Below are 47,575 nucleotides of genomic sequence, written 5' to 3' on the forward strand. Positions count from 1 at the left end.
CATGACGATGCTGCCGGGCGAGCGTTTTGGCGGCGCGCGCACGGTGGACGTGCCGCGCCGCAACCGCACCATCATGCCGGCGCCCGTGCTGCAAAGCATGCCCTTGAGCACTCCGCCTGCGCCGGCGGGCAACTGGCAGCGTCCCGCCGATGCGCCGCGCCAGCAAGATGGTTTCCGGCGCGACTGGGGCAACCGTCCTGGCCGTTTGCAGACGGACGATGGCCAGACGCACCTGGCGCCGCGTCCCATGCAGCCGAACCGGCCGCCCGTGCCAGTCCAGCCGCCGCAGCCGCCGATACCGGCGGCGCCTTCCTTGCCGCCCGTGCAAGATCCGGTGGCGCACCCCGGCTGGCGTGGCGAACAGCGGCCCCGCGCCGAGCGGCCGCAGCCGCGCCCCGCCATCGAGCGTCCTGCCGAGGTGCAGCGCCCGGACGGCAACCGCTGGGAGCGTGGCGGCCGCCGCGAAGTGCTGCAGACGGCGCCGCCGCCTGCCATGCCTGCGCCACCGCCCGTGGCCCAGCCGCGGCCCGCGCCGCCGCCGATGCCGGCTCCTGTGGCGCGTCCGGCACAGGAGGCGCGCGGGGGCGAACGCAGCGGGCCGCCACGTGAGCGGAACAATGACCGGGGCAATGAGCGCGGCGGCCCCGGCCGTAATGGCCGGATGCAGGAAGCGGAGCGCTGAACTGGCCGCTGGCGCTGGCTGCCTGTCCGTCCGGTCATGGATTATCGACGTTCAAGCCGCCAAACCGACAGTTCGTCACATTTCAGCGGTCAAGCCGCGGTGTTTTGTCTACAGTGGAGTCATTGCAGCACAGCGCAATGCCTGCGCGGCTGACAGCACCGATTTTCCGGCTATTTTGTCCAAACGAAATAGTTTTCGCCAGCTTACAAAGCTGGCTTTTTTTTTCCGCGCCCCTGGCGCCATGGCGGCGGGCGCAGGCGCCGCCAAAGTTGGCTACAATACGCCTTTCTGCAGCCGCCGCGCGCCATGCGCCGCGCCGTCTGTTCTGACCGGCACTGATTGGATTTCCCATGCAAACCACCCCACCCACCGAAGTGACGATTCCTCCCAGCGAATCGCTGATCGAATACCCGAGCGACTTTCCCATCAAGATCATGGGCCCGACGCACGTCGATTTCGCGCCGACCATGCTGGAACTGGTGATCAGCCACGATCCGACCTTCCACGCAGGCCGCATGGAAGAGCGCCCATCGGGCAAGGGCAATTACACGGGCCTGACCGTCACCGTGCGCGCCATCAGCCGCGAGCAGCTCGACGCCCTGTACATGGCGCTGTCGGGCCACCCGATGGTCAAGATCGTCATGTAAGGCTGGCTGCCGCCACGCTGGCCCGGCTCTTCGTGAGCAGCCAGACGGCGGCAAAGGCCGCGCTGGCCGCCGCCGTCACCCACAGCAGCGGCTTTTCGCTGCCGTCCGTGATGGCGGCGATGACAGCGCCGCAGGCGGCCGTGATGAGCATCTGCACGAAGAAGAACAGGCCCGAGGCGCTGCCCGCCTGGTCGCCGTACGGCTGCAGCACGGCCAGCTGGCAGGCGGGGATGGCCATGCCTACCGACACCATCACCAGCAGCATGGGCGCCACCAGCGACGCCACGTGCCGCGGCGCCAACGTACCCGCCAGCAACAAACTGGCCGCACCCGCCACATTGATCAGCACCGCCACGCCCAGCAGGTAATCGGCGCCCAGGCGCGGTCCCAGCGCGCGAAACAGGCTCGATCCCCCGATATAGCCGCTGACCGTCAGCGCGAACACCAGCGCATACGCGTGCGGCGACAGGTGCATGCCCCTTTGCAACAGCACGGACGATTCCGCGATGAAGGGGAAATACGTGCAATATACACAAGCGATGGCCAGCGCATAGCGCAGGAAATACGCGTCGCCCAGCAGGCGGCGGTACAGCGCCAGGGTATTGCCCTGTGGCACGACGCTGGCCGGCCTGGTTTCCGGCACCCAGGCGGCGATCAGCCCCAGCGACAGCGCGCCCAGCAGGCACAGCACGCCAAACACGGCGCGCCAGCCGAACGCCGCATCGAGCACGCTGCCGGCCAGCGGCGCCACGATCGGCGACAAACCCATCACCATCGATATTTTGCCCAGCATGCGCGCCTGCGTGGCGGGATCGAAGCGGTCGCGCACCATGACCCGGCCGATGATGGTGCCGCTGCAGCCGCCGAACGCTTGCAGCACGCGCGCGGCGATCAGCACGTGCACGTCGGAAGTCACGGTGCAGACGATGCTGGCGAGCACAAAAATGCCCGTGCCGGCCAGCAGCACGGGGCGGCGTCCGTAGCGGTCGGCCAGCGGCCCGCACGCGAGCATCGAGGCGGCCGAGCCGGCCATGAACAGGCTCAGGGTCAGTTGCAGCTGCGCATCGCTGGCATGCAGGGCATCGGCCATGGCCGGCAGCGAAGGCAGATAGATGTCGATGCTGATGCGCGACAGGCAGACCAGCAGCAGCACGATGCCGCCCCAGGCCCATAAAGCGATTTGTTTCTGCATTGTTTTACACGATCCAGGCAAGCGTGCGCCCCGCTGGCGCACCGGAACGGTGAGAGTAGAATGTTTGTGGTGTAATGCGAAGTGCCAGTCATCAGAAAATTCATTGGACCACTTGGACGACTATTATGCCGCGAGGAAAATCACCGCACGCCCTGGACTTGCCTCGCCCCACCAGCTGGCTCGACAAGGCGGGCGTCAACAAGCAGGATGGCGCGTATGAAGCGCTGCGTTCGGCCATCCTGACGAAGATGTTGCCGGCGGGCAGCCGTTTGCCATCCAGCCGCACCCTGGCGGAACGGTGGGAGTTGTCGCGCGGCACCATCGAAACCGTGTTCGACCGCCTGCACGCGGAAGCGTACGTGACGCGCGTGCCCGGTTCCGGCACGCGCGTGTGCGCCGTCGTGCCGGAGCGCTTCCTGATGGCGGGCCTGGGCGACGCCGTTCCCGCCCCGCTGGCCGTGGCGCCCGCGCCTGCCTCGGATACGGGCGTGCGCGACGGCTTGCCCTTCGTGGCGCGGCGCGCCGACGCCAGCCTGTTTCCCATGGCTGCCTGGTCCAAGTGCGCCACGCGGGCGCTGGCCGCCGCCACGCCGGAGCAGTTGTGCAGCGCCGATCCCGCCGGCTTGCCCGAACTGCGCCAGCAGATCGCCGATTTCCTCGCCAAGTACCGCGGCGTGCGCTGCGACCCGCAAGACATCCTTGTCACGACCGGCATCCGCCACGCGATCGACTTGCTGGCGCGCAGCATCGTGCGCGAGGGCGACAAGGTGTGCCTGGAAGAACCGGGCTATCCGGCCGCGCGCGCCCTGTTCGCCCTCGCCGGCGCCGTGCCGGTGGACATTGCCGTCGACGCCGAGGGCATCGATGGCGCCGCCCTGGCCGCGCACGCGGATGCCCGCCTCGCCTACGTGACGCCGGCGCACCAGTCGCCGCTGGGCGTGACCATGTCCGTCACGCGCCGCCTGGCCTTGCTGGAATGGGCGAACGACCACGGCGCGTGGGTGCTGGAAGACGATTACGACAGCGAATTCAATTACCAGAGCGCGCCGCTGGCAGCCTTGAAGGCGCTGGACCAGTACCAGCGCGTGATTTATTGTGGCAGTTTTAACAAGACCCTGTTTGCCGGCCTGCGCGTGGGCTTCATGGTGCTGCCGTCCGCCTTGCGGCCGCAGTTGCTGCGCACCCTGCAGTTGACGGGCAGGTCCGTGGGCGTGACGGAGCAGCTGGCGCTGTCCGCCTGGATGGAGGATGGCGCTTTCGTGCGCCATTTGCGCCAGGCGCGGCTGGCCTACAAGGAGCGGCGCGACCTGTTGCTGGCCTGCCTCGAGCAGATTGCCCCCGGGCGCTACGCCATTTCCGGCCAGCAAGCGGGTTTTCATTGCGTGCTATGGTTGCCGCCGGGCAGCGACGAGCGAACGTTTTGCGCGCGCGCCGCGCACGAAGGGCTGGCGCTGCAGCCGCTCGGTGATTTTTGTCACAGCGCACAATTGGCGCCAGCCGTGCTGCTGGGCTACACGGCCTTGAATGGGCCCCAGATACGCCATGCTGCACAAAAATTGGGCAGATTGCTGCTGTTGCCGGAGTCTGCCCCGGAATGAAACGGCGGCCTGGCTTATAATCACGGCTTCGCCGCAGCGTCCGCAGGGCGCCGGCAGCTGATTACAGAATCCGTCATGACCACCACCCGAACCGAAACGGCGCTGATCCGCGAGCTGGGCCGCGTCGATTACGAGCCGACCTTTGCCGCCATGCGCGCCTTTACCGACGCGCGCACGACGGACACGCGCGACGAACTGTGGGTCGTCGAGCATCCGCCCGTATTCACCCTGGGCCTGGCGGCCGACCGCGGCCACCTGCTGGCCGGCGCGGAGAATGTGCCCGTGGTGCAGACGGACCGTGGCGGCGAAGTGACGTTCCACGGCCCCGGCCAGGTAGTGATTTACCTGCTGATGGACTTGCGCCGCAACAAGCCGGGCGGCAAGCTGTATGCGCGCCAGTTCGTGCATAAAATCGAGCAAGCCATCATCAACGTGCTGGCGGCGTATAATCTCGCTGGCGAACGCATCGATGGCGCGCCTGGCATCTATATTGCCGGCGGGCCAGACAAGGGGGCGAAGATCGCCGCGCTGGGCTTGAAAGTGCGCGGCAACGGCTGCACCTACCATGGCGTGTCGCTCAACGTGGCGATGGACCTGGCGCCGTTTTCCTGGATTAACCCTTGCGGTTATTCCGGCCTGAAGACGGTGGACATGCGCAGCATGGGCGTGCTGGCGCCGCTGGCCGACGTGCAGCGGGCCCTGGCCCACGAATTGACCGTATTACTCGATGTAAGCGAAGTAAACAGCGCCGCAGGCGCGCCTCAGGCAGCGGATGCCTGAGCAAACAAACCAACATGCCCCTCAAGGGCTTGCAGCCATGACTTCTGAGACCATTTCCAGCACCGCCCCCGCCGCTCCCGCCGCCTACAACCCGAGCGAAAAGCAAAAAGGCGCCAGCAAGACTTCGCGCATCCCGATCAAGATCATTCCGATCGAGCAAGTCGAGCGCCTGAAAAAGCCGGACTGGATCCGCGTCAAGGCCGCGTCGGCATCGACCCGCTTCTATGAAATCAAGGACATCCTGCGCGAAAACAAACTCGTGACGGTGTGCGAGGAAGCCAGCTGCCCGAACATCGGCGAATGCTTCGGCAAGGGCACGGCCACCTTCATGATCATGGGCGACAAGTGCACGCGCCGCTGCCCGTTCTGCGACGTCGGCCATGGCCGCCCGGACCCGCTGGACAAGGAAGAGCCGGCCAACCTGTCGAAAACCATCGCCAAGCTGCGCCTGAACTACGTCGTCATCACCTCCGTCGACCGCGATGACTTGCGCGACGGCGGCGCCGGCCATTTCGTCGAGTGCATCCAGCAAACGCGCGCCCTGTCGCCGAACACCCGCATCGAAGTGCTGGTGCCCGACTTCCGCGGCCGCCTGGAAAAAGCCCTGAACCTGTTCAAGGATGGCTTGCCTGACGTCATGAACCACAACCTGGAAACGGCGCCGCGCCTGTACAAGGAAGCCCGCCCCGGCTCCGACTACATGCACTCGCTGAAGCTGCTGAAAGACTTCAAGGCCATGTACCCGGACGTGAAGACCAAGTCCGGCATCATGGTGGGCCTGGGCGAGACGGACGAGGAAATCCTGCAAGTCATGCGCGACATGCGCGAGCACGACATCGACATGCTGACCATCGGCCAATACCTGGCCCCATCGAACAGCCACTTGCCCGTACGCCGCTACGTGCACCCGGACGTGTTCAAAATGTTCGAGGAAGAAGCCTATAAAATGGGCTTCACCCACGCCGCCGTGGGCGCCATGGTGCGCAGCTCGTACCACGCGGATGAACAGGCGCACAGCGCCGGCGTGGAATCGGCGCTGAATTTCTAAGCACCTTGCGCTGTATCAAAGCCGCCCGCTCGCGCTGGCGGCTTTTTTTTGCCTGTGCGTATCGTATGCGCCTCATCGGCCGAGCGTCCTATACTGGCATGCTGAAAAGGTATTGTTGGCAAATGAGCTATGAGGTGGCGCATGGACGTACGCATCGACGCATCGTGGAAGGCGCGGCTGGAGGCTGATTTCGCCGAACCTTACTGGGAACGCCTGGCCGCCTTCGTGAAGGCGGAATATGCGGCGGGGCCGTGCTGTCCACCCGGCAAAACCATCTTCCGGGCCTTCGACCTGACGCCGTTCGAGCAGGTGAAAGTCGTGATCTTGGGGCAAGACCCGTATCACACGCCGGGCGCGGCCATGGGACTGTGCTTTTCCATCCCCGACGGCACGCCGCCGCAGCCCAGCCTGCAGAATATCTTCAAGGAATTACAGAGCGACGCAGGCGTCGTACGCACCCGGACGGATTTGTCCGACTGGGCGCAGCAAGGGGTATTTTTGCTCAACAGCGTGCTGACCGTGCGCGCGGGGGCGGCCGGTACGCATGCGGGCAAGGGCTGGGAAAAGCTGACGGACAGCGCCATCCGCCACCTGTCCGCCGAGCGCAGCAATCTCGTCTTCATCCTGTGGGGCGGCTACGCGCAAGCCAAGCGGTCCCTGATCGACCCCGGCAAGCACCTGGTGCTGACGGCGCCCCATCCATCTCCCTTGTCGGCGAATAAAGGTTTCTTTGGCAGCAAGCCGTTCAGCCTGGCGAATGCGTATTTGCAGGCGCACGGCCAGGCGGCCATCGCCTGGGGATAAGGCATGACACGGTACGGCAACCGACAGCGGCAGGCGTTGCTCCCTGCCGCTGTCTTCGCGCGTAACTCTTAAAAACTCGTCGATAAACCCGCATAGATGCTGCGGCGGGCGCCATACTGCGGCGCTCCCACGCCCACGCCGGAACCGTCGCGCAGCAGGTAGGACTTGTCGAACAGGTTGATCAGGGCCAAACGTCCTTCCACCTTGCCGACCGGCGTATTTTTCCACGTGTGCGTGAGCGCCGTGTTGACGGTGAAGTAACTCGGCAAATGGCCGGAATTCGGCGCGCCGCCATCCGGTGTCATGCGCAGGCCGCTGCCGTAGAGGAAGTCAGCGCTCACTTGCGAATCGCCGAAGTGATAATGGCCGCCACCGGACAGCGTGTATTTCTGGTCATGATCGAGATAGACATAGTGGCGGCTGATGTAGTTCAACTCATCGGCGCCAAACAGGGCCTGGCCCGAATTGATGTTGCGGCCCTGCGCCTTTTGCGTGCTGGCGTTGAGGAACAGGCCCCAGTTTTTCTCGCTGTAAATGGCCGACAATTCCAGGCCCTTGGCGTAGCCGTCCGCATAGTTGAACGGCGTCAGGATCAGCGCCTGGCCGAACTGGCCTTCGTCCAGCAGATTGTTGATCTTTTTATAGTACACATCGGCCGTCACGGTCAGTTTCGCATTCACCTGGTGGCTGATGCCGACGTCGTAGTAGTGCGTGCGCTCGGCCTTGACGTTGTCCGACTTGCCGATTTCCGGCGCATTCGTCGTGTTCGCATACAGGTCGATGCTGCCTTGCGCCGCCAGTTCCTGCGGCGGCGGCGTGAAGTAGCGCGAATAGCCGGCGTGCAAGGCCGTGCCCGGCGCCAGTTGATACGCCAGGTTGACGCGCGGGCTCCATTGCTGCTCGCTGGTGTAGGCCGAGACCTTGTCGAAGCGGGCGCCATAGTTCAGGGTCAGGGGTTTGCTGATATGCCATTCATCCTGCAGGTAGAAACTGGCCAGGGTGCCCGTCTTGCCGCTGTTGTCGACGATGGAAACCGGCGTGGTGGCGCTTTGCGCACCGTCCAGCGCCGGGAAGACGGCCACCGTGTTGTCGCTCGTCGTCTTCTGGTGCGTGTAAGCGAGGCCGGCGCGCACGGTATGGTCCTGGTGCAACTTGTAGCTGATATCGAACTGGGCACCCGAGGCGCTGTTCGCGCGGCGCGAATCCGACGCCACGCCGTTGTAGATCAGGTCGCCGATGGAGTCCGGCGTGAAGTGCAGTTCCGAATACTGGTGGAAGGCGGAGACCTGGTAATTGAGGTCGCCCAGGCTCTTTTGCAGCGACAGCACGAGGAAGCGGTTCACTTCGCGCTGGTTTTCATTCAGCTGCGACGACGGCAAGGTGGACGTGCCCGCCTGCGCATCGCTGTGGCCAGCCAGCGAGAAGCCCGGCGCCTGGTCCGGATTGTTCGGGATCTGGAAGCGGCCGTTATACGTGCCGAACATGGCGCCCAGGCGCGTGTTGTCATCAAGGAAATACGACAGGCTGCCGAACGATTTGTTCTGGCGCGTCTTGTCGTGCAGGGCGCTGCGCGTGTCCTGCGGGTTTTCCACGCCCAGGGAATTGCCCAGGTAGCTGCCGGACAGGTAGTAATTGAACTTGCCCACGCTGCCAAAAAATTCGGCACTCGGCTCCACGTGGTCGTGGCTGCCGACCATGATGCCGATGCGCCCGCCCGGCGTCATGCCGCCCTCCTTCGTTTCGATGTCGACGATGCCGGCCGTGCGCAGGCCGAACTGGGCCGGCAAGGCGCCCGTCATGAAATCCGTCTTGTCGATCAGGCGCGTGTCGATCGACTGGCCAAAGCCGCTGATGCTTTCCGGCAATTGCACGCCATTGATGCGGTATTGCACGTTGGCATGGTCGTCGCGCACGTGCAGGGCGCCGGAACCCTTCGAATCCTGCGATACGCCCGGCAGGCGCAGCAGCACTTCATTGAACGGCGTGTTGTCGCCCTGGCCCAGCATGTCGACCATGTGGCTGTCGATGCTGTAGATGGTGGTGCCGACTTTCGGCGACAGCTCGATGCGCGCGCTTTTCAAATGGGCGGACGTGACTTCCACTTTTTGCATTTCTTGTGGCGCGGCGTCCGTCGCAGCGGTGGCTTCGGCGGCATGCGCGGAAGCGGTAAACAGGCTGGCAAGGGCGAGCGACAGCGCGCTCAGGCGTGGTGTGTGTTGCATGGTGAACCTCGAAAATAGTCTACGCCAGGCGGCCCGGCGCGCATGAGGACGCGGCGGTGCAGCCTGAAAAAAGGATAAAAACAGCGTGGGAACTACAACGAGGCGGCAGGCGGGCCGCGCACGGGCGGCAAGATGAGGGCGGCGGCGGGTGCCAGGGTGGCGGGAGCGATGGCCAGCAAGCGGTACGGCAATAACTGGGCGGGCGGCTCGGTGATGGCCGGCGGCACGGCGATATCGGCCACCTTGTCGATGACGGTGGCGCAAAGCGCGCACTCTTCCGCGTCGAGGCTGGTCTTGTGCAGGTGCGACGCGGCCGTCGACAGCAGGAACACGAGGGCCAGCGTACTGAACAGCGCCACGCACAGCCGCCACGGCGTGCGCGCGAGGGCGGCGGCACCGTGATGAGCAAGCTTGCGGGTGGGCTGGCGGGAAGACATGGGCGCATAGTAGCAAGAAAATCGCCGCCTTGTCAGCGCTTGTTGCGTGATTTGCGCTGGATGAACTTTACAGGGTGGCGCGCAAGTCGCGCGGCGACAGACCGTAATGCTGGCGAAAACGGGCCGCGAAGCGCGAGGGCGAGGCGTAGCCGCAGGCAGCGGCGATGTCGCCAATGGGTAAGATGCCAGATTGCAATTCTTGCAAGGCCAGGCCCAGGCGCACGTCTTCCAGGATGGCGCGGAAGTGACGTTGTTCCAGGGCTAGCTGGCGGCGCAGCGTGGACGCGCCCAGGTGCAGCTGGCTGGCGACCTTGGCCACGCTCCAGTCGGCGGCCGGGTCCAGCAGCAGCACTTGCTGCACGCGCGCGGCCAGCGGGTCGCGGCGGTCCAGCAGCAAGGGGCCGCAGTGGCCGCCCAGGGCCAGGGCCAGCAGCAAGCCTTCGGCCTGGTGCGCCAGCAGCGCGGCCGGTGTGCTACCCGCCAGGCTGGCCATCAGCTGGTCCCAGGCCAGCGCCGCGTGGTCATCGAGCGGCACGCACAAGCTGGCCGTGGCCGCCTGGCGCAGCTGGCCATCGACGAGGCCGCCATGGCGCGCGCGGAAACGGGCGATCAGGGCTGGCGAAAAACTCAGCACTTCGGCCCGGTAGCCTTGCGTGCCTTGCGTGCCTGGCAGGTTGGCCACGCCCAGTTCCTGGCCCGCCGGCATCAGCACCACGTCGTGCGTCCCGGCGCGCGCCTGGCGAGCGCCCCATTCCAGCAGTTTTACTCCCTGCCGCACGCGGCACAGGGCGCTCTGGAAGACGGGTACGCGGCGCAGGGTTTGCGCGCGGCGCGCCTCGATGGTGCCGTGGGCAATGCGCAGTTCGCTCAGGGCCACCGCTTCCATCTTATCTTCCATACAGTCCCGTCAGCTGTGCCTTGCCCAGCGCGTTGGCGTTGAGCATGTAGCCGAGCATGGCGCCGCTGGCCTGTTGATCCAGGGGCAGCTTGTCCACGCCCAAGGCCCAGACCGTGATCTGATAGCGGTGCGCCTTGTCGCCGGGTGGCGGGCAGGCGCCGCCGTAGGCGCTGTCGCCGAAATCGTTGCGTCCTTGGATGGCGCCCGCTGGCAGGGTGCCGGCCGTGGCGCCGCCCGGCAAGGAAGTGGTGCCGGCGGGCAGATTGAATACGCTCCAGTGCCACCAGCCGCTGCCCGTCGGCGCGTCCGGGTCGTACAGGGTGACGGCGTAGCTTTTGGTGCCGGCCGGCGCGCCGTGCCACGACAGCTGCGGCGCCAGGTTGCCGCCCGTGCAGCCGAAGCCCTGGAACACTTGCGCAGGTGCCAGGGTCTGGCCAGGGGCGATGTCGGTGCTCGATACCGTGAAATCGGCCGCGTGGGCGCCCAGGTGCAGAGCGAGGCCCAAGGTGGCGGCGAAGAGGCGGGCAGTGGTCATGGTTTTCCTTTCGATGAAGTATAGGGGAAAGTGTATGCCTTGCAACATTCCTCCGCGATGCCGATGCGCTCGCTGATGGTGCCGAAACGCTCGGTTTCCTCCAATTCGCGCGTTCTGATGAGCGTGTTGTATGGTTCTTCCCTTTCTTGCCGCACGTGATTTTCACTGCAGGGCTTTCATGCTATCGTTTCGCAGCCCAAAATTCCCAGAGTCCCCCTTCATGTCCAAGCGCCCGATCCCATGGCTGTTAGCCAAGCTGCACCTGTATGCGGGCCTGTGGTTCGGCGCCCTGTTCGTCCTGCTGGGCTTGACGGGGTCCGTCATCGCCTGGATGCCGGAACTCGATGCGTATCTGAATCCTAATTTGTTGCAGGCGAGCACGCCCGCGCCCGGCCAGGTGTTCCAGGTGACGCCACGCACGCTGCAAGCGGTGGTGGACGCACTCGCGGCCGACCCCGCCTACGGCAAGCCGAGCCAGCTCAATCCGCCCGCCGATGCGCGCGACGTGTACGTGGCCTCGTACCGCCAGGCCGGCAAGCCGTCGCCATTCAGCCAGGCCATCGTGCGCCAGGTGATGGTCGACCCCTACACCCTGCAAGTCAAAGGCGAGCGCGACTGGGGCCGTTTCGGCCTCACGCGCCCGCTGTTGATGTCGGGCATGTTTCATTTGCACCGCTATCTGCTGTCGGGCGACGCGGGCAAGACGGTCACGGGGATTTCCGGCGTGATGCTGCTGCTGATGGCGCTCACCGGCATCTATCTGTGGTGGCCGCGCCTGCAGTGGACGGCGATCAAGCGCGCGCTGACGGTGTCGCATGGCGGTTCCTGGCCCCGTTTTCACTACACGTTTCATAAGGCGGCGGGCTTCTTTGCCGCGCCCGTGCTGGCTGTGCTCGCCTTTTCCGGCATCTATTTCAATTTGCCGCAATTGATCGTGCCGCTGGTGGAGCTGGTGTCGACGGTGCCGGATACGGCAAAATTGAAGAATGTGGCGCAGGACGGCGCCGTGCTCGATGCGGGCGCCGCCATGGCCGCCGCGCAGCTGCTGTATCCGCAGGCGCGCGTGTCGCGCATCGTGCTGCCGGCGAAAAAGGACCAGCCGTATGACGTGCGCGTGCGCCAGCCCGGCGAAATCGCCCACGGCGACGGTGCCACGCGCATCACCCTGGACGCGCGCAGCGGCTTGCCCCTGCGCATACGCGATCCCTTGCGGGCGCCGGCCGGCGATGTTTTCCTCGGCTGGCAATTCCCCCTGCATTCGGGCCAGGCGTTCGGCGTGGCCGGGCGCGCCTTCATTACCTTCTTCGGTTTGATGCCCTTGCTGTTCCTGCTGACGGGCAGTTTGGTGTGGTGGAAACGGCGGCGTGGCCGGAAATAGGCGGTTGCCAAACCGCTGCGGGGAAAGTTGCTATCATCATAGTATTTTCCGGCAGATCCGCTGTCCGGATTCACCCGCACAAGGACCCGCATGAGCAATCCCGACATCACCGTAGCAATGTTGAATGAACGCGGCACCGGCCGCCTGCCCGGCCACCTGGGCATCGTCATCACGGCAGTGGGCGACGGCCAGCTGACGGCGGAATTGCCCGTGCTGCCGCACTTGCTGGCGCCGAATGGCTACCTGCATGCGGGCAGCGTGGTGACCCTGGCCGACACGGCTTCCGGCTATGGCTGCATCGTCAACCTGCCCGAAGGCGCGAGCAATTTTACGACCATCGAGTTGAAATCGAACCACCTGGGCACGGCCCGCGAAGGCACGCTCACCTGCACGGCGAAAGTCGAGCACAAGGGCCGCAACACGCAAGTGTGGGATGCCGTGGTGAAAAGCAAGGAAACGGGCAAGACTATTGCCCTGTTCCGCTGCACGCAGATGATTCTGTATCCTAAATAAGCTTAGATTTTCACCCAGTTACCCTTGTACAAGATTGGTCCCGTCGGTCCGTTCGGATCCGGCGAACCGCCTTTCGGCTCCAGGGTGACGGCCAGCAAGGCCACGTCGCTGCCGAGGGCGCGCTGCGACAGGGCCAGTTTCACGTTGCCCTTGTCTGCCAATAAACCCAGCGAACGTGGGTTGCCGCTCTTCGGCACGGCCCACAGTTCCAGATCCTTATCACTCGGCACGGGCGCGTTGCCCACCATGCGCACCTCGAGCGCGCCGTGGCGGCTGTCGGCCGTCAGCAGCAGGGCCGTTTGCGCTTTCTCGTCCGTCAGGCTGGCCACATAGCTGATCTGCGGCGCATCCATCACGCGCGTGGCCACGACAATCACCAGCAGCGCGGCGATGGCGCTCGACGCCATGCCCAGGCCACGCCAGAACGCCAGCGAATCGCGCAGCCAGGACTTGCCGCCCTGCGGACGCAGGTGCAGGCGCTGCTCGATCTGTTGCCACACGCGCTTGGGCGGCGCCACGGGCGTGGCGAATTCCGCCATTGGTTCCAGGCGCTGGCGCCATTCGGCCGTGATATTGCGCAAGTCGGCGTCGTTGTGCAGCCAGCCTTCGAAACGCCGCCGCGCGCCCCCTTTCAGGGTGCCCAGCACGTATTCGGACGCCAGTTTCTGGCGCAGCACGTCATTGCCGCGAATATTCATGATGCCTCCCGTTTCGCCAGGCACGTGCGCAGCCGTTCCAGGCTGCGCCGTATCCAGGTCTTCACGGTGCCGATCGGCAGCGACATCTGCTGCGCCACTTCGCTATGCGACAGGTCGTGATAGAACGCCAGGGCGACCACCTGCCGGTGCAGCCCTTCCAGGGCGGACATGCAAAACGCCAGCGCCTTAGCGTCACCGCTCAGTTGCAGTGACTCGATCGGCGTGGCCTGGGGGTCTCGGAGTGCATTCATGACTTCGCTATCAAACTGTTCGGCATCGATTTCCACGGTATCGTCGCTGCGCCGCAGCACATCGAACGCCTTGTTGCGCACGATGGTGGCCATCCAGGTCATCGGCGCCGCCAGATGGCTCTGGTAAGCGGCGGCGTTGTTCCAGATGGCGACGAACCCCTCTTGCAAGGCTTCTTCAGCGAGCTCTTGCTTATGCAATATACGCAGCGCGAAGCCAAACAGTTTCGATGAGGTGGAGTTATATAGCTGGCGGAACGCGGTGGCGTCCTTGTTGCCGGCGGCGAGCAGCCAGGTTTTCAGTTGCTGCGGGTCGAGCGATTGGGCGGCTGGGGACACGGCTGGCCTTCACAAGGTGAGTGGGATCACGCAAGGGAAGGTTATAACAGATTGGCAACACCTGGCAACAGGGTTTTGTGCGGTGCTCCCCTCGTCTTCAACGCCTCACAGAAGCGTAGCGAGCGGAAGTGAGTTGCGGCAGAGAAGCGGAACTGTGCTTGAGCACAGTGAGCATCGCAGGCTGCAAATCGCGACGCGCAGTAGCTTATGTGAGACGTTTAGCCGGCGATGGCGGATTCGAGCAGCTTGTGCAGTTCAGCGAATTCCGGCTTGCCCACGTAGCGTTTGAGGATCTTGCCCTGTTTGTCCAGGACGAAGGTGGTGGGCGTGAGGGCCACGTCGCCGTAGGCCTTGGCCGCCTCGCCCGTCACGTCGAGCGCCACCTTGAACGGCAGCTGGCGCGTTTCGGCGAAGTTCAGTACGTAGTTGGCCGGATCGTATTTCATGGCCACGGCCACGAATTCCAGTCCCTGCCCCTTGTACTTGTTGTAGGTGTCGACCATTTCCGGCATTTCCGCCACGCAAGTCGTACACGAGGTGGCCCAGAAATTGACCATCACCACCTTGCCGCGCAGGCTGTTTGACGTGATTTTCTCGCCATGGATGCCGTGGAAGGTCACGTCCGGCGCGCTTTGTTTGTCATTCAGCGACAGATAGCCGGCTGCTGCCACGCCCGCCACGACGACGGCGATCAGGGCTGGCTTGATCCAGGACTTGCTTGCGGATGGCGAAGTTGACATGGTTTTCACTTGAAAAGCGGGGCGATGCGGCCACGATGCGACTATTATAGCCGCCGCATCGTTGGCGCGCCCTAGGTCGGATGGCGGAGGCGCTTACTGCTGTACCGTATCGCTGACGGTGCTCGTCGTGCGCTGCTGCGGCGGGTCCGGCTGCAATTGCTTCAGTTCCGCTTCCGAAATGTAGTCGAACAGCTTGACCACTTTCTGCACGCCGCCCACGCCGCGCGCCACGTCGGCCGCGACCGTGCCTTCGCGCTGGGTGACTCTGCCCATCAGGAAGACGGTGGCGTTCTCGGTGACGACCTTGAACGAGGCAGCCGAGATGGTTTTCATGTCGACCAGGCTGGCCTTGACCTTGGTGGTGATCAGCGCGTCGTTCGAGCGCGAGGTATAGCTGGCCGGGCCGGCGATGATCAGTTCATTCGCCACCGATTCCACGCCCTCGATATTGCGCACTTCGCGCTCGACGGCATTTTTCATCGCCTCGTCGCGCACTTCGCCCGTCAGCAGGACGCGGCGGTTGAAACTGGTGACGTTCACGTGGCCCACGTCGCCCACGATGGAGGGGATGCGCGACTCGCCTTTCAGGGCGATCGACTTGTCTTCGGTCTGCGCGCCCAGGGTGCGGCGGTCCGCTGCGGCCACGCCGCCCATCACCGCGCCGCCGACCATCAATTCGATGCAGCCGGTGAGCGAGGTAAGCATGGCGCCGCACAGCAGTGCGGTGGCCAGCGGGCGTTGTACGCGTTTCCAGCCTGGGCCAGTACCGAATTTAGTCATTCACGTCTCCTCCGAATAGGGCGACATCGATGCCGTCGCAGATGCAATGTATGGTGGTCAGATGGACTTCCTGGATGCGCGCCGTGCGCTCGGCTGGCACGCAGATATGCACGTCGGCGTCCGTCAGCATCTTGCCGATGGCGCCGCCGTCCTTGCCCGTCAGCGCCACGACGCGCATTTCGCGCTCGAGCGCCGCTTCCACGGCCGCCATCACGTTGGCCGAATTGCCCGACGTGGAGATGGCCAGCAGGATGTCGCCGGCCTGGCCGAAGGCCTGCACCTGCTTCGAGAAGATCTCGCGGTAGCTGTAGTCGTTCGCCACGGCCGTCAGGATGGACGTATCCGTCGTCAGCGCCAGGGCCGGCAGCGGAAAGCGCTCGCGTTCGAAGCGTCCGACCAGCTCGGCCGCGAAATGCTGGCAGTCGGCGGCGGAACCGCCGTTGCCGCAGGCGAGGATCTTGTTGCCGTTGGACAATGCATAAAACATCAGGTCGATCGCCTGCGCAATCGGTTGCGCCAGTACGGTGGCGGCCTGGATCTTGAGTTCGGCACTTTCGTGGAAGTGCGAGAGGATGCGTTGATTATTCATAGTCTGCCGATTATAGTGCAGGCGCGCGGCATGGCGGACAAGCACTGTTAAAAATGCTTACATATCGAGGATGTTCTTCAGCCAGCTGATGCGCCCGCCATCGATGGCCAGCGCGTCGAAGCGGCATGGCGGCAGCGTTTTTTGCCCCAGCAGCCAGGTTTGCGCGGCCAGCACCATGCGCCGCTGCTTGGCCGGCGTGATGCTGGCCAGGGCACCGCCGTAGGCTGTACTGCTGCGCAGCCGCACTTCGACGAAAACGATGGCGGCGCCGTCGCGCATGATCAGGTCGAGTTCCCCGCCCTTGCATAGATAGTTGCGTTGCAGCAGCACCAAGCCTTGCAGCAACAGATACGCGAGCGCATCGTCTTCCCCTCGCCGTCCCCGTTCCCGTTTGTTCCAGAAAGCGAAGGGCGGCATGGCGTGTCCTTATTGCGCCGGCGGCAAGGCGGCCGGTGTTGTTGCCGTGGCCGGCGGCCAGGTACCCAGCACGCCTTGCTGGTAGGTGGCGGCCTGTTCCGTGCGTTCGAACACGCTTTGATCACCGTCGAAGCGCACGGCCAGGCGGCCCGTCACGCCATCGAGGGTAAATGGCGCGTTCGGCCGCAGCGCCACTTCGCGCGCCACGCGGAAGGCATCGATGCCCAGCGCGTACAGGCGTTCCATGTCGGCCGTCAGCCGGCGTTCGGCAGGCTGCTCGGGCTGTGGATACACCATCACTTGCGGATGGTCGCGCTGCACTTGCCATGGCAAGTCCAGCAGACGCGCGCCGTCGAGTTCCGGGCCGCTGGCGCCGCGTCCGGCGCCGGGATTCAAGGACGAGGTGCCATACAGGGGCAGATCGCTGCCGATGGCCACGCGCAGCTGGCGCGCCTGGTCGGCGTCGAGCGCGGCAAACAGCAGGCCTGGCGGCGTGGCGGCCAGGCGCGCGCGCAGCTGCACCAGCTCGGCATCGCTCAGGTAGCCATTCGTGGCCGTCAAGTCCATGGTCTCGATCTTGCCGCCCTGGCGCAGCCATTCCTGCTTGAAGGCGGCGCTGATGCGGCGCTGCGAGGGCGAACCGGCCGACAGGACCAGCGCGCTGGCGCCCGGCTGTTCGCTGGCGGCCCAGGCGGCGACCTGGCGCGCTTCCGCCTCGATCGACAAGCCCATCACCAGCAGCTTGGCCGGCAGGCGCGCGTCGCCGCGGTTGTCCGGGTGGTTCAGGGCGATCGTCGGTTTGCGCACCAGGTCGCTGTTCGCCACGGCCGTGACGGCCGAGCGCGACAAAGGCCCGACGACGATGTCCTGTTCTTCCTGCGCTTGCGCAAACTTGTTCAGGACGTCGCTGCTGCCATCGCCCGTATCGATCACCGTCACTTCAAAGCCGCTGCGGTCGCGCTCGTACGCGGCCATGAAGCCGGCGCGCAGCAATTCGGCGGCCGGGCCCAGGGAAGCCGAGCGCAGCGGCAGCAGCAGGCCGATGTGGTGGACATTGCCGTCGGATGGCGCCGGTGCCGTGGCGGCCGGCATGTCGAGCGGCGTGCCGGTGGCCGGTTTGTTCTTGATGGGCGCCAGCGGCGCGCCGTTGCCGTCGTACGCGGTAATATCGGGCACGGCCACGGCGAAAGTGACGGGTTCGGGTGCGGGCGGCTTCGGCGGCAGGGGCGGTGGCAGCGGCTTCGGTGGCGGCAGCGCCCTTGTGTTAGATTCAATAGGCGCGCACAATTGCCCGGGCGCGTCGCAAGGCGTGCTGCAAGCGCTCAGCATGCCGGTCGCGGCACAAACAAGCAGTAACTTCACACTATTAGCAAGCATTTAACCTCCAAAATGACCGTACAAGAAATCAGTTCCATCGCCAGCCTGCCCATCATGACAGAGGCGGCGCACCAGGTCTATCCTATCGCAACATTGTATATAGTGGCCACGCCGATCGGCAATGTGACCGATATCAGCCTGCGCGCGCTGCATTTGCTGAGCCTTGCCGATGCCGTCGCCTGTGAAGATACGCGCAATACGGCGCACCTGCTGACGCGCTTTGGCTTGAACAAGCCGTTGATTGCGGCGCATCAACATAATGAACGCGAAGTGGCGCAAACTTTGATTGCCCGCCTGCACGCCGGCGAGCGCATCGCCCTCGTCTCCGACGCCGGCACGCCCGCCGTGTCCGACCCGGGCGCGCGCATCGTCGACGCCGTGCGTGCGGCCGGCTTGCGCGTGCTGCCCCTGCCCGGTCCATCGGCGGCGATCACGGCCATTTCCGCCAGCGGCTTGCTGAATGACCAGTTTTACTTTGTCGGCTTCCTGCCAGCCAAGGCCAAGCAGCGTGAAAACATGCTGCACAGCCTGCGCGGCGTGACGGCCACCATGGTGTTCTATGAGGCGCCGCACCGCATCCTCGATTGCGCCACGGCCCTGGCGGCGGCGTTCGAGCCGACGCGCCAGGTGGTGTTCGCGCGCGAACTGACGAAACTGTTCGAGGAAATCCACCGCTGCCCCCTGTCCGAGGCGGCGGCGTGGATACGCGCCGACGCGCACCGGGAAAAGGGAGAATTTGTCGTCTTGCTGGAAGGCGCCACGGAAGCGCAGGACGCGGAAGACGTGGAAGCGGAACGCATCCTGAATATTTTATTGGCCGAATGCAGCGTCAAGCAGGCTGCGAATTTGACGGCGCAGATTACGGGCCGCAAGAAAAACGCCCTGTATGAGCGGGCGCTGCAGTTGAAGGGGCAGGAATAAGGCGATCAGGGCGGCGGCTGGACATCGAGCGCCTGTGCCGCCGCGAGCAGTTGTTGCACATGCTCGATCAACTCGTCGACAAAGCCCTGCGTGACATCCAGCTCGCCCTCGTATTCCGCCAGGTTGCGCTTCTTGTGCGCCTGGCTTAACAGCAGCCATTGCTGTGGCGTGAAACCCAGCGTGTGTTCCAGGCTTTGAAAGACGAGATAGCGATTGTCGCTGCGATAACCATGTTGACGCAGCGCAGACAAGGCAGCTGCATGCGCGGCGTTATAGGCCAGGTCGAAGCGGCTTTCCAGCGACAGTATCGACTGCCTGGCATCGCGCAGGCGCACGGTGGCCGAGCGCAGCAAGCCGGCCCGTTCGCGTGCGTCCGGTGGCTCAGCCTTGAGCTGGCCGATGCGTGCCAGGTTCGCCAGCGCCGGTGAGCTTGATGAAGTCATCATTGGCTCCTTTGACAAAAATCCTGGGCTGGTCGAGGACCCGCACCACGAACGACTTGCCGTCGTCTATTCTTTGCCGCCATTCTGCCGGCGTGTACAAGGTGGGATTGATGCTGCGTCCCAATTGGTGCTCTGCCGGTTGCAGCGCCGCCAGTAGCTGGGCGTTCGATGCCATGCTGCCGATCACCATCAGGTCGATATCGCTGTGTGCGTGTTCCGTGCCCTTGGCCATCGAACCGTACACGAAGGCCAGATCGATTTCCTGCCAGTATGGCTGTAGCGCCACGCGCAGCACGTCGGCGACGCCAAAGGTTTTCAGCACGATGCTGCGCAGTTCGTCGAAGATGGGTGCCGCGTGATTCGCCTGATAATGCTTTTGGTTGCCCACTTTTTTCACCGTGACCAAGGCCGACTTCTCCAGCTTGGCCAGCTCGCGCTGCACGGCGCCCGACCCCATGGCTGCGAAGGCGATGATTTCATTCGCATAGAAAGAGCGTTGCGCCTGGCCAAAGAGCAAGGCCAGTACGCGTTGCTGTGTCTTGGAAAACAATGTGTCTGCATAAATACCCATATTGGGTATGATAGTACCCAATATGGGTAGAGTCAATCACGTCTTCACCACTTGCAGCCGCTATCCTTCTTGTCGAGCAGCATCAGCACGGGCGCCAGCAAGCCCGCGCCGGAATAGGCCGTGCGGCAATCGCCGCGCTTGCCTTGTGCGATGTCGCGCGCCAGCTGGGTTTCCGTTTGCAGCGGCTTGTCGGGGATTTGCCCCACGGCCGTGCCCACCTTGGACGGATCGCGTTCGCCCGCCATCTTGCGCGCCGTTTTTCTGGCCGCGTCCATGTCGAATTTCGGTGTTTCCGGGGTTTCTTGCCTGAAGGTATCGGCACTGGCCGCCGGCGTGGCCGGTGATGCCGGCACGACCGTGATGGCTTGCGGGCTGGCCGCTGGCGTCACGGTGGCCGCCGGCGTTTCCCGGACCGTGGCGAGTTTCGGCTTGCTGATGGGCTTGGGTTCGCGTTTCGGCTTGACCACTTCGGCGGGCGGCGGCGGGGGCTTGGCGGCCAGCGGACGTATCCACACGGCGATCGATTCCACGCGCGGGGCCGTGTCCATCCGCGCGGCCGGCTGCACATGGCGCCATAGATAGATCAAGGCGCCATGCAGCAGCAGGGACACGGCGATGCCCAGCACGATGCCGCGGCGGTTCGGCAGGGGCCGGCCACCGTCGCTTCTTTCTATCCTGAACTCCATTGCCGTCGTCACCTTCATGTCTGATCGGGAAAACTTGCCAAGCCAGTGTCGCATACTTCAATCGTTTTGAAAAATACATGGATTCCAGTGCCGCGCGTAAATAATTTACACAGAGTTTCACCTGACCCTTGACCGAAATCGATACGGCCTGTATTATCTTGGTCTTCGGAGTGTGGCGCAGCCCGGTAGCGCACCTGGTTTGGGACCAGGGGGTCCAAGGTTCGAATCCTTGTACTCCGACCAAATTTGTAGAAAAAAACCCAAGAGTTTAGGCTCTTGGGTTTTTTTTCGTCTGTCGCGCCTGCGGCGCGAGGCCGGCAGCAAAAAGGGGCCGCAGCCCCTTTGCATTTACCCCAGGCGTTTCGCCGCGATGGCGTTGCCGGCCCGGCTGGAACCTTTGCGCCCCAGCTGCTGCGAGATGAACTGCCCCGCATCGACGACCAGGTCCAGGTCGATGCCGGTGGCAATGCCCAACCCCTGCATCAGGTACAGCACGTCTTCGGTGGCCACGTTGCCGGTGGCGCCCTTGGCGTACGGGCAGCCGCCCAGGCCGGAGACGGACGAGTGATAGATCGCGATGCCCGTTTCCAGGCTGGCGTAGATGTTCGCCAGCGCTTGGCCATAGGTGTCGTGGAAGTGGCCGGACAGGCCTCCCACGTGGAAAGCCTGGATCGCGCGCTCCATTACCGCCTGCGTCTTGCGCGGCGTGGCCACGCCGATGGTGTCGGCGATGTCGATTTCGTCGCAGCCCAGGTCGCGCATGCGTTTCACCACGTCGGCCACGGCGTCGAGCGGCACGTCGCCCTGGTAGGGGCAGCCGAAGGCGCAGCTGATGCTGCCGCGCAGGCGCAGGCCGTGCTCCTTGGCCGCTTTCGCCACGCCTTCGAAGCGGGCGATCGATTCGGCGATGGAGCAGTTGATGTTCTTTTGCGAGAACGCCTCGGAGGCGGAGCCGAAGATCACCACTTCATCGGCCTGCGCCGCCAGCGCGGCATCGAAACCCTGCATGTTCGGCGTCAGCGCCGAATAAATGGTGCCGGGGCGGCGCGCGATTTTCTGCATGACTTCCGCGCTGGTGGCCATCTGCGGCACCCATTTCGGCGACACGAAGGACGCCGCCTCGATATTGGCGAAGCCGGCCAACGTCAGGCGGTCGACCAGTTCGATCTTGACGGCGGCGCTGATGGTTTCCTTCTCGTTTTGCAGGCCGTCGCGCGGACCCACTTCGACGATCTTGACCTGCTTGGGCAGACTGGTAGTAGGGCTCATCTCAATATCCTTGCAAACGGTTGACGATGCCGGCGACAGAGTCGCCGGCGTGCAGGTGGCGCATCTTGGCGGCGATTTGCGCCACGCTTTCGCGGCGCAGGGTGGCGGCCGAAATATGCGGCGTGATGGTGATGCGCGGTTCTTGCCAGAACGGGTGCTGCTGCGGCAGCGGCTCGTTGCGGAACACGTCCAAGGTCGCTCCGGCGATGTGCCCGGAGCGGATCAGGGTCAGCAAATCCGGTTCAGCGAGATGCGCACCGCGCGCCACGTTGATGATGTAGGCGCCCGGCAGCAGCATCGACAGGCGCGCGCGGTCGAGCAGGTTGTGCGTGTCCGGCGTGAGCGGCAGCATGCAGACCAGCACGCGCGTGCCGCGTAAAAAGGCTTCGAGTCCCTCTTCGCCCGCGTAGCACTGCACGCCGTCGACGTGCTTCTGGCTGCGGCTCCAGCCACGCAGGGGGAATTCGAACTGCGCCAGCGCATCGAGCACGCGGGTGCCCAGCACGCCCATGCCCAGAACGCCGACGGGAAAATCCCCCTTGTCGAATGCGGGCAGCGGCTGCCAGATGCCGGCGCGGCCCTGCGCCTCGTAGTCGTCGAAACGGCGGAAGTGGCGCAGCACGGCGTGGCTTACATATTCGGCCATCTGCACGCCCATGCCCGCGTCATCGAGGCGCACCAGCGGCACGTGGGCCGGCAGCGCGTCGCCGAATTTCAGCAGCGCGTCGACGCCCGCGCCCGTGTTGAAGATGGCTTTGACTTCGCTCAATACGGGCAGCATGGTCGCGGGCGGCTGCCACACGACGGCGTAGTCGCAAGGCGCGAACGACTCGCCCTCGCGCCAGAAGACAATTTCGGCTTCGGGCAGCAAGTCGCGGAAGTCGCTGATCCACGCCGCTTCCTTGCCGTCCGCGCGCTGTAACAGGATGCGCATCGAGGTTTCCAAGAGCGCTCCTCAGGCGGCGGCCTTGAAGGCCAGCAGCGGCGCGCCATCGGCCACCTGGTCGCCGACCGCGTACAGCACCTCTTCCACCAGGCCGTCGTGCGGCGCGGCGATCGTGTGCTCCATCTTCATCGCTTCCATGATGACCAGCGGCTCGCCCTTCTTGACGTCCTGGCCTTGATTGACCAGCACGGCGACGACCTTGCCCGGCATCGGCGCCGTCAGGCGGCCGCCTTCCGCTTCCGTTTCGCCCGCATGCGCCATCGGGTCGCTGTAGTGCAGGGTGTGGTGCAAGCCGCTGGTGAACACGTGGAATTGCTCGCCGTCGCGCAGCACGGTGCCATGCACGGCACGCTCGCCCAGCTTGATGTGCAGCTCGTTGCCTTTGCGCGCCGTCAAGGTCAGGGGCTGGCCGTTGAACAGCCAGCCATCCGTCTGGTAGGCGATGCGCGCGGCATAGGCCTTGCTGTCGCCGGCCAGCGCGAATTCGTCGGCAAACGCCAGGCTGCGTCCCAGGGTGCTGTTCAAGCGCCAGCCCAGGGCATTGCCCCACGGGTCGGCGCGGTTGGCCGATTGCGCTTCGGCGGCCGCTTTTTCTTCCAGCAGCAGGGCCACGGACGCCAGCGCCAGGGCCGTGTCGGGCGCCGCCTGCAGGGCGGGGAACAGCGACTCTTGATTGCGCTCGATCAAACCCGTGTCCAGGTCCGCGCTGGAAAATGCCCGGCCTTCGACCAGGCGTTTCAGGAAGGCGATATTGCTGGCCAGTCCTACGATCTGGTATTCCGACAGCGCTTGCGCCATGCGCGCCAGCGCTTCGCGGCGGTCCGCGCCCCAGACGATCAGCTTGGCGATCATCGGGTCGTAGAATGGCGAAATCGCGTCGCCTTCGCGCACGCCCGAATCGATGCGTACGGACGCCGGAACCACCGTGCCACCCAGTTCGAACGTGACGGCCGATGGCGACTGCATGTGGCGCAGGGTGCCGATCGACGGCAGGAAGCCCTTCTCCGGATTTTCCGCGTAGATGCGCGCCTCGATGGCGTGGCCGTGGATCGCCAGTTCGCTCTGTTTTTTCGGCAGCGGCTCGCCAAAGGCGACGCGCAACTGCCATTCCACCAGGTCGGTGCCGGTGATCATTTCCGTCACCGGATGCTCGACCTGCAGGCGCGTGTTCATCTCCATGAAGTAGAACGAACCATCCTGGTTGGCGATGAATTCCACCGTGCCCGCGCCCACGTAGCCGACGGCCTTGGCGGCGGCGACGGCCGCTTCGCCCATGGCTGCGCGGCGCTCGGCCGGCATGCCCGGCGCCGGCGCTTCTTCCAGCACCTTTTGATGGCGGCGCTGCACCGAGCAATCGCGCTCGAACAGGTAGATGCAGTTGCCGAGCGTATCGGCGAACACCTGGATTTCGATATGCCGCGGGCGCGACAGGTATTTTTCGGCCAGCACCTTGTCGTCGCCGAAGGAGCTGATCGCTTCGCGCTTGCACGAGGCCAGCGCGGCCTTGAAGTCGGCGCTGTTGTCGATGACGCGCATGCCCTTGCCGCCGCCGCCGGCCGAAGCCTTCAGCAGGACGGGGTAGCCGATCTTGTCTGCTTGCGTGTGCAAAAAGTCCGCATCCTGTTCCTCGCCATGGTAGCCGGGCACCAGCGGTACATTCGCCTTTTCCATCAGCGACTTGGCGGCCGATTTGGAGCCCATGGCGCGCATGGCGGACGCCGGCGGGCCGATGAAGACCAGGCCCGCCGCGTGGCAGGCGTCGGCGAAATCTGCGTTTTCGGACAGGAAGCCGTAGCCGGGGTGGATCGCCTGTGCGCCAGTGGCCAGCGCCACGGCGATGATCTTGTCGCCGCACAGATAGCTTTCCTTGGCCGGCGCGGGGCCGATCAGGACGGCTTCGTCGCACACGGCGACGTGCTTGGCGTTGGCGTCCGCTTCCGAATACACGGCGACGGTCTGGATGCCCATGCGGCGCGCGGTAGCGGCGACACGGCAAGCGATTTCGCCGCGGTTGGCGATCAGGATTTTAGTGAACATGGTCTCTCTCTTTGCAGCTCGTGGCTGGAAGTTTTTTATCTGAGGTGTCGCGATGAAGGAATGCGCCCTGGTGGGGCGCATTCCGATGGCTGGATCAGCAGCCGCACTTCTCTTTCTGTACCGAGTCCAGCATGGCGCCGCGCGTTTGCAGGCCCAGCTTGTTCAACAGGACGCGGTCGTCTTCCGCTTCCGGGTTGTCGGTGGTGAGCAGCTTGTCGCCGTAGAAGATGGAATTGGCGCCAGCCAGGAAGCACATGGCTTGCACGGCTTCGCCCATCTGGCGGCGACCCGCCGACAGGCGCACGCGCGCCTTCGGCATGGTGATGCGGGCCACGGCGATGGTGCGCACGAATTCGAACGGATCGAGCGCTTCCATGCCGTACAGTGGCGTGCCTTCCACCTGCACCAGGTGGTTGACGGGCACCGATTCCGGATACGGATTCAGATTGGCCAGCTGGGCGATCAGGCCCGCGCGCTGCAAGCGCGTTTCACCCATGCCGACGATGCCGCCGCAGCATACTTTCAAGCCTGCTTCGCGCACGCGGCCCAGGGTGTCCAGGCGGTCCTGGTATTCGCGCGTCGAGATGACGTTGTCGTAGAACTCGGGTGCCGTATCGAGGTTATGGTTGTAGAAGTCGAGGCCCGCGTTCTTCAGGCGGTCCGCTTGTCCTTCTTCCAGCATACCCAAAGTAGCGCATGTTTCCAGGCCCAGCGCCTTGACCTTGGTCACCATCTCTTCGACTTTTTCCATGTCGCGCTCTTTCGGGCTGCGCCAGGCGGCGCCCATGCAGAAGCGCGTGGCGCCGTTGGCTTTTGCCTGGCGCGCCGCGTCGAGCACCGTGTCGATGTCGAGGATTTTTTTCGCTTCCACGCCCGTGTCGTAGCGGGCCGCCTGCGGGCAGTAGCCGCAGTCTTCCTCGCAGCCGCCCGTCTTGATCGACAACAGGGTCGCCAGTTCCACGTCGCCGTCGGGGAAGTTGACGCGGTGGGTTTGCTGGGCCTTGAACATCAGGTCATTGAATGGCAGGTCGAACAGGGCCAGCACGTCGGCGACGGGCCAGGTGGCCGCTTCCGGCACGGTGATGCGCGCCGCAGGGCGGTGCAGTTCGACGGTTTTTGCTGCTTCTTGGACTAAAGACATGGTGATTCCTTCGCTTCTATTTTTTAGCTACATTAAGTGTTGGGATGCTGCGCCGGCCAGTTGGGCAAGCCGGTGAAATCGAGATACGCCGCCGCCGCTTGCGCGCTCGGCTGCGCCAGGCGCGGCACCCTGCCCAGCAGCGGCGCCGGGATGCGCTCGATCAGCGCATCGATATTTTCGTCGAGGAAGCGCATTTCCACTTCCAGCGTGTTGGCGACCCAGCCGACGACCGTCAGGCCGCGCGCTTCGACGGCTTCCACCGTCAGCAAGGCCTGGCTGATGCAGCCCAGGCGCATGCCGACCACGAGGATCACGGGCAGGTCGAGCTGCTGCGCCAGGTCGGCCGAGTCGAAACCGGGCGACAGCGGCACGCGGAATCCGCCCACGCCTTCGACCACCACGGCGTCCGAGGCGGCGGCGATTTCCAGGTAGGCGGCCAGGATGGGCACCGATTCGATGCTGACGCCTTCGAGCGCGGCGGCGATGTGCGGCGCGGCAGGCTCCTTCAGCATGTAGGGCGTCGTCAGGCTGCGCAGCATGGTGACGTTGCCGGCCGCGATCAGGCTGTCGGCGTCTTCATTATGCAGTTCGCCATCGCGCATTTCGGCGCCGGCGGCGACCGGCTTCATGCCGCAGGCGCGCACGCCGCGCGCGACCAGCGCGTGCAGCAGGGCCGACGACGTCAATGTCTTGCCGATTTCCGTGTCGGTGCCGGTGACGAAACAGGCAAAGCGCGAGGGCAGGCCGGCAATGGCCGGCGCCGGCTGCACGGCCGGCGCCAGGTCCGCCAGCACTTCCGCCACGATAGGATCATCAAGGCTCATGGCGAGTCCTTTCCAGGGTGTTGACTGCGTTGATCAATTGCGCCGCTTCCTGCGCCGTATGGCCGGCCGACAGGGTGACGCGCAGGCGCGCCGACCCCGCCGGCACGGTGGGCGGGCGGATGGCGCCGACCCACAGGCCCTGTTCATACAGGGTGGCGGCGATGTCCAGCATGTCCGCGTTCTCGCCGATGATGACGGGCTGGATGGCGGTCACCGAGGGCAAGGCTTGCCAGCGTTGCAGCTGCAGGCCGTCGTTCCATTGCGCCACCAGCGCCGCCAGGTGGGCGCGGCGCTGCCGGCCTTCCTCGCCGGCGATGATGTCCAGGCTGGCCAGCAGCGCATGCGCCAGCGCGGGCGCGGCCGCCGTGGTGAAGATGTACGGGCGCGCCTTCTGTATCAGGGTGTCGATCACGGCTTCGTGCGCGCACACAAAGGCGCCGCCCACGCCGGCCGACTTGCCCAGGGTGCCCACGTACACGAGGTAGGGCGAATGCAGGTCGAAGTGTTCGAGCGCGCCGCGGCCGTTGGCTCCCAGCGCGCCGAAACCGTGCGCGTCGTCGACCACCAGCCAGGCGCCGTATTGTTCGCACAGGGCCAGCAGCGCGGGCAGCGGCGCCAGGTCGCCATCCATGCTGAAGACGCTGTCGGTGACGACGATTTTCGTTTTTGCCGTGCTGGCCGCCAGCAGGGCCGCCAGGGCATCGAGGTCGGCGTGCGGATATACGCGCGTTTTCACGCGGGCCAGGCGCGTGCCGTCGATCAGCGAAGCGTGGTTCAGCGCTTCCGAGAAAATCTCCGCGTCCGCATCGCCCGCCGCCAGGGCCGTCAGCACGGCCAGATTAGCCATGTAGCCGGTGCAGAAATACAGGGCGCGGGCGTTTTCCAGGTTGGCGCCCACGAACGTCGCCAGGCGCTCTTCCAGCTGCGCGTGGGCGCGGCCATGGCCGCTGATCAGGTGCGACGCGCCGCTGCCGGCGCCATACAGGTCGGCGCCCTCTTTCAGCGCCGCGACGATGCGCGGATGCGACGCCAGGCCCAGGTAGTCATTGCTGCAAAAGGCCAGCATGGCGCGGCCATCGACCGTCAGGCGCGGCGCGCACGGCGTGTCGACGGTGCGGCGGCGGCGGATCAGGCTGCGCTCTTCCAGCCCTTGCAGCTGCTGTTGTAATCGGGCGATCAGTTCCATCTCAGGCCCCGATCACATGATTGAAGACGGCCAGGGTCTGCTGGCCCAGGCCCGCGATCTCCGCGTCGTCGAGGATATACGGCGGCATCAGGTAGACGGTGGAACCGATGGGGCGCATCAGCAGTTCATGTTCCAGCGCCGTGCTGAAGAAGCGGCGCGAAAAATCGGGCGCCGCGTCGACGGCGTCAAACGCCCAGATCATGCCCTGCTGGCGGAAGTTTTTTACCTTGTTATGCTGCGCCAGCGGCGCCAGCGCTTGCGTGATCTTCTCGGCGCGCACGCGGTTGGTGGCCAGCACGTCGTCTTCCTCGAAGATGGACAGCGTCGCCAGCGCGGCGCGGCAAGCCAGCGGGTTGCCCGTGTACGAGTGCGAATGCAAAAAGCCGCGGCGCACGTCGGTGCTGTAGAACGCCTGGTAGATGTCTTCGCGCGTCATCACCAGCGATAAGGGCAGATAGCCGCCGCTGATGCCTTTCGACAGGCAGACGAAATCGGGCCAGATGCCGGCTTGTTCGCAGGCAAAGAAGGTGCCCGTGCGGCCGCAGCCGACGGCGATTTCATCGAGGATCAGATGGACTTGATAGCGGTCGCACAGGGCGCGCACCAGCGACAGGTACAGCGGGTCGTGCATGGCCATGCCGGTGGCGCATTGCACCAGCGGCTCGATGATGATGGCGGCGATCTTGTCGGCCTTTTGCTGGAACAGCTGTTCCACGTCAGCGGCGGCGCGGCGCGCCACGTCCTGCGCTGATTCGCCCTCGGCCGCCTGGCGGAAGTCGGGCGACATCACCGTCTGCGTTGCCCGCAGCAAGGGGCCGTAGGCATCCTTGAACAGGGCGACGTCCGTGACGGCCAGCGCGCCGATGGTTTCGCCGTGGTAGCTGCCTTTCAGGCAGACGAATTCCTGTTTTTCACCCTTGCCGCTGTTGCGCCAGGCGTGAAAACTCATTTTCAGGGCGATTTCCACGGCCGACGCCCCGTCGGACGCGTAAAAGCTGTGGCCAAGTACGCTGCCCGTCAAGGCGGAGAGCTTTTCCGACAGCTCGATCACCGGTTCATGCGTAAAGCCGGCCAGCATCGCGTGTTCCAGCCGGTCCAGCTGGTCCTTCAGCTCCGCATTGATGCGCGGATTCGCGTGGCCGAACAGGTTCACCCACCAGGAGCTGATGGCGTCCAGGTAGCGTCGTCCTTCGTGATCATACAGCCAGGCGCCGCGGCCGTGGCTGACGGGGATCAATGGGACCGTCTCGTGGTGCTGCATTTGCGTGCACGGATGCCACACGCTGCGCAGACTGCGTTCGACCCAGCCCGATTGTTTTTCTGCTTTCAAAACTGCTCCAATGATATTGCTAGCCCATGAGCCAACTCGGCTTGCGCTTGTCGAGGAACGATTGCACGCCTTCGCGTCCCTGCTCCGAGGCGCGGATCTGCGCGATGCGCTCGGCGGTGTCCGCCAGCAGCGCCTCGTCGACGGGTTGGCCGACGATTTCGCGCACCAGCGTTTTCGCTTGCGCCACGGCGTGCGGGCTGTTGCCCGTCAGCGCTTTGAGCACCTCGGCCGTTTTCGCGTCCAGCGCGTCTGCCTCGACTACCTCGTGGGCAAAGCCGATGCGCAGCGCTTCCTGAGCGGAGAATCGCTCGGCGGTCAGGAAATAGCGGCGTGCCGCGTTTTCGCCCATGGCCTTGATGACATACGGTGAAATAGTGGCGGGAATCAGTCCCAGCCGCACTTCGCTCAGGCAGAAATGCACGTCTTCCGCAACCAGAATGATATCGCATGCGGCGACGAGGCCCATGCCGCCCGCATAGCAGTCGCCCTGGACCTTCGCCACCACGGGTTTCGGACACAGGTAAATCGTGCGCAGCATCTGCGCCAGCTGCAGCGCGTCGGCCTGGTTTTCGGCATGCGTGTAGCCGGCCATCTTCTTCATCCAGTTCAAGTCCGCGCCGGCGCAAAAGGCGGCGCCATTCGCGGCCAGCACGATGGCGCGCACCATGTCGCTGCGTCCCAGACCCTCGAAGGCGCGCGCCAGTTCGGCGATCGTCGTCTCGTTGAAGGCGTTGCGCACGTCCGGGCGGTTCAGGGTCACGGTGGCGACATTGCCTTCGATGACCAGCTTTAAGGTTTCAAATTCCATTATCTTCTCCCTGAATGCCGCTTACATGCGGAATACGCCGAACTTCGTGTCCGGGATTTCCGCGTTCAAGGCGGCCGACAGGCCCAGGCCCAGCACCATGCGGGTGTCGGCCGGGTCGATCACGCCATCGTCCCACAGGCGCGCGGTGGCGTAGTACGGGTGGCCCTGGTGTTCGTATTGCTCCTTGATCGGCTGCTTGAAGGCCGCTTCCTCGTCCGCGCTCCACTGCCCGCCCTTGCCTTCGATGCCGTCGCGCTTGACGGTGGCCAGCACGGATGCGGCCTGGTCGCCGCCCATGACGGAAATGCGCGCATTCGGCCACATCCACATGAAGCGGGGCGAAAACGCGCGGCCGCACATGCCGTAATTGCCGGCGCCGAAGCTGCCGCCGATGATCACCGTGAACTTCGGCACGGCAGCCGTCGCGACGGCCGTCACCATCTTGGCGCCATTGCGGGCGATGCCCTCGTTTTCGTATTTGCGGCCCACCATGAAGCCCGTGATATTTTGCAGGAAGACGAGCGGGATCTTGCGCTGGCAGCACAATTCGATGAAATGCGTGCCTTTCAGGGCCGATTCGGAGAACAAGATGCCGTTATTGGCGATGATGCCGACTTTTACGCCATAGATGTGCGCGAAGCCGCAGATCAGGGTGGTGCCGTAGCGGGCCTTGAATTCGTCGAAATCGCTGCCGTCGACGATGCGCGCGATCACCTCGCGCACGTCGAACGGTTTGCGCGTGTCGACGGGAATCACGCCATACAGTTCCTGCGTCGGGTATTTCGGCTCGACGGAGTCGCGCAAGGCCATCTGCTGCGGTTTTTTACGGTTCAGGTTTGAGACGATGGTGCGCGCCAGCGACAGCGCGTGCAAGTCGTTCTGCGCCAGGTGGTCGACCACGCCGGACAAGCGCGTGTGCACGTCGCCGCCGCCCAGGTCTTCGGCCGTCACCACTTCACCCGTCGCCGCTTTCACGAGCGGCGGGCCGCCGAGGAAAATCGTGCCCTGCTCCTTGACGATGATCGATTCGTCGCTCATGGCCGGCACGTAGGCGCCGCCCGCCGTGCAAGAGCCCATGACCACGGCGATTTGCGGAATGCCCTTGGCCGACAGGTTCGCCTGGTTGTAGAAGATGCGGCCGAAATGGTCGCGGTCGGGGAAGACGTCGTCCTGGTTCGGCAGGTTGGCGCCGCCCGAGTCGACCAAATAAATGCAGGGCAGGTTGTTCTGGTCGGCGATTTCCTGGGCGCGCAAATGCTTTTTCACCGTCATCGGGTAATACGTGCCGCCCTTGACGGTGGCGTCGTTGCAGACGATGACGCATTCCTGGCCCGAGACCCTGCCGATGCCCGTGATGATGCCGGCGGCCGGCGCCGCATCGACGCCCTTGGCGTCCTGGTACATGGCGTAGGCCGCCATCTGGGAAAACTCGAGGAAGGGCGTGCCGGGATCGAGCAGCATCTGCACGCGGTCGCGCGGCAGCAGCTTGCCGCGCGCCAGGTGCTTGGCGGCCGCCGCTTCGCCGCCGCCGGCCGCGATTTTCTCCACCTTGTCGCGCAAATCGTCGACGATGGCTTGCATGGCCGCGGCATTGGCCTTGAAATCTTCACTGCGCGGATTGAGTTTGCTTTCGATGTGCGGCATTGCGGTTCCTTTTTATTATCGCCCGGTCTCTCGGGTCGCGCTATTCGGGAAAACTGCCGTCGAGATAAAACCAGCGCAGGGCGCCACCATCGCCCTTGTCCGCCTCGCGCACGAAGCGGCTCACTTCATGCAGGCGGTGCGCGCGGCCGTTGACCTTGTAGCGGGCCACGAATTCCACGCTGTCGCGCTGTATCTCTTCGGCTTGATCTGCTGATTCTGCTTTACGTTGACGTAAACGTAAAGCAGATTTTACCTCAAGTCCCAGCCAGTGGACTTTTTCTTCGTCGGCGAATAAGGCGTCGGCGGGACAGGTGCTGGCGTGCCAGGTGGCGCGCAGATAGGGCTCGTCGCGCAAGGTGAAGGCCGTGTAGCGCGAGCGCATCAGGGCTTCGGCCGTGGGCGGCAAGGCGTCGCCCGCGATATACGGGCCGCAGCAACTGGCGTAGGAGGCGCCGCCACAGGGGCAGGCGGCAGAGGTCGCGGGTGTGGGCATGCGCTGGCAGACAGGAGAACTGAAAAGTTCCGCAATTATCCGCCATAAAGGCAGCGGCGCGTGCGCGCCACCTTGGGCAGCTATTTTTTCGGGCTGAGGAAGTCCAGCGCGAACGGCGGCGCCTTGTTCTGCATCAGGTCGGCCAGGATGCGCGCCGTGCCGGCGGCAAAGGTAAAGCCCAGCGGACCATGGCCCACGTTGAGCCACAGATTGCCGACTTTGCTGGCGCCCACCAGCGGCGCGCTGTTCGGCGTGGCGGGGCGCAGGCCGGCCCAGGCCGTGGCCTGGTCGTAATCCGCGCCGCGCGGCATGGCTTCGCGCGCCAGCCGCGTCAGGCCGGCGATGCGGTTCCAGTCGATGCTGTTGTCGGCGCCCACCATGTCGACCATGGCGGCCACGCGCAGGTCGCCGCCTATGCGCGCATACAGCACCTTGCGTTCGAAATCCGTGATGCTGATCTCGGGCGCCTGGTCCTGCGCGCGGATGGGCGCCGTCAGGCTGTAGCCTTTCAGCGGGTACAGGGGCAGGTAGATGCCTGCCGTGGCGGCCAGGTCGCGGCTCTGGATGCCGGCCGCCAGCACATAGTGATCTGCTTGCAACAGGCCCAGGCTGGTGTCGACGCCCGTGACCTTGCCCTTGTGCGTGACGAGGCGGCGCGCCTCGCCTTTCAGCAGGAGGGAAAAATTCGGGTGCTGCAGCAAACGCGCTTCCAGGGCCAGGCAAAAGGCGTGGCAATCGGCCACGGCTTCTCCTTCGGTAAAGATACCGCCCGCCAGGGCACCCTGCAGGGCCGCCAGCGCCGGTTCGCGCTGCACGGCTTCAGACGGCGACAGGACGACGCGCGCCTCTTCCGACTCGGGCCGGGCCACGGCCCGCTGAAAGATGGCGGGCGTGCGGTAGACGATGAGTTTACCTGCATCGCGCCAGGCATACGCTTCCGGCGGTACCGTCAATTCCAGCTGCGCCATGCCGGCGCGGCTCCATTCTCCCAATTGCAGCAGCTTGGCCGTCGTGCGGGCATTGCTGGCGCTGTTGCAATTACGCAAGAAACTGGCCATCCAGCGCCATTGGCGCCAGTCCGCCTCGGGACGGAAGCGCAACGGACCGTCTTTTTGCAGCAGCCACTGCAGGGCTTTGAAGGGCACGCCTGCGTCCGCCAGGGGCGCCACATAGCGATAGCTGAGCTGGCCGCCATTGCGGTAGCTGGCGGCGATCGCCACTTGTTCATTGCGTTCCAGTACAGTGACCTTGTAGCCGGCCTCGGCCAGCCACCAGGCCGATGTCAGACCGACGATGCCGCCGCCGATGATGATGACTTGTTGCTGCATGTTGCCTCGCTGCGTTGCGCTCCCATGGTGCGGGAGCATTCGGGAAGAGCTTAGAGGCTGGCTGGTCGGGGAGCCAATGAAACATCATGGTGCAGCCATAACTTTCAGGAATGCACTGTTTCAGTGCAAATTATTCATGCTTGTCAATCGCACCACGGTATAAGGTGGTGAGTATCAATTCCTCGCTGCGGCCCATGGCGGAATACGTGCCCGGATAGCGTTCGGGATCGCTGCCCGTGCCGCCCACCAGCATCACCATGCCGTTCCGGTTCTTGAAATCGAGCACGAAGGCGGACACCAGGCCATACGCGTCGCCCAAATGGCCCACGGCCGTGAAGCTGGCGCCCTCGACCAGGCCGTTGCCCTGCCCCGCCACCGCGTCGAATTGCTGGTTGCCCAGCCCCCAGGCGCGGTACAGGCCCCGCTCGCTGTCGCCATTGCTGGCGTCCGGCGCCAATTGCCATTGCCGGCCAAACATCAGTGCGATGCTGGCCGGCTGCAATAGCTGCTGATCCTGGTAGCGGCCCCCGTCGAGCAGCATTTGCATGACCTTGCCCAGTCCCGCGGCGGAAATGCGCAAGCCGCCCGTGGGACTGAAGACGGTGGCGTTGCTGCCGATCACATAGCTGGCCATGCCGGCCGGTGGACGCTGGTAAAAATCGTCGGCCTGGGCGATCCATGGCCCGTGCGGCTGCCACACTTCCGTCTCCAGCGTGCGCTTGCGGTACAGGGTGGCCGTATTGGCCACCTCTTCCGGGGAAAAGGCGGCCGGGTTGTAGCCGCCGCGCACATCGAGGGGATCGAGCAGCAGGCGCCGCATCAGCAAGTCGAAGCGCTCGCCCGTGACTTTTTCCATCACCGTGCCGATCACACCCCAGTTCAGGTTGGAATACGTAAAGTAGCGGCCCGGCGCTGCGGCGCGATCCCACATGCTGTCGCCGCCGGCCGTAAACACGTCGCGCAGGCTGCGTTCCGGTCCCCAGGCGTAGCCGCCCGCGTCGCGCAGCGAGGAAGTGTGGCTGAGCAAGCTGCGCAGGGTCAACGGTTGCTGAGGGAAATGCGGGTTGCGCAGGGAAAAGCCCAGATAAATGCCCACGTCCTGGTCCAGGCTCAGCTTGCCCTGCTCGACCAGGCGCATCAGGCCCAGGGTGGTCATCATCTTCGAGACGGAAGCGATGCGGAACAGGGTGGCCGGCGTCACGGGCAAGCTGTCCGCCGGCGTGGCGGCCATGTGCCGGCAGCCAAATTGTTGTTGATATGACACCTTTCCATGGCGGATGGCCAGCACGGACAGGCTGGCCAGCGGGTGGGCCGCATCGTCGACGATGGCGGCCAGCGTGGCATCGAGCGCGCGCTGCCCTACGTTTTGAGAGACCAAGTCGCTGCCGCTGCCGGGCGGGGCGGCCAGCGCGCTCCAGGTCGTGCCCAGCAGCAGCAAGCCCAGTAAACCCGTCATTTTATTGTGCATGTTTCCCTGTTATCCGATGTGGTGGAGGCGTCACCAGCATAGGGCGCGATGGTTTACATGGCTAATGAAAATTGCTTATTTATCTATAATACAAAGCTATACGTACGGTAAAACATTGTTTTTTTAAGTGTATAACCGTTATTTATGGTCATTTTCCATTTATTCATGGGTGGACGGGCTACGCGCAGGCGCCATCGCTATTACACTAGGAGGACAAGGAGAACTGTATGAGCCAGACCAGCGTAGAACTCAAGGTCGATTTAAATGACAATTCGCCTTTATATATGCAGATCGCCCGCAAGCTGAGCGATGACGTACGCAACGGCCGCTACCAGGTAGACCAGGCCCTGCCATCCGAACGTACCCTGTCCGAACTGCTTGACGTATCGCGCGTGACTGCCCGCAAGGCCATCGACCAGCTCGTCGAGCAAGGTCTCGTCGTGCGCCGCCGCGGTTCGGGCAACTATATTGCCCCGCGCATCGAGCAGCCGCTGTCGAACCTGTCGAGCTTTTCCGAGCAGCTGCAGCAGCGCGGCTACCGCCCCGGTTCGCGCTGGCTCAAGCGCGAAGTCGTCATCGCCAGCAGCGATGAGCAGCTGAGCCTGGGCCTGGCGCAGAACACGAAAGTGGCGCGACTGGAGCGCTTGCGCCTGGCCGACGACGTCGTGATGGCGTATGAAGTGAGCGTGTTGCCGTTCAACGTGGTGCCGGACCCGGATACCATGGGCGACTCGCTGTATGAATACTTGAGCAGCATCAAGAAGGCCCCCGTGCGCGCCTTGCAGCACATCCGCGCCATGAATGCGACGGACGTGCTGGCCAAGCAGCTGGGCATCCCCGATGGCCAGGCCGTGCTGTTCATCACGCGCATCGCCTACCTGGAGTCGGGCGAAGCGGTGGAACTCACGCATTCGTATTGCCGCAGCGATCATTACGATTTTGTGGCGGAAATGCGCCGCGCTCCGTAAATCTACTGCTCGAGCAGGCGGATCATGGATTCCGCCACGTCGACGGACGATTCCCAGCTCATGCCCGTCACCAGCCGGCCGTCGACCTCGACGTGACTCTTGCCGTTGGCGCCGTGCCTGAATATGCCGCCATGGCCCTTGATGCTCGCTTCTGCCGAAAAGGGATAGGCCTTGTATACCGGCGATTCCTTGTTGAGAAACGCATCGGGGAACGAGGTGAGCACCTTGCCCTGGATCAGGAAAGTACCGTCACGCAGCTTCAGATTCTTGATGCCCTCGGTGCCATGGCAGATGGCCGCGATCACCCCGCCCTGTTGTTCGTAGATACGCAAGGCGATGTCCTGCAGCGGCTTGTTGTCCGGGATGCCGACGATGGCCGCGCCGCCGCCGACGAAAGCCATGCCCGCATAGTCGTCTGCCCGGACCTCGGCGACGGGCTTGGTATGGGCCAGTGCCCACATGAAATCACTGTCGTACAGATGCTTCTTGAGCAGCTCGTCCGACGTGACGATCATTTCCAGGGGAATGGCGCCCCCCTCGGGACTGACGAAGTCGACGGTATACCCTGCTTTGCGAAAGACATCATAGGTATACGCGATCTCCGGAAAATTATTGCCTGCGTTAACCTTTGTGCCGGGATATTGATGCACATTCGACACGACCAGCAGCACCTTGCGCGCCTGGCGCGGGGCTGCTGGCTCGCGATCTGCCGACTTGCTGATGATCTTCCAGTTGCCGGCGATCTTTTTCAACAGAAAGACATCCACATAGCGCACCCCTTGCTGGGGAATGTGGATCTCGGCCTTGGCCGTGGCCACCTTGCCGCTCACATCCACCTTGATCAGCCGCCCGTGGCGCCCATTGAATTGCCCTATTTTCTCTTGGGAGAAGAGTTTGGCGTATTCCGGACCGCTCAACTCCCATTCCGCATCGTTTTTGCCGTCCAGGTAAAGGCGGGCATTGGCATAAAAGGCCTGGTTGATCTCGCTCTGCACGTTAAAGCTGGTGCCATGCATATACAAGCGCACGGTTTCCCGGATGGCATTTTCGTCCTGGTCTGCGGTTGCGGCGGTGCCGACGGCGGTGATGCTTAACAAGCAACAAGCGAGTATCGTTCGCAATAAAAACTGAATCATGGATGTACCCTGCATGTAGAACTGCGTTTATCGGAGCAACGACTATTTCAGATCGCTGGTGGTCGATAATTTAGCGAAATGCAGGGGAATTGATGTCGCCAAACATGATTTCAGACTCCGGAATGGCGATTCCGGAGTGGTTTTACGCGGAAATGGCCCTGGCCGCCTGGCTGGATTGGGCCCGGAAGCTGGCGGGAGTCTGGCCAGCCACTTTCTTGAAGGTCGAATAGAAGGTGGAACTGGAATTGAACCCGCAGCGCTCGGCGACGCTATCCATGTTCCATTGTGGCTCGTCCGTCAATACCTGTTTCGCCTCGGCGATACGGTATTCGTTGACGTAGGTCGTGAAGCTCTTGCCCAGCTTGTCATTCAATACCTGCGACACCTGCGCCTGCGTGCATCCCGCCCGCTTGGCGAGTTGGGCCAGGGTCAGGTTCGGATTCAGATAGGATTTCTGCTCGCTCATCTGTTGTTCCAGCGCGGCGAGCACGGCAAGTGTATCTTCGTGCGTCAGGCGGCTATTCCGGTACTTTTGCTGCGGGTCGGCAGGCGCCAGGATTTCCTTTCTCAGCAGAAAGACCATCACCGCCACATGCAGCGAGAAGGTGAACGACAAGGCGCCGACAATATAGGACGTGAACGGCGTGCTCGCGTAGGCCGCCAACATGAGACAACTGCCTGCAAAGACGCTCAGCAGGAGCACGCTGCTGGTCGCCATCCGCTGTCCCTCGTTCCACCATGCACGGCGGCTTTGCCACAGCAGCCTGGCGGTTGCCAGCAGGTAGCATAGCCAAAACACATGAATGGCATGGCTCGACTGGTTCCATACAGCACGATACGCGGAATATGGAAAGGCAACGCCAATGCCGATCAGCAGGAAGGACAAGCCCAGATGCCAGCGCCATGCTTGTCCGGCAGGCCGTTGCGCCAGCCCGGCGATGAAGGCGCGTACATAGAGATAGGTCAAGGGACCGATCAGCAGGCAGGCCGACAGGCCCAGCTGGCGGAATTCGATGGCGATCGCAGGGTTGAAGTAGAGGAAAGCGGATTTGGCGGTGCGCACCCCGACGGCAAGCAGCAATGCCCCCAGCATGCAGTCGGCGAGGCAGCGGGGCCGGCGGCTGAAAAAATAGACGGCCAGGAAAATGCCGTTGATGGCGCCGAGGGCGCTAAACAGGAACAGCAATTGGCGAGCGATCATGGGGCGTGTCGTGGTTTAGGGCGTCGAACTGAAGTATAGACATAAACGGGTCTAAAACTTGCCTCTGGGCCACTGAATGAACAAATTCAGCAACTGGTTTGCCGCCGTAGCGAGGTACGCCTAGTTGCACAGGCCATAAACTCCCGTTATGCCCGCCTGCCATCCTTTCATGGTTGATCCCGCTCGTTGGTATTAAACTGGTTTCACGGTCAACCATGTTCTGAAATCATGTTGAAAACTGAAACCCCGAGCCGGCGGCATCCGGACCTGGACCTGTATCCGGTGGAGCAACTGGTGGCGGCGCTGGTCGACGACCAGTTCTGGGCCGTCGAAGCCGTCCGGCTGGCGTCGCCCGGCATCGCTGCCGCCATCACGGCTGCCCTGCCCCGCATCGCGGCCGGCGGACGCCTGCTGTACGTGGGCGCGGGCACGTCGGGACGCCTGGGCGTGCTCGACAGCGTTGAACTCAATCCCACGTTTTCCTGGCCGCCCGAGCGGGCCGTCGCCATCCTGGCCGGCGGCGCGGGCGCCATGTTCACGGCCGTCGAAGGGGCGGAAGATGATTTACAGCAAGGTGAGGCGGACTTGCTGGCCCTGCAGCCGCAGAGCAATGACGTGGTGATCCTGCTGGCCGCGTCCGGCGCCACGCCGTATGTGCTGGGTGCGCTGCTGGCCGCGCGCAAGGCGGGTGCCTTGACGATCGGCATCGCCAACAATGTGGACGCCCCCGTGGCGCACGAGGCGCAATGCGGCATCGTGCTCGACACGGGCATGGAAGTCATTTCCGGCAGCACGCGCCTGAAGGCGGGCACGGCGCAAAAAATCACCTTGAACACGATTTCCAGCGCCCTGATGGTCGGTTTGCACAAAACTTACGGAAACTTGATGGTAGACTTGAAGCCGACCAACGCCAAGCTGATCTGGCGGGCCGTGCGTCTGACCATGCACGCCACCGGCGCCAGCGAAGTGCAGGCCAGGACCGTGCTGGAGCAATGCCACTATCACGTCAAGGTGGCGATTGTTGCCTTGATCAAAAAAATCAACACAAACCAGGCACAGGCATTGTTGGCCGGCGCGGACGGCAGTGTGCGGGCGGCACTGGCGGCGTGATCCGATGGCGCGGCATTCTTCTGTCTGGGAGACAAAGAAGGATGTATGGAGCTTGTGAAACAAACCGCCCCGGCGCGCGCGAATAAGCCGTCAAATAAGCCGTGGCTGTGGATCCCTTCCCTGTATTTCGGCCAGGGCATCCCCTATGTTGTTGTCATGACACTGTCCGTGATCATGTACAAGAACTACGGTTTTTCCAATACGGATATCGCGCTGTATACGAGCTGGTTGTATTTGCCCTGGGTTATCAAGCCCCTGTGGTCGCCCTTCATCGATATGTACCGCACCAAGCGCTTCTGGATCGTCGGCTTGCAGCTGGTGATCGGCGCCGCGCTGGCGCTGGTGGCCTTGACGACCTCCCTGCCCCATTTTTTCCAGATCAGCCTGGCCATCTTCTGGCTGATGGCTTTCAGTTCCGCCACGCATGATATTGCCGCCGACGGCTTTTATATGCTGGGGCTGGAAGAGCACCAGCAGGCGGCCTTCGTCGGCGTGCGCAGCACGTTTTATCGCCTGGCCATGATCGCCGGCCAGGGCGGCCTCGTGTACCTGGCCGGCTATCTGACGCATGCGACGGGCAATGTGCAGCTGGCCTGGTCCGTCGTGTTCGCCATCCTGGCGGGCCTGTTCATCGCCCTCTTCCTGTATCACTATTTTATTCTGCCGAAACCGAAGGATGACCGGCCCAGCATCCAGGGTGCCGGTATTTCTCCTCTGCAAGAGTTCGTCGCCACCTTTGCTTCCTTCTTCAAGAAGAAGGATATTCTCGTCATCCTGGGCTTTTTGCTGCTGTTCCGCCTGGGCGAAGCGCAACTGTTGAAGCTGGCCGCACCCTTCCTGCTCGACCCCGTCGCCAAGGGCGGCCTGGGCCTCAGCACGGAACAGGTGGGCCTCGTCTACGGCACCATCGGCGTCATCGCCCTGACTCTGGGCGGCTTGCTGGGCGGATTCATCATTTCCCGCTTCGGCTTGAAACGCTGCCTGTGGATCATGGTGCTGTCCGTCCACTTGCCCGACCTGGTCTTCGTTTACCTGGCCACGGCCTTGCCCAGCAGCATTTATGTGATCGCCGGCGGTATTGCGTTGGAGCAATTTGGCTATGGCTTCGGTTTCGCGTCCTACATGCTGTACATGATCATGGTCTCCGATGGCGCGCATAAAACGGCCCATTACGCCATTTGCACGGGGTTCATGGCCCTGGGCATGATGTTGCCGGGCATGGCCAGCGGCTGGATACAGCAAATGCTCGGTTACCAGCATTTCTTCATCTGGGTGTGCATCGCCACCATTCCCGCTTTCATCATGGCTGCGCTGGTCAAGATCGATCCCGAATTCGGCAAGAAGGCCGAGGCCTGATTCTTTTGAACGGTGCGCCCGCAAGGATGGCGGGCGCACAGTAAAATGCCCCACCGATAGACCTGCGCTCCACCACTGCAAGGAATTGTTTTGTTGTCTACTTTTAAAAAACGCCTGGGCGCCAGCGCCGGCGTATTGGCCGCGCTGGCCACCGCCACATTGCTCAGCAGCTGTACCAGCACCAAGCTGCCTTCCGCAGTGACGCCGGGTGAAGCGGGTTTGCCGGCCGTGCCGCCCGTGCAGCACATCACGGGCGAAGTGCCGCCGCCGGCGCCGCGCGAGTTCCGCGCCGCCTGGGTGTCAACCGTGGCGAATATCGACTGGCCCAGCCGCAGCAATTTGCCGGTCGCCAAGCAGCAAGCGGAAGCGCTGGCCATCCTCGACCGCGCCAAGTCCTTGAATTTGAACGCGATTGTGCTGCAAGTGCGGCCCAGCGCCGACACGATATATCCGTCCCAGCTGGAGCCGTGGTCGGAATACCTGACCGGCAAGCAAGGCCAGCCGCCGTTGCCTTTGTATGACCCGCTGGCCTTCTGGGTTGCTCAGGCGCATGCGCGGGGACTGGAATTGCACGCCTGGTTCAATCCCTACCGTGCCCGCCACGCGACGGCCAAGTCGCCGCTGGCGCGCGACAGTTTCGCGTCCACCAACCCGGCGTCCGTCAAACAATACGGCCGCTACCTGTGGATGGACCCGGGCGACGCCGCCGCTTCCAAGCACACGACGGACGTGGTGCTCGACGTGGTGCGCCGCTACGATATCGATGGCGTGCACATCGACGATTACTTTTATCCGTATCCGATCGACGCGCCAGGCGCCGGCGCCGGTGCGGAAACAGCCGCGCTGGACGCGGGCAATGGCGGCGCCAAGCGCGAACTGCCGTTTCCCGATGAGCCTTCCTGGCAGCAATATCTGCTGGCTGGCGGTCAGCTGGATCGTCCGTCCTGGCGCCGCCAGAACGTCAACCAGTTGATCGAAGCGTTATATACAGGCATTCACCGCGAAAAGAGCTGGGTGCGCTTCGGCATCAGCCCGTTCGGCATCGGCCGTCCCGACCGCCGCCCTGCCGGCATCGTCGGCTTCAGCCAGTACGACAAATTGTATGCGGATGCGGAACTGTGGCTGGCCAAGGGCTGGCTCGATTACCTGTCGCCGCAGCTGTACTGGCCCGTGGCGCAGGCGCCGCAAGCATTTGGCGTGCTGCTCGACTACTGGCTGGCGCAAAACCCGTATGGCCGCCACGTGTGGCCGGGTTTATATACGAGCCGCATCGACAATTCTGCCAAGTCCTTCACGCCGCAAGAGATCATCAAGCAGATCGAAGTGACGCGCACGCGCCCCGGCGCGAATGGACAAGTGCATTTCAGCATGGTGCCGCTGATGCAGAACCGCAAGGGTGTCAGCGACCAGCTCAAGGCGACCGTGTATCAAAGCCCTGCCCTGATTCCCGCCACGCCGTGGCTGGGCAAGGAAGCGCCCGGTACGCCTGTGCTGGCCTTGCGCCGCGATTCCACCAGCCTGAACGTCAAATTGGCGGCGGGCGGCGGCAAACCCGTGGCGCAGTACGCCGTCTGGGCCCGCTACGGCGAAGACTGGCGCTTTACCGTGGTCACGGGCGTGCAGGGCGAACTGACCCTGGTCGACGATGCCACCGGCAAAGTCAATGCGGTGGTGGTCAGCGCCGTGGACCGCCTCGGCAATGAAAGCCCCCGCGTCACCGTGCGCGAACCGTTTGCGGCCCCCGCCAAGTAGTTGCTGAGCGTTTATCCGTAGTCCATAACCTGCAGGCATGAAACATGCGCAAGCTTTCATGCCTGCAAGCTCCGCTTGGCTTTACACTCATGCCATGATTTTCTCCCCTGCAACCCATATTGATACTGCCGTGCTCGGGCTGGGCATCGACGCGGGCGGCACGCAGACGCGCTGGGCCCTGGCCAACGGGGACGGCGCCATCGTGGCCGACGGCGTTGTGGAAGGCTTGTCTGCCTTGCAAATGAGCAGCGATGCGGGCCGCGCAGCCGTGCACGCCACGTTTACCCGGCTGTGCCAGGCCGTGCTGGCTGTCGGCCAGCCCCGCGCCGTGGTGGCGGGCTTGACGGGTTTTGGCGGCGACGATGCGGCGCTGGCGCCCATGCTGGCGCAATTGCTGGCGCTGGATGCCGGCGACGTGCGCTTGGGCAACGATATCGATATCGCCTATCGCGACAGTTTTGAACCCGGAGAAGGTTATCTGGTCTACGCTGGCACGGGCTCGATTGCCGCCTGGATCGATGCGGACGGCGACTTTCACCGCGCAGGCGGGCGCGGCGTGCTGCTCGACGATGGCGGCGGCGGCTACTGGATCGCGCGCGAAGCCTTGCGCCACATCTGGCGCCGCGAAGACGAGGCGCCGGGCAGCTGGCAAGAGTCTCCCATGGCCGAGGCCGTGTTTGCGCAACTGGGCGGCAGCGACTGGTCGCTGTCGCGCGCCTTCATGTATGGCCAGGACCGGGGCGCCATCGGCCGCCTGGCGCTGGCCGTGGCTGCCAGCGCGGATGCCGACCCGCTGGCGCTGGATATCTTGCAGCGCGCGGGACAGGAATTGGCGCGCCTGGCGCTGGCCTTGACGGCGCGCCATGGTACGCGCCCCGTCGTGCTGGCGGGCCGCGCGGCGCAGTTGCACCCGGCCATCGCGGCTGCCATGCGCGCCGCTTTGCCTGTATCGTTGACGCTGGAACAGAAAGTTGCCCGTCCACATGAAGCGGCGGCCAGGATAGCCGTCAAGACACAGGCCAGCACTGAACATTTTATTAACCCGAACACGGATCTTTCATGAAAAAAATCGCCCTCGCCCTGCTGGTGGCCCTGCTCTCCGCCTGTACCACGCCCGCGCCGCACCTCGACCACAGTTTGACGGCGCGCAGCCAGAGCCCGCGCGTGAAATTCATCGTCATCCATTACACGGTCAGCGACTTGCCCCGCTCGATCAAGATCCTGACGGAACAAGTGGTCAGCAGCCATTATTTGCTGACGGACACGGACAAGCCGAAGTTTTACGTGCTGGTCGACGAGTCGCGCCAGGCCAATCACGCGGGTGTGAGTAACTGGAAGACTTATACACAGTTGAATGTCAGCTCGATCGGCATCGAGATCGTCAACCCAGGTTACAAAGATACGCCGGAAGGCCGCCTCTGGTATCCGTTTCCCCAGGCACAGATCGATGAACTCATTCCCCTGTTGAAAGATATCCAGGCCCGCTACAACATCGCGCCGGAAAATATCCTCGGCCACAACGAGATCGCCCCCCAGCGCAAGCAGGATCCGGGCCCATTGTTCCCTTGGCGCCAGCTGGCCGATGCGGGCTTGATCGTCTGGCCGGACGCCAACCGTGTCGCTACGCAGCGCCTGATTTTTGAGCAGCAAGTGCCGGATGCCGTCTGGTTCCAGAAAAAGCTGGCCCAGCACGGTTATGCGACGCCGACTACGGGCGTGTTCGACGAAGCGACGCGCAATGTGCTGATCGCTTTCCAGATGAAATACCGCAACAAGCTGTTCGATGGCACGCCCGATGGCGAAACGGCGGCCCTGCTGGAAGTGCTGACGACGCCGGCCCCGGCTGTTGCAACAAAGTAGCATGACCGTTCCAGCCCATGACTTTTTCTTATATGCTGAACATTGACGGCCCTGGCGGCCACGGCAAGGTAAAGGAATAGCTCATGCGGTTGCGTCATATCGAAGTGTTTCACGCCATCATGCAAGTTGGCACCATCAGCGGCGCCGCCCAGGTGCTGCATATCTCGCAGCCGGCCGTCACCAAGGTCTTGCAGCATTGCGAGTTGCAACTGGGCATGCCGCTGTTCGAGCGCGTGCGGGGCAAGCTGTACCCGAAACCGGAAGCGCACCGCCTGTTTGTCGAGACGGAAAAACTCAACCGCGATTTATTGGGCATCCGCCGCCTGGCGGCCAGTCTGAAGGGCCACGCGGTGGAAACCATCCGCCTCGTGTCCACGCCGACGATCGCCATCAGCGTCTTGCCGTTCGCCATGACGGAGTGGCGGCGCGACTTTCCCCACACGCGTTGTCAGCTGGCTACCCACCACACTGGCGAGATCGTCAATACCTTGCGTCTCGGCGAAGCGGACCTGGCCGTGTCCCTGCAAGACCCGCGGCATCCGGGTATCGTGGCCGAACCGCTCGCGCATGGCGTCATGACGGTGATCGCCCCCGCCGGCACTTGGCATGCGGCCGATTGCGGCACGCCCTTGACGGCGCATGGCCTGAATGGCGAGCTGATCGGCCATGCCGACAACGATCCGCTGGGCGAACTGGTGGTGGCCGCCTGCGAAGCGCAGGACATTCACCCCGTGTTTTCCACCGTGGTGCAAACCTATCAAATTGCCCGTTCCCTGGTGGAAGCGGGCGCCGGCATGGCCGTGGTCGACCCGTTTACGGCTGCCTCCGGCTCGCCCGAGCGCCTGCAGCGCCGTCCCTGGGCGCCGGCTATCCCCATCCAACTGTATTTATTGACGGCCAGCCACTCGCCGCTGTCGCATGGCGCGCGGCGCCTGGCCGACAGCATCGGCGTGGCGGCGCGTAATTGCCTGGAAAGAGGAGTCTGATGTCTGTTGTAAGTTTGCAATTGGAAGCGGTCGGCAGCGATCCGCAATTTCGCCACCTGAGCAGTATCGCCGGCATCGCCGTCGACTTGCGCTATGCCACGCCCGACAATTTCGTCGGCCGCGACTTATACAGCCCCATCGATTGCGCCTGGCTGCACCGCGATGCGGCCGCCGCGCTGGAACGGGCCGTGGCGTGGCTGGCCGCGCGGCGCCCCGATCACCATTTATTGGTGCTCGACGCCTTGCGCCCGCAACGGGTGCAGCAGCAATTGTGGGACGCGTTGCAGGGTACGGAGTTGCTCGGTTATATCGCGGAGCCGTCGCGCGGCTCTATCCACTCGTTCGGCATGGCGCTCGACATCACTATCGTCGGTCCGGATGGCCGGGAACTGGATATGGGCACAGGCTTTGACGACCTGAGTGAGCGCTCGCACCCGGCGCTAGAGCTGGTTTTGCTGGAAAAGGGAGAAATTACGCAGGAGCATGTGGCACATCGCCGATTGTTGCGCGACGCCATGTTCCAGGCGGGCTTCTTCGGCATTAACAGCGAATGGTGGCATTTCGATTGCGGCGACCGGGTGCTGGTGCGCCAGACCTACACCCGGGTACTCTAATTAAAAGACCTTTAATCCCTTCAGCATCACGATCAGGATCAATACGGGCGAGACAAAGCGCAGCAGGAACAGCAGCACATGCGCCAAGGTTGTATTGTGCAACTGGCCGTGATTGCTGATCGCCTCGATGAAATGCTGCTTGCCCCAGGCCCAGCCGGTAAACAAGGCAATCGCGATGCCGCCCACGGGCAGGAAGATATTCGACGAGACAAAGTCGAACAGATCAAACATATTCAAATCGAATAACTTGAAGTCCGCCAGGGTGCTGTTACTGAGGGCGCACACGGAACCGAGCACGGCCAGCAGCAGCATGGTCACGACGGTGGCCTTGGTGCGCGCCCAGCCAAAGCGTTCATGGAAAATGACCACGGGCACTTCCATCAGCGACAGCATCGCGCCCGTGGCGGCCACGGCGGCCAGGATGAAGAACACCACCATCAGGGCTTGCCCCATGGGAATTTGCGAAAACACGGCAGGAATCGTGATGAACACCAGCGACGGCCCCGCACTGGGAGCGAAACCAAACGTGAACACGGCGGGGAAGATGGCGATACCGGCCAGCATCGATACGCCGAGGTCGGCCGCCATCACGCGCAAGGTGGTGATGGGGATATTCTGGTCATCGCGGAAATAGCTGCCGTACGTCATCATCGTGCCCATGCCGACGGACAATTTAAAGAAGGCCAGGCCCATGGCCGTCAGCACGACGGACGCCGTCAGTTTGGAAAAATCAGGACGGAACAGGAAAGCCAGGCCTTCACCTGCTTTATCGAGCGACAGGCTGACCGCGCACAGCAGGAGCAGCAGCAGGAACAGCAGTGGCATCAGTTTCTTGGCAATCGCCTCGATGCCCTTGGTCACGCCCAGCATCAATATGCCGCCGATAAACAGCAGCACGCCCCATTGCCACAACAGCGATTGCAAAGGATTGCTTATCAGGGAGGCGAAGGCCGCTTCCGTCACCAGTTTGTCGCTGCTGAGGATGGAACCGTCGATGGCTTTGGCGATATAGGCAAACACCCAGCCCACCACTTCCGAGTAAAACGCGACGATCAGGAAGGCGGCCACCATGCCGATGACGCCGACCAGCCACCAGGGCTTGCCCTTCGGCGCCAGCTGTTCCATGGTCGAGATCGGGTTGACCTTGGCGCGGCGTCCCAGGGTGATTTCCGCGATCATCACGGGCAACCCTACTAATAAGGTGGCGAGTAAATAGATGAGCAGGAAACCGGCGCCGCCATTGGCGCCCGTCAGGTAAGGGAATTTCCAGATGTTGCCGAGACCGACTGCGGAACCGAGGGTGGCGGCGAGCACGCCGAAGCCAGTGGTAAAGCCAGCTCGTTTCAGGGTCAGGCCTGATCCTTGAGCTTGTTGTTTCATGGTGAATCTTCTATGGATGGACGCGAATGTGCGCTGAGGGGGCGAAATTGTAGCAGTTGGCCGCAAATACCCCGGAAAAGCCTTGCTACTCCCGGGGCGCTTTGCTATAGTTCGCCTCCCCAATGAGACGCACTGGTTTGCGGCACAAAAGGGACAGCCTTCCGGGGCTGGGTAGTAGAAAAGAAGGAGTTGACG

Annotated in this window: 47 protein-coding genes and 1 tRNA gene (1 of these 48 cut by a window edge); 18 read left to right on the forward strand and 30 right to left on the reverse strand. The window is 63.7% G+C overall.

Features of this window, described 5'->3' with window-relative positions; all coding sequences use genetic code 11:
• Window positions 1–682, forward strand: the 3' portion of a protein-coding gene (locus NCG91_RS10740; RefSeq protein WP_251349667.1) for a FecR family protein. It extends 1,103 nt beyond the left edge of the window; only the last 682 of its 1,785 coding nucleotides appear in the window; the start codon falls outside the window, past its left edge; it ends in the stop codon at window positions 680–682.
• 350 nt (window positions 683–1,032) lie between these two features.
• Entirely contained in the window at window positions 1,033–1,329 is a 297-nt protein-coding gene (locus tag NCG91_RS10745; RefSeq protein ID WP_070257888.1) for a DUF493 family protein, read from the forward strand.
• On the opposite strand, the gene NCG91_RS10750 is transcribed toward NCG91_RS10745, so the two are convergent.
• A complete protein-coding gene (locus NCG91_RS10750; RefSeq protein ID WP_251349668.1) occupies window positions 1,322–2,521 on the reverse strand; it encodes a multidrug effflux MFS transporter in 1,200 nt (399 codons plus the stop codon). The genes NCG91_RS10745 and NCG91_RS10750 overlap by 8 nt on opposite strands.
• Window positions 2,522–2,646: 125 nt before the next feature.
• On the opposite strand from NCG91_RS10750, the gene pdxR reads away from it, so the two are divergent.
• The 4 genes from pdxR to NCG91_RS10770 all read left to right on the forward strand — a co-directional run bounded on the left by pdxR (window position 2,647) and on the right by NCG91_RS10770 (window position 6,751).
• Entirely contained in the window at window positions 2,647–4,119 is a 1,473-nt protein-coding gene (gene pdxR, locus NCG91_RS10755) for a MocR-like pyridoxine biosynthesis transcription factor PdxR (protein WP_251349669.1), read from the forward strand.
• 75 nt (window positions 4,120–4,194) lie between these two features.
• Window positions 4,195–4,899, forward strand: a complete 705-nt coding sequence (gene lipB / locus NCG91_RS10760; protein ID WP_099666016.1) for a lipoyl(octanoyl) transferase LipB — start codon at window positions 4,195–4,197, stop codon at window positions 4,897–4,899.
• A 37-nt stretch (window positions 4,900–4,936) separates the two neighbouring features.
• Window positions 4,937–5,947, forward strand: coding sequence for a lipoyl synthase (lipA, locus tag NCG91_RS10765; protein WP_077398299.1), 1,011 nt, complete (start codon window positions 4,937–4,939; stop codon window positions 5,945–5,947).
• Window positions 5,948–6,088: 141 nt separating this feature from the next.
• Complete coding sequence (locus NCG91_RS10770) at window positions 6,089–6,751, forward strand: uracil-DNA glycosylase (protein WP_251349670.1); 663 nt, start codon at window positions 6,089–6,091, stop codon at window positions 6,749–6,751.
• A 68-nt stretch (window positions 6,752–6,819) separates the two neighbouring features.
• Here NCG91_RS10770 and NCG91_RS10775 read toward each other — a convergent pair whose 3' ends face one another.
• The 4 genes from NCG91_RS10775 to NCG91_RS10790 form a co-directional block, all read right to left on the reverse strand.
• Entirely contained in the window at window positions 6,820–8,973 is a 2,154-nt protein-coding gene (locus NCG91_RS10775) for a TonB-dependent receptor (RefSeq protein WP_251349671.1), read from the reverse strand.
• 92 nt (window positions 8,974–9,065) lie between these two features.
• Window positions 9,066–9,410, reverse strand: a complete 345-nt coding sequence (locus NCG91_RS10780; protein WP_143451406.1) for a hypothetical protein — start codon at window positions 9,408–9,410, stop codon at window positions 9,066–9,068.
• Between the two features lie 67 nt (window positions 9,411–9,477).
• The gene (locus NCG91_RS10785) at window positions 9,478–10,308 is read right to left on the reverse strand and encodes a helix-turn-helix transcriptional regulator (RefSeq protein ID WP_251349672.1); all 831 of its coding nucleotides are present in this window, start codon (window positions 10,306–10,308) and stop codon (window positions 9,478–9,480) included.
• On the reverse strand, window positions 10,298–10,843 hold the full coding sequence (locus tag NCG91_RS10790; protein WP_099666021.1) for a YbhB/YbcL family Raf kinase inhibitor-like protein: 546 nt from the start codon (window positions 10,841–10,843) through the stop codon (window positions 10,298–10,300). The genes NCG91_RS10785 and NCG91_RS10790 overlap by 11 nt, the downstream gene beginning before the upstream one ends.
• A gap of 220 nt (window positions 10,844–11,063) precedes the next feature.
• On the opposite strand from NCG91_RS10790, the gene NCG91_RS10795 reads away from it, so the two are divergent.
• Together NCG91_RS10795 and NCG91_RS10800 are read left to right on the forward strand one after the other, a co-directional pair.
• Window positions 11,064–12,221: a PepSY-associated TM helix domain-containing protein gene (locus NCG91_RS10795; protein WP_251349673.1), complete on the forward strand. Its 1,158-nt coding sequence runs from the start codon at window positions 11,064–11,066 to the stop codon at window positions 12,219–12,221.
• A gap of 90 nt (window positions 12,222–12,311) precedes the next feature.
• Window positions 12,312–12,734, forward strand: a complete 423-nt coding sequence (locus NCG91_RS10800; protein ID WP_076564607.1) for a PaaI family thioesterase — start codon at window positions 12,312–12,314, stop codon at window positions 12,732–12,734.
• Between the two features lie 2 nt (window positions 12,735–12,736).
• Here the strand turns inward: NCG91_RS10800 and NCG91_RS10805 are convergent, their stop codons facing one another.
• The 7 genes from NCG91_RS10805 to NCG91_RS10835 all read right to left on the reverse strand — a co-directional run bounded on the left by NCG91_RS10805 (window position 12,737) and on the right by NCG91_RS10835 (window position 17,721).
• Window positions 12,737–13,432 carry an anti-sigma factor gene (locus tag NCG91_RS10805; protein ID WP_251349674.1) on the reverse strand — a complete coding sequence of 232 codons (696 nt, stop codon included), beginning with the start codon at window positions 13,430–13,432 and terminating at the stop codon, window positions 12,737–12,739.
• Entirely contained in the window at window positions 13,429–14,019 is a 591-nt protein-coding gene (locus NCG91_RS10810) for a sigma-70 family RNA polymerase sigma factor (protein WP_077398290.1), read from the reverse strand. The genes NCG91_RS10805 and NCG91_RS10810 overlap by 4 nt, the downstream gene beginning before the upstream one ends.
• Before the next feature lie 218 nt (window positions 14,020–14,237).
• Window positions 14,238–14,759, reverse strand: coding sequence for a peroxiredoxin family protein (locus NCG91_RS10815; RefSeq protein ID WP_251349675.1), 522 nt, complete (start codon window positions 14,757–14,759; stop codon window positions 14,238–14,240).
• 93 nt (window positions 14,760–14,852) lie between these two features.
• Complete coding sequence (locus tag NCG91_RS10820) at window positions 14,853–15,539, reverse strand: BON domain-containing protein (RefSeq protein WP_077398288.1); 687 nt, start codon at window positions 15,537–15,539, stop codon at window positions 14,853–14,855.
• Window positions 15,532–16,128 (reverse strand): phosphoheptose isomerase, encoded by a 597-nt coding sequence (locus tag NCG91_RS10825; protein ID WP_034752465.1) that lies wholly within the window; start codon window positions 16,126–16,128, stop codon window positions 15,532–15,534. Before NCG91_RS10825 ends, NCG91_RS10820 begins: the two co-directional genes overlap by 8 nt.
• A gap of 57 nt (window positions 16,129–16,185) precedes the next feature.
• Window positions 16,186–16,545 carry a YraN family protein gene (locus tag NCG91_RS10830; protein WP_251349676.1) on the reverse strand — a complete coding sequence of 120 codons (360 nt, stop codon included), beginning with the start codon at window positions 16,543–16,545 and terminating at the stop codon, window positions 16,186–16,188.
• A gap of 9 nt (window positions 16,546–16,554) precedes the next feature.
• Window positions 16,555–17,721 carry a penicillin-binding protein activator gene (locus tag NCG91_RS10835; protein WP_251349677.1) on the reverse strand — a complete coding sequence of 389 codons (1,167 nt, stop codon included), beginning with the start codon at window positions 17,719–17,721 and terminating at the stop codon, window positions 16,555–16,557.
• 213 nt (window positions 17,722–17,934) lie between these two features.
• On the opposite strand from NCG91_RS10835, the gene rsmI reads away from it, so the two are divergent.
• A complete protein-coding gene (gene rsmI / locus NCG91_RS10840) occupies window positions 17,935–18,843 on the forward strand; it encodes a 16S rRNA (cytidine(1402)-2'-O)-methyltransferase (protein ID WP_251349678.1) in 909 nt (302 codons plus the stop codon).
• 5 nt (window positions 18,844–18,848) lie between these two features.
• Here rsmI and NCG91_RS10845 read toward each other — a convergent pair whose 3' ends face one another.
• The 3 genes from NCG91_RS10845 to NCG91_RS10855 form a co-directional block, all read right to left on the reverse strand.
• Window positions 18,849–19,286 carry a hypothetical protein gene (locus NCG91_RS10845; RefSeq protein WP_251349679.1) on the reverse strand — a complete coding sequence of 146 codons (438 nt, stop codon included), beginning with the start codon at window positions 19,284–19,286 and terminating at the stop codon, window positions 18,849–18,851.
• Window positions 19,225–19,836, reverse strand: a complete 612-nt coding sequence (locus NCG91_RS10850; protein WP_251349680.1) for a nucleotidyltransferase domain-containing protein — start codon at window positions 19,834–19,836, stop codon at window positions 19,225–19,227. Before NCG91_RS10850 ends, NCG91_RS10845 begins: the two co-directional genes overlap by 62 nt.
• 65 nt (window positions 19,837–19,901) lie before the next feature.
• On the reverse strand, window positions 19,902–20,597 hold the full coding sequence (locus tag NCG91_RS10855; protein WP_251349681.1) for a hypothetical protein: 696 nt from the start codon (window positions 20,595–20,597) through the stop codon (window positions 19,902–19,904).
• 112 nt (window positions 20,598–20,709) lie between these two features.
• On the opposite strand from NCG91_RS10855, the gene NCG91_RS10860 reads away from it, so the two are divergent.
• Window positions 20,710–20,786: transfer RNA gene (locus tag NCG91_RS10860), tRNA-Pro, on the forward strand.
• Window positions 20,787–20,891: 105 nt separating this feature from the next.
• Here the strand turns inward: NCG91_RS10860 and NCG91_RS10865 are convergent.
• The 12 genes from NCG91_RS10865 to NCG91_RS10930 form a co-directional block, all read right to left on the reverse strand.
• Window positions 20,892–21,812: a hydroxymethylglutaryl-CoA lyase gene (locus tag NCG91_RS10865; protein ID WP_251349682.1), complete on the reverse strand. Its 921-nt coding sequence runs from the start codon at window positions 21,810–21,812 to the stop codon at window positions 20,892–20,894.
• Window position 21,813: 1 nt separating this feature from the next.
• The gene (locus NCG91_RS10870) at window positions 21,814–22,746 is read right to left on the reverse strand and encodes a 2-hydroxyacid dehydrogenase (protein WP_251349683.1); all 933 of its coding nucleotides are present in this window, start codon (window positions 22,744–22,746) and stop codon (window positions 21,814–21,816) included.
• Window positions 22,747–22,767: 21 nt separating this feature from the next.
• Window positions 22,768–24,795 carry an acetyl/propionyl/methylcrotonyl-CoA carboxylase subunit alpha gene (locus tag NCG91_RS28100; RefSeq protein ID WP_305063000.1) on the reverse strand — a complete coding sequence of 676 codons (2,028 nt, stop codon included), beginning with the start codon at window positions 24,793–24,795 and terminating at the stop codon, window positions 22,768–22,770.
• A gap of 94 nt (window positions 24,796–24,889) precedes the next feature.
• Complete coding sequence (gene bioB / locus NCG91_RS10890; protein WP_099666034.1) at window positions 24,890–25,936, reverse strand: biotin synthase BioB; 1,047 nt, start codon at window positions 25,934–25,936, stop codon at window positions 24,890–24,892.
• A 32-nt stretch (window positions 25,937–25,968) separates the two neighbouring features.
• A complete protein-coding gene (gene bioD, locus NCG91_RS10895; RefSeq protein ID WP_099666035.1) occupies window positions 25,969–26,760 on the reverse strand; it encodes a dethiobiotin synthase in 792 nt (263 codons plus the stop codon).
• Window positions 26,750–27,946: an 8-amino-7-oxononanoate synthase gene (bioF, locus tag NCG91_RS10900; protein WP_251349684.1), complete on the reverse strand. Its 1,197-nt coding sequence runs from the start codon at window positions 27,944–27,946 to the stop codon at window positions 26,750–26,752. The genes bioD and bioF overlap by 11 nt, the downstream gene beginning before the upstream one ends.
• A 1-nt stretch (window position 27,947) precedes the next feature.
• Entirely contained in the window at window positions 27,948–29,276 is a 1,329-nt protein-coding gene (bioA, locus tag NCG91_RS10905) for an adenosylmethionine--8-amino-7-oxononanoate transaminase (protein ID WP_251349685.1), read from the reverse strand.
• Between the two features lie 19 nt (window positions 29,277–29,295).
• Window positions 29,296–30,084 carry an enoyl-CoA hydratase/isomerase family protein gene (locus NCG91_RS10910; protein ID WP_251349686.1) on the reverse strand — a complete coding sequence of 263 codons (789 nt, stop codon included), beginning with the start codon at window positions 30,082–30,084 and terminating at the stop codon, window positions 29,296–29,298.
• A 21-nt stretch (window positions 30,085–30,105) separates the two neighbouring features.
• Window positions 30,106–31,728, reverse strand: coding sequence for a carboxyl transferase domain-containing protein (locus tag NCG91_RS10915; protein WP_251349687.1), 1,623 nt, complete (start codon window positions 31,726–31,728; stop codon window positions 30,106–30,108).
• A 40-nt stretch (window positions 31,729–31,768) separates the two neighbouring features.
• Window positions 31,769–32,221, reverse strand: coding sequence for a YchJ family protein (locus tag NCG91_RS10920; protein ID WP_251349688.1), 453 nt, complete (start codon window positions 32,219–32,221; stop codon window positions 31,769–31,771).
• Between the two features lie 80 nt (window positions 32,222–32,301).
• Window positions 32,302–33,588, reverse strand: coding sequence for a D-amino acid dehydrogenase (locus NCG91_RS10925; protein ID WP_285817096.1), 1,287 nt, complete (start codon window positions 33,586–33,588; stop codon window positions 32,302–32,304).
• Between the two features lie 91 nt (window positions 33,589–33,679).
• Window positions 33,680–35,017, reverse strand: a complete 1,338-nt coding sequence (locus NCG91_RS10930; RefSeq protein WP_251349690.1) for a serine hydrolase domain-containing protein — start codon at window positions 35,015–35,017, stop codon at window positions 33,680–33,682.
• 227 nt (window positions 35,018–35,244) lie between these two features.
• Here NCG91_RS10930 and NCG91_RS10935 point away from each other — a divergent pair, with 227 nt between their 5' ends.
• Window positions 35,245–35,985: a GntR family transcriptional regulator gene (locus NCG91_RS10935; protein WP_251349691.1), complete on the forward strand. Its 741-nt coding sequence runs from the start codon at window positions 35,245–35,247 to the stop codon at window positions 35,983–35,985.
• Window positions 35,986–35,987: 2 nt separating this feature from the next.
• Here NCG91_RS10935 and NCG91_RS10940 read toward each other — a convergent pair whose 3' ends face one another.
• Together NCG91_RS10940 and NCG91_RS10945 are read right to left on the reverse strand one after the other, a co-directional pair.
• Entirely contained in the window at window positions 35,988–37,121 is a 1,134-nt protein-coding gene (locus tag NCG91_RS10940) for a nuclear transport factor 2 family protein (RefSeq protein ID WP_251349692.1), read from the reverse strand.
• 142 nt (window positions 37,122–37,263) lie between these two features.
• On the reverse strand, window positions 37,264–38,322 hold the full coding sequence (locus NCG91_RS10945) for a helix-turn-helix transcriptional regulator (RefSeq protein WP_251349693.1): 1,059 nt from the start codon (window positions 38,320–38,322) through the stop codon (window positions 37,264–37,266).
• A gap of 228 nt (window positions 38,323–38,550) precedes the next feature.
• On the opposite strand from NCG91_RS10945, the gene NCG91_RS10950 reads away from it, so the two are divergent.
• The 7 genes from NCG91_RS10950 (at window position 38,551) to NCG91_RS10980 (ending at window position 46,000) form a co-directional block, all read left to right on the forward strand.
• Window positions 38,551–39,432: an N-acetylmuramic acid 6-phosphate etherase gene (locus NCG91_RS10950; RefSeq protein ID WP_251349694.1), complete on the forward strand. Its 882-nt coding sequence runs from the start codon at window positions 38,551–38,553 to the stop codon at window positions 39,430–39,432.
• Window positions 39,433–39,477: 45 nt separating this feature from the next.
• The gene (locus tag NCG91_RS10955; RefSeq protein ID WP_251349695.1) at window positions 39,478–40,788 is read left to right on the forward strand and encodes an MFS transporter; all 1,311 of its coding nucleotides are present in this window, start codon (window positions 39,478–39,480) and stop codon (window positions 40,786–40,788) included.
• Between the two features lie 90 nt (window positions 40,789–40,878).
• Window positions 40,879–42,540, forward strand: a complete 1,662-nt coding sequence (locus NCG91_RS10960) for a glycoside hydrolase family 10-like protein (RefSeq protein ID WP_251349696.1) — start codon at window positions 40,879–40,881, stop codon at window positions 42,538–42,540.
• Window positions 42,541–42,634: 94 nt separating this feature from the next.
• The gene (locus NCG91_RS10965; RefSeq protein WP_251349697.1) at window positions 42,635–43,603 is read left to right on the forward strand and encodes a BadF/BadG/BcrA/BcrD ATPase family protein; all 969 of its coding nucleotides are present in this window, start codon (window positions 42,635–42,637) and stop codon (window positions 43,601–43,603) included.
• The gene (locus NCG91_RS10970) at window positions 43,600–44,400 is read left to right on the forward strand and encodes an N-acetylmuramoyl-L-alanine amidase (RefSeq protein WP_251349698.1); all 801 of its coding nucleotides are present in this window, start codon (window positions 43,600–43,602) and stop codon (window positions 44,398–44,400) included. Before NCG91_RS10965 ends, NCG91_RS10970 begins: the two co-directional genes overlap by 4 nt.
• An 83-nt stretch (window positions 44,401–44,483) precedes the next feature.
• Complete coding sequence (locus NCG91_RS10975) at window positions 44,484–45,386, forward strand: LysR family transcriptional regulator (RefSeq protein ID WP_251349699.1); 903 nt, start codon at window positions 44,484–44,486, stop codon at window positions 45,384–45,386.
• The gene (locus NCG91_RS10980) at window positions 45,386–46,000 is read left to right on the forward strand and encodes a M15 family metallopeptidase (protein WP_251349700.1); all 615 of its coding nucleotides are present in this window, start codon (window positions 45,386–45,388) and stop codon (window positions 45,998–46,000) included. Before NCG91_RS10975 ends, NCG91_RS10980 begins: the two co-directional genes overlap by 1 nt.
• Here the strand turns inward: NCG91_RS10980 and NCG91_RS10985 are convergent, their stop codons facing one another.
• Window positions 46,001–47,380, reverse strand: coding sequence for a sodium-dependent transporter (locus NCG91_RS10985; protein ID WP_251349701.1), 1,380 nt, complete (start codon window positions 47,378–47,380; stop codon window positions 46,001–46,003).
• Window positions 47,381–47,575 lie beyond the last annotated feature (195 nt).

The sequence above is a fragment of the Janthinobacterium kumbetense genome (genome assembly GCF_023703445.1).
Taxonomy (GTDB): Bacteria; Pseudomonadota; Gammaproteobacteria; order Burkholderiales; family Burkholderiaceae_D; genus Janthinobacterium; species Janthinobacterium kumbetense.

Coding starts and splice junctions, on each gene's coding strand:
- NCG91_RS10930 (WP_251349690.1), bottom strand. CDS start 35,017: ATGCACAATAAAATGACGGGTTTACTGGGCTTGCTGCTGCTGGGCACG.
- NCG91_RS10855 (WP_251349681.1), bottom strand. CDS start 20,597: ATGCGACACTGGCTTGGCAAGTTTTCCCGATCAGACATGAAGGTGACG.
- NCG91_RS10865 (WP_251349682.1), bottom strand. CDS start 21,812: ATGAGCCCTACTACCAGTCTGCCCAAGCAGGTCAAGATCGTCGAAGTG.
- NCG91_RS10745 (WP_070257888.1), top strand. CDS start 1,033: ATGCAAACCACCCCACCCACCGAAGTGACGATTCCTCCCAGCGAATCG.
- NCG91_RS10825 (WP_034752465.1), bottom strand. CDS start 16,128: ATGAATAATCAACGCATCCTCTCGCACTTCCACGAAAGTGCCGAACTC.
- bioB (WP_099666034.1), bottom strand. CDS start 25,936: ATGTCTTTAGTCCAAGAAGCAGCAAAAACCGTCGAACTGCACCGCCCT.
- NCG91_RS10815 (WP_251349675.1), bottom strand. CDS start 14,759: ATGTCAACTTCGCCATCCGCAAGCAAGTCCTGGATCAAGCCAGCCCTG.
- NCG91_RS10820 (WP_077398288.1), bottom strand. CDS start 15,539: ATGACTAAATTCGGTACTGGCCCAGGCTGGAAACGCGTACAACGCCCG.
- bioD (WP_099666035.1), bottom strand. CDS start 26,760: ATGAGCCTTGATGATCCTATCGTGGCGGAAGTGCTGGCGGACCTGGCG.
- NCG91_RS10790 (WP_099666021.1), bottom strand. CDS start 10,843: ATGACCACTGCCCGCCTCTTCGCCGCCACCTTGGGCCTCGCTCTGCAC.
- NCG91_RS28100 (WP_305063000.1), bottom strand. CDS start 24,795: ATGTTCACTAAAATCCTGATCGCCAACCGCGGCGAAATCGCTTGCCGT.
- NCG91_RS10775 (WP_251349671.1), bottom strand. CDS start 8,973: ATGCAACACACACCACGCCTGAGCGCGCTGTCGCTCGCCCTTGCCAGC.
- NCG91_RS10955 (WP_251349695.1), top strand. CDS start 39,478: ATGGAGCTTGTGAAACAAACCGCCCCGGCGCGCGCGAATAAGCCGTCA.
- NCG91_RS10870 (WP_251349683.1), bottom strand. CDS start 22,746: ATGCGCATCCTGTTACAGCGCGCGGACGGCAAGGAAGCGGCGTGGATC.
- NCG91_RS10945 (WP_251349693.1), bottom strand. CDS start 38,322: ATGATCGCTCGCCAATTGCTGTTCCTGTTTAGCGCCCTCGGCGCCATC.
- NCG91_RS10770 (WP_251349670.1), top strand. CDS start 6,089: ATGGACGTACGCATCGACGCATCGTGGAAGGCGCGGCTGGAGGCTGAT.
- lipB (WP_099666016.1), top strand. CDS start 4,195: ATGACCACCACCCGAACCGAAACGGCGCTGATCCGCGAGCTGGGCCGC.
- NCG91_RS10985 (WP_251349701.1), bottom strand. CDS start 47,380: ATGAAACAACAAGCTCAAGGATCAGGCCTGACCCTGAAACGAGCTGGC.
- NCG91_RS10950 (WP_251349694.1), top strand. CDS start 38,551: ATGTTGAAAACTGAAACCCCGAGCCGGCGGCATCCGGACCTGGACCTG.
- rsmI (WP_251349678.1), top strand. CDS start 17,935: ATGACCGTACAAGAAATCAGTTCCATCGCCAGCCTGCCCATCATGACA.
- NCG91_RS10845 (WP_251349679.1), bottom strand. CDS start 19,286: ATGACTTCATCAAGCTCACCGGCGCTGGCGAACCTGGCACGCATCGGC.
- NCG91_RS10915 (WP_251349687.1), bottom strand. CDS start 31,728: ATGCCGCACATCGAAAGCAAACTCAATCCGCGCAGTGAAGATTTCAAG.
- NCG91_RS10925 (WP_285817096.1), bottom strand. CDS start 33,588: ATGCTCCCGCACCATGGGAGCGCAACGCAGCGAGGCAACATGCAGCAA.
- NCG91_RS10780 (WP_143451406.1), bottom strand. CDS start 9,410: ATGTCTTCCCGCCAGCCCACCCGCAAGCTTGCTCATCACGGTGCCGCC.
- NCG91_RS10785 (WP_251349672.1), bottom strand. CDS start 10,308: ATGGAAGATAAGATGGAAGCGGTGGCCCTGAGCGAACTGCGCATTGCC.
- NCG91_RS10830 (WP_251349676.1), bottom strand. CDS start 16,545: ATGCCGCCCTTCGCTTTCTGGAACAAACGGGAACGGGGACGGCGAGGG.
- NCG91_RS10910 (WP_251349686.1), bottom strand. CDS start 30,084: ATGGAATTTGAAACCTTAAAGCTGGTCATCGAAGGCAATGTCGCCACC.
- NCG91_RS10920 (WP_251349688.1), bottom strand. CDS start 32,221: ATGCCCACACCCGCGACCTCTGCCGCCTGCCCCTGTGGCGGCGCCTCC.
- NCG91_RS10975 (WP_251349699.1), top strand. CDS start 44,484: ATGCGGTTGCGTCATATCGAAGTGTTTCACGCCATCATGCAAGTTGGC.
- NCG91_RS10970 (WP_251349698.1), top strand. CDS start 43,600: ATGAAAAAAATCGCCCTCGCCCTGCTGGTGGCCCTGCTCTCCGCCTGT.
- NCG91_RS10965 (WP_251349697.1), top strand. CDS start 42,635: ATGATTTTCTCCCCTGCAACCCATATTGATACTGCCGTGCTCGGGCTG.
- NCG91_RS10750 (WP_251349668.1), bottom strand. CDS start 2,521: ATGCAGAAACAAATCGCTTTATGGGCCTGGGGCGGCATCGTGCTGCTG.
- bioF (WP_251349684.1), bottom strand. CDS start 27,946: ATGGAACTGATCGCCCGATTACAACAGCAGCTGCAAGGGCTGGAAGAG.
- NCG91_RS10805 (WP_251349674.1), bottom strand. CDS start 13,432: ATGAATATTCGCGGCAATGACGTGCTGCGCCAGAAACTGGCGTCCGAA.
- NCG91_RS10795 (WP_251349673.1), top strand. CDS start 11,064: ATGTCCAAGCGCCCGATCCCATGGCTGTTAGCCAAGCTGCACCTGTAT.
- pdxR (WP_251349669.1), top strand. CDS start 2,647: ATGCCGCGAGGAAAATCACCGCACGCCCTGGACTTGCCTCGCCCCACC.
- NCG91_RS10800 (WP_076564607.1), top strand. CDS start 12,312: ATGAGCAATCCCGACATCACCGTAGCAATGTTGAATGAACGCGGCACC.
- lipA (WP_077398299.1), top strand. CDS start 4,937: ATGACTTCTGAGACCATTTCCAGCACCGCCCCCGCCGCTCCCGCCGCC.
- NCG91_RS10980 (WP_251349700.1), top strand. CDS start 45,386: ATGTCTGTTGTAAGTTTGCAATTGGAAGCGGTCGGCAGCGATCCGCAA.
- NCG91_RS10935 (WP_251349691.1), top strand. CDS start 35,245: ATGAGCCAGACCAGCGTAGAACTCAAGGTCGATTTAAATGACAATTCG.
- NCG91_RS10940 (WP_251349692.1), bottom strand. CDS start 37,121: ATGATTCAGTTTTTATTGCGAACGATACTCGCTTGTTGCTTGTTAAGC.